Below are 57,671 nucleotides of genomic sequence, written 5' to 3'. Positions count from 1 at the left end.
AAGATAAAAGTGTGAAATTTTGATCTCTCATGCTAAGAGTCTTTACGCAAAGCACGGTAGCGAAGCAAGATGGGGTAAATTTGAAAACCAGATAAACGAGCTACTTAGAAAATATAAACAAGATGAGATAAATTTTTAAAATTTAATCTTTATAGAGCGGTAGGTCTGATCAAACCTAAATGTTAGCAGATTTTGCAGTATCCCAAAAAGTACCATGAAGGTGACAAAGCTGCTTCCGCCGTAGCTAAAAAATGGCAGCGGCACGCCCACAACTGGCGCAAAACCGATCGTCATCGAGACATTTACCCCCACGTAGACAAAGATGAGCGCGGCTATGCCAGTGGCGGTCACCTGCGTGAAATAATCATTCTTAAGTCCGTAGTTTAGGCTAAGAAGATGCGTTATAAGCGTGCCATAAAGCCCCAGCAAAAGTAGCGCTCCATAAAAGCCAAAACGCTCGATGTTGTAGGCGAAGATGAAGTCACTAGTGGCGATTGGCAAAAATTTAAAGTGCGTCTGCGTAGCCTCATCTTTTGGCTTGCCTTTTAGCCCGCCGCTACCTATGGCGATGATGCTTTGCTTTACGTGATAGCTTGGCTCTTCGGCGATGAAGTCGTGGATCCTCTTTTTTTGATAATCATGTAAATTTTCATACAAAACCGGCGCCAAAAAGCCTATGGCAAGGATGATACAGATCCAAATTTTCTTATTTACGCCGATTACAAAAAGGATGGTGTAGCCAACTATCAAAAGTATGAGCGCGGTGCCAAGATCTGGCTCTTTCATGATGAGCGCAAAAGGCAAAAGGATGTAAAAACTAAGCCTTAAAAAGTCTTTTAGCCCGTACCCATCGGCCTCTGGAGGACGCTGCTTGACGAGGTAGGCTAGCATCAGCAAAAAGGCTGGCTTCATGAGCTCTGAGGGCTGAAGCGTGAAGTGAACGAAAGGGATTTCCAGCCACCGCCTAGCTCCAAGCTTGCTAACGCCAAAAAGATCGACGCTTAGAAGTAGCACGATACAAACCCAGTAAAACATCGGAATGATCCAGTCGATACGCCTAATAGGCAGCAAAAATGCTATGAAAAATGAGACAAATCCTATGCCAAAATATACAAGCTGTTTGTTTGCTAAAACATCGTTTGCTTCGGAAACTAGGATGTATGAGATGGCTATGATTGGGATTATTAAAAACGGCTGAATAAAATCAAAATGTGTTAAAATACGCCGATCTAGTTTTATCAAGAAGCAAACCTTGTTTTTTGGCTAGATTATATCACAAACAAGGCTTTGATTTTGGTTAAATTTAATGTTTTAAATAGCTCAAGACTCGACGTTGCAGTGGCACAAGAGCTTCAAATTTCACGTAATCAAGCTTTAAATTTGATAAAAGACTCCCTTGTAAGCGTAAATTTAAAACCAGTCTCAAAACCAAGCTTTATCTTAAACGAAAACGATGAAATTTGCGTAAATTTTGCCCCAAAAAAAGAGATGCAAAATGAGTACGAAGTAAATTTTGATATCCCTATAATCTACGAAGACGACGATCTCATAGTGCTTAATAAACCCCCACAGATCGTCGTTCACCAAGCCCCAAGCGTCAAAGAGGCGACGCTGGTTGAGTGGCTAAACAAAAAGGGCTTTATGCTCTCAAATTTAAACGGCGACGTAAGAGCTGGCATCGTCCACCGCCTAGATAAGGGCACGAGCGGCGCTATCGTCGTTGCTAAAAACAACTTCGCCCACGCCAAACTTAGCGAGCAGCTAAGCGACAAGAGCATGGGACGAATTTATCTAGCACTCACCGACTTGCCCCTAAAAGAGGACGTCATTATCGACAAGCCAATCGGCAGAAACCCAAACAACCGCCTAAAAAAAGCGATCGTCGCGGATGCTAAATTTGCAAAGAGTGCCTTCGTAAATTTACTAAGCGAAGACGGAGTAAATTTGATAGCGGCAAAGCTTTTTACAGGCAGGACTCATCAGATCAGAGTGCATCTTGCTAGTATAAATCGCCACATTTTAGGCGATGATTTATACGGATTTAAGAGCCAAGGCGATAAAATAAGCAGGGTTATGCTTCACGCTTATATGCTCTATTTTATCCATCCACGAACTGGTAAAAGGGTAGAATTTACCGCAAAAACGTATGATGACTTTAACCAAATAATTTACAAAAAAATTCCCAAGGAGATTTTTGATGAAAAAATTTGCCCTACGCATGTTGACACCATTTTTAGTAGCTTTCTTAGCGGGATGCGGCTCTAGCGTACCGACTCAGCAAAGCACATCGCTTCCAACTATTACAAGCTTAAAAACTATTTCAGACATGACAGAAGTTGGCTTTGAGTGGAACCCAGTGAGCGACGAGAGCGTCGTTGGCTACTACCTTTACCGTTCAAATCCAAACGATGCAAACTCAAAAATGCAACTAGTTGCAAACATAAAAGACCGCTTTGCTACGCACTACGTGGATCGTGATCTAGCTCCAGAGACAACTTACTCATATCAGATGAGAACCTACTCAAGTAACGCCATCTCTCAACCTGGCGCGATCGCAACTGCGACAACTAAGCCACTACTTGACTCTGTGCCATTTGCGCAAGCTATCACGGGGCTTCCAGGCCGTGTGAAAGTGATCTGGAGACCACATCCTGATAGCACAGTAGCAAGCTACATCATCCAAAGAAGCGATGCAGGAGCTAATAAATTTAGCCAAGTAGCAGAGGTAAATGGCAGACTAAACGCCGAGTATATCGATACTGAGGTAAAACCTGGCAGGTCTTATGAGTATAGGATCTTAGTTAAAACTTCTTCTGGCGTCATCTCAAAACCAAGCCAAAATATAAGCGCCACAACAAAGGAGTTACCCTAAATCAGTAACAAATGTCCAGGCGACCAAAAATGCGCCAAAAAAGATCATCTTAACGTGGGATTACGCGCCAGCTGAGGATTTCGCTTATTTTAAGGTTTATAGAACGACAAGTAAAATTTTGCCTTACACATACCTAGCAAAAACGACTAGCAACACCTACGAAGACCTCATAAACACAAACGCAGCGACAAGGTACTATAGAGTGACAGCGGTCGATAAAGACGGTCTTGAGAGCTTAAAACAAGAAGAGCCGATCGTTGGTAGCACACTTGGCGCACCAAAAACTCCAAGCATAAGCGCTAGCTACGATGGCAGTGGTGTAAATGTAAGCTGGAACGCAGTTGATAGAGCTAGCTCATATACAGTTTATAGAAGTGGTGCTAGCGAGAAAGTCTTTAGTGGTATAAGTGATACTGGGCTTAGAGATGACAGCGTCCAAAAAGGAGCTAGCTACTCTTATAGCGTCGTAGCAGTTGATGAGTACGGCATCGCCTCTGATAAGTCATCAAAAGCAGAAGTTAGCATAAAATAATGCCAAATTTCATCGCTTCGTCCCTAAAAGAGCTCTCGTTTCCATTTGGTAATGACAAAATTAAATTTCTTTGGCAGGCAAATGGCCGAAACGAGAGGCTCATCTACACAAAAAATGAAGAAGAGAGCTTTTTTCTAGTCGTAAAAGGCGGCAAAAACGGCGTCGTCGTAAAAGGAGAAAAGCTTACAAAGCCAGCTAAAGTTGGCCTTTTGCAAGAGGCACTGGAGCTTTTTAAAGAGCAAAGTTGTAACGGCATCATCAGCCAAGCATTTGCCGTCAAAAAGACAAATTTAACCAAAAAAGTGAGTGAAATTTTAAGCCTTGAAGAGTTTGCGCCAGCATTTTGCGAGCTAAAAGATAAATTTAAAGAGATTTTCATAGAGATAGGCTTTGGCTCTGGCAGGCACTTGCTCTATCAGGCTAAAAACAATCCAAATACCCTAGTTATCGGCATAGAGGTCTATAAACCAAGCATCGAGCAAGTAGCAAAGCTAGCTAGGGCAAGCGCCCTAGAAAACGTGCGTCTCATAAATACCGACGCAAGGCTCTTACTCTCGCTTATCGGATCAAATTTAGTTGATAGAGTATTTTTGCACTTTCCGGTGCCTTGGGATAAAGCTGAGCATAGACGCGTGGTCTCATCGGCGTTTGCACTTGAGTGCGAGAGGATACTAAAAGTGGGTGGTAAATTTGAGTTAAGGAGTGATAGCAAGGAGTATTGCGACTTTAGTTTGAGTAAATTTTTAGAGCCCACAAACTCAAAAATCGAAGCTTTTAAAAATAGAAATTTAGAGGTAACTAGCAAATATGAAGACCGCTGGAGACGCCAAGATAAGGATATCTACGACGTTATTTATACTTGTGAGGTTGAAAGTAATGAAAGCGTTTTGGCTGGGGATTTTAGCTTTAAAGAAAAGACAAGCGTAAAAAATATCATTAAAAATTTTAAAAATTTCATCATAAAAAAAGAGGATCACTTTTTACATTTTGAGGAAATTTACACCATAAATGAGGGTGAAATTTTGCTAAAAGTCGCCTTTGGAGCGTTTAATAAACCAGAGCAGTGTTTCATCAAAATAAGCGATGAGAAAAGCGAATATTTTATAAAAAAACCGATCTTAATTCGTGAAAATTTAGCAGCACACGAGCTTTTGAAGGAGTATTTGGCTGATGCAAGAGATAATTAGTGCAAGAAATTTAAGCCTAGCTTATGAGCGCAACGAGGTTGTGATCAATAGCGTAAATTTAGACATCTACGCAAATGACTTTGTCTTTATCACAGGCAAGAGCGGAAGCGGAAAAAGCACGCTTTTAAAGTCATTTTACGGAGAAATTTCGCCTCTAGCTGGCGAGCTAAATGTCTGCATGACGCAAATGGACGACATCGATGACAAAAGACTTTGCGAGCTTAGACAGCGAGTTGGCATTATATTTCAAAACTACCGTTTGATAAATGAGTGGAATGTCGAAAAAAACGTCATGCTGCCCCTCATCATCAAAGGCATCAATCAAAACGTGAGTAAAAAGCAAGTGGCTAAACTTTTAAAACATGTAAATATGCTTCACAAGGCTGATAAATACCCTCGCGAGCTAAGTGGCGGCGAGCAACAAAGAGTAGCCATGGCAAGAGCTCTTGCACACAATCCAAATTTGCTCTTATGTGATGAGCCAACGGGAAATTTAGACGAATACTCAAGCGACGTCATCTGGTCGCTTCTAAAATCAGCCAGAGAATTTCTAGGCACAAGCGTCGTCGTGGTCACACACCACATCCCATCGACGCTTCGCATCCCATACCGCCACTTCGTCATAGAAAATGGAGGCGTGCATGAGATCGCTTAAAAACCACCTTGGATTTATATTGCCGTTAATCGCGCTTTTATTTTCAGTGCAGTTTAGCCTCACAGCGGACAAAATCGTAAGAGAGTATGAGCGCCTTATGGGAAATGACTACAACATCGTGGTGGTTTCAAACAAAGAGCTAAGCGAGCCTGTGCTAAAGCCAGTGGTTAGCACGCTAGCTAGCGTCGAGCCACTAAGTCCGCAAAAGATCATCGACCGCCTATCAAACGACATCTCAGCTAAAAATTTATCCATCCTGCAAAATGCCTTGCCTAAATTTTACTCGATAAGACTAAGTGAATTTCCATCGCCAGAGTATATGGAGGAGATAAAGCAAAAGCTTTTGAAATTTGATGGTATAAGCAAGGTTGAGACATTTTCAAAGACCCATGATAAGGTCTTTAAGATGCTAAATTTAGCTAAAAGCATATCTTATGCATTTATGGCGATACTTTGTGTTGTTGGGCTTATGCTTATGCTTAAGCAGACTAAAATTTGGCTATTTGAGCACAGAGAACGCATTGAAATAATGACGCTTTTTGGTGCGCCGTTTTGGCTAAAGTCAGCCATGCTATATAAATCAGCCATGGTTGATAGCATAGTTGCGACCATTGTTGTTGGTGCGTTTTTCTTTTTCTTACCAAATTTTGAAATATTTAGAGAAAATGCCGCAAGTATCGATGTAGTCTTGCCTAGTCTTGATCTTTCAAGAGATATATTTATCCTTTTTGGCGTGGCTGTGGTTTTAAGCATTTTTGCTGTTAGTTTAGTGATGAGTAAGGCTAGAAAAAGCACAATATGAAAAAAGGAATTTTTACACTTTTGCTAGCATTTAGCCTAGCTTTTGCATCAAATACTAAAGAGAAGATAAAAGACTCCAAAAACTCGCTAAGATCGAGCCAGGTGATGAGTGAGCAGCTTAGTAAAAAGCTTGATGACTTGGCTGGTGATATCGTAACTGGCGAGAAAAAACTTCGTGGCATAAGTGGCGATATCACAAATTTAAAGGGTCAAATTTCAGTTCTTGAGACAAATGCTTCAAAAGCGCTTCTTGAGCTTGATGATCTAACAAAGCAAAACAAAGAGCTAGAGCGCACGCAAAAAGAGCTAGAGCAAAATATGATAAGGATCATCGCAGAAGATTTATCATTTGATCTTATGATGTCAGCAAGCGATGGCAAGCAAAGCGAAGAGAGCATCATCTCATCGCAAATTTTAACCAAGCTAAACGCCATAGCAAAAGAGGACTTTAAAAGGCTTAGCCAGAACTACGAAGATACGATAGAAAAGATAAAAAATAAATCAAGCAAGATAAATGAGATAAACTCAAGCATAAAAAACTATAGACGTAAGCAAAGTGACCTACAAAGCCTAGAGAGCACGCAGAAAAATACAATAAGCGGACTAAAGCGTGATAAAGAAATTTACAGCAAAAAGCTAGCCAAGCTTCAAGCCCAACAAGACGAGCTAAGAAAGACACTAGAACAGCTTGCTATCATGCAAAAGCAAGAGGATGAAGCCGCCAGAGCAGCTAGAGAAAAGCAAGAAAGAGCATCTAGCAAAGGTGACAAAAAAGGGTCAAAGAGCCAGCCAATGGGTGGGGGCTATCAGACAAGCTCAGTTAAGAGATACTCAGGCGCAAGGACGATCGCTCCACTTGATAGCTACTCTGTAAAGCAAAAATTTGGCAATTACGTAGATCCGATATATAACATCAAAATTTTTAACGAGTCAGTCGTGCTTCGCTCAAGTACCCCAGATGCGAAGGTAAAAAGCGTGCTAAATGGCAAGGTGGTCTTTGCAAAAGCAACTCCGATGCTTGAAAATGTTGTCATCATCGAAAACGAAAACGGCATTCACACGATCTACGCCCACCTAAGCCAGATCGCGCCAACTGTAAAGGTCGGCTCGCTCGTGCAAAAAGGCTACGTCATAGGCCGAGTTAGAAACGATCTAACCTTTGAAGTAACGCAAAGAAACTACCATATCGACCCGCTTGAAATGATCTCAAAATAGTCACTTTGTAAGCGTTATTAGCTAAATTTAAAGCCTTTTTGGCTAAAATGCGTGAATTTCAAGGAGCATGACAATGAGTAAGAGAAAACGCGTATTGGTCAAATTTTCAGGCGAGGCCTTGGCTGGAGAAAATGGTTTTGGTATAGACACAGCTGTGCTTAAATTTATAGCAAGCGAGATAAAAGAACTCATCGACAATGATATCGAAGTTGGCATCGTAATAGGCGGTGGTAACATAGTGCGTGGTGTGAGCGCTGCAAAAGACGGTATCATCAAGAGAACAAGTGGCGATCACATGGGCATGCTAGCAACTGTTATCAACTCGATCGCGATGCGCGAAGCTTTGGAGAGAAGCGGCCTTGAGGTAAGAGTACAAAGCGCGATCAAGATGGAGGCGATCTGCGAGACCTTCATCGTGGGACGTGCGCAGCGCCATCTAGAAAAGGGCAGAGTTGTTATCTTTGCTGCAGGCACGGGCAATCCATTCTTCACAACAGATACAGCAGCCACGCTAAGAGCTATTGAGATTGGCTCAGATATGATCATAAAAGCGACAAAAGTTGATGGCGTTTATGACAAAGATCCTAAAAAATTCAAAGATGCAAAACTTCTAAAATCACTAAACTACGAAAAGGCGATGAGTGATGACATCAAGGTTATGGACGATACTGCCATAGCTTTGGCAAAGGACAACGCACTGCCGATCTTAGTTTGTAATATGTTTAAGGCTGGAAATTTATTAAAAATAATAAATGAAGAAGAAGCAGCCCTATACTCAGTTGTAAAATAAATTTCAAAAAGGATAAAAATGAGAACAGAACAAATCACAGCAAGAGCGCTAAAACAAGTAGGAGATGACAGATATAAGCTTTCACTTATCGTTGCAAAGCGTGCAGAAGCGCTAGCAAATGGTGCAATAGCTTTAGTTGATGCTGATACTTCAAAGATGAAATTTGCTGACATCGCACTACTTGAAGTGGCTGAGGGCAAAATAGGCTTAGAGGCAATAGTTGAAGGAAAATAGTCTTTTTTTAGAGCAGTTAATCGAGCAAATTTTAGCTTGCAGAAACGTTTCAGAAGCGATAAAACTGCTCTTTTCTCTTTGTGAAAAAAGTGAAATTTTAGACAAAGCCGTAGATAGCTGCGTCACATCTCACGCTGGACAATACCGCAAAAGCGGCGAACCATACGCCATCCATCCCATCTTAGTAGCCTCTATCGTAGCAAACATGGGCGGCGATGAGAGCATGGTCATAGCTGCACTTCTTCATGACGTGGTCGAAGATACCAATGTAACGTTAGGTGAGCTTCAAGCTGAATTTGGCGATGAGGTTGCAAAGCTGGTTGAAGGGCTTACAAAGATAGTTGCCATTAGAGAAAATAAGCTCGCAAGCTCAGATAGCAACGAAAAATTAGCAAGCTCGGCGCTAACTTTTAGAAAGATGCTTTTAATCTCCATAGAAGACGTGAGAGTCCTTGTTGTAAAGCTTTGCGATAGACTTCACAACATGCTAACGCTTGAAGCGCTAAGGCCTGAAAAGCAAAAACGTATAGCTGAAGAGACGCTTATGGTTTATGCTCCGATCGCTCATAGACTGGGAATTTCATCGATCAAAAACATGCTTGAAGATCTAAGCTTTAAGTATGCGATGCCAGAAGAATACGCCAAGATCGATAGTTACTTAAATAAAAACAAGCAGCAGCTTAGCCTAAAACTAAATGCTTTTCACGAAAAGGTAAGTCAAATTTTGCTTGAAAATGGCTTTATCGAGGGCAGTTTCGAGATACAAAAACGCATAAAGCACTACTACTCGATCTATCTAAAGATGCAAAGAAAGGGTATTTCTATCGAAGAGGTGCTTGACTTGCTTGCCATTAGGATCATCGTGCAAAAGCCGCTTGATTGCTACCTGGCACTTGGAAATTTACATATAAATTTCAACCCTTTAATTTCTAGATTTAAAGACTATATCGCACTTCCAAAGCAAAATGGCTATCAAACGATACACACAACCATTTTTGATAACAAAAGCATTTTTGAGGCGCAAGTTCGCACTTATGATATGCATAAAACCGCTGAATACGGTGTCGCCGCTCACTGGAAATATAAAAACGGCGAGGGCAGCCTCTTAAATCCAAAGCTTGACTGGCTAAATGACATCAGTATGCAAAATAGCGAGAACGAGGGCAACGTCGAAGAGCTATATGAATACGCAAAGGATAGCTTATATATCGAAGATATCGCAGTTTATTCTCCAAAGGGTGAGGTCTTTACTTTACCACGTGGTGCTACGGCGCTTGATTATGCTTATGAGATTCACTCAGAGATCGGACTTTATGCAAAAGAAGCTTACATAAACCGCGTTAGGATGCCACTTCTAACAGAGCTAAAAAATGGCGACATCGTTAGGATAGTAACTGGCGAAGAGGCTAAATTTCGCTGTTCGTGGATAAATAGCGTGCGAACAGGCAAGGCAAAGGCGACAATAAGATCATTTTGTAAGCAAAAGATCAAAGATATAAACTACAAAATGGCGATAGATATCTTAAAATCAGTATTTAACGTCTCAAAAGATAGAATTTTAGAGTGGATAGAGAGCGAAAATTTAGGCAAAAAGGTCTTTCGCGCGGCAACTGATAGCGAGTATCTGCAAGAAGTGGCAAATATGCTTAAAAAATACATCAGAAAAGAGCGTCCATTTATGATCTCTTTGGGCGACAAATACCAGATCAAAAAGCAAAAATTTGAAAACATAGTGATCTACTCAAATCACAAAATTTCAAGCGTTGAGTTTGATTATTGTTGCAATCCAAAAAGGGGCGATAGCATAGTTGGCTTTAAAAATGGTCACACCGTGACAGTGCATCACAAGCTTTGTGAGCGCGCTGGCAAGCTCATGGATAAAGGCGATGAGATCATCTTTGTCAAATGGACTAGAAATGCCCCACATAGGTATAAAATTTTATTAAATTTAGAAAACAGAAAAGGTGCGTTGGCTGAATTTTTAACATATCTTGCTAGACTTGATATAAATTTAGCTACAATCTCGCTAAACGAAGCAAATGATCTTAGCGGAGATACGTTTGAAATAAGCGTCGAAATAGCAGAAAATATCGATGCAAACGAGATCAAAGAGAAGATCAAAGATAGATATAAGATTATTGATTTTGTTTCGCAAAGCGACCCATATCATAATTAGGAGAGAAAAATGGTTCAAGAGTTAGATGATATTTTACAAGAGATAAACCGCGGCGTTGCCGAAATGATCGATTCTGAAAGGGTTGAAAGCTTAATTAAAAATTATTATGAAAAAGGCGAAAATTTCTATGTAAAAGCAGGCTTTGATCCAACTGCTCCAGACCTTCACCTAGGTCACACAGTCGTTTTAAACAAGATGGCTTTGCTTCAAAAACATGGCGCGATCGTGCAGTTTTTAATAGGCGATTTTACCGCTCAAATAGGTGATCCAACCGGCAAGTCAGCCACTAGAAAAAAGCTAGATCAAGAGACTGTTTTAAAAAACGCTAAAACTTATGAAGAGCAAGTTTATAAAATTTTAGATCCAGAAAAAACGGTGATAATGTTTAACTCAAAATGGTCAAATGAACTAGGAGCCGCTGGGATGATCGAGCTAACTAGCACATTTTCAGTAGCTAGAATGCTAGAGCGAGATGACTTTGAAAAAAGGATAAAAGCTGGTAATCCTATATCAATCTCTGAGTTTATGTATCCGCTTCTTCAAGGATATGATAGCGTTGCTATGAAGTGTGACATCGAAATGGGCGGTACGGATCAGAAATTTAACCTTCTAATGGGCAGAACCTTGCAGCGAACATATAATATCGGCAAAGAGCAAGCTGTCATCATGATGCCACTTCTTGAGGGGCTTGATGGCGTAAATAAGATGAGCAAGAGCCTTGGCAACTACATAGGCGTAACTGAAAATGCAAATGATATGTTTGCAAAAACGCTTAGCATAAGTGATGAGCTTATGTGGCGCTGGTATGAGCTACTAAGCACAAAAAATCTTGGCGAGATAGAAGAGTTGATGAATGACGTAAATAGTGGTAAATATCATCCAAAAAAGGCAAAAGAGGATCTTGCTTGTGAGATAACAGCGAGGTATCACGGCGAGGAGGCGGCAAAGGCTGCTATGGCTGAGTTTAACAGCGTACACTCTCAAAATCAGCTTCCAACAGATATGAAAGAATTTAGCTTAAAAGCGCCGATTTGGATAGTTGAAGCCTTGTCGCAGTGTGGGCTAAGTGAGTCAAACTCTCAAGCAAGACGAGATATAAAGGCAAACGCAGTTAGTGTCAATCAAGAAAAAATTAGTGATGAGCAGTTAAAATTAGGAGCAGGCGAGTATATCTTGCAGGTTGGAAAGCGTAAATTTGCAAAGATAAAGGTTGAATAAATGGAGTTAAAGCCATTAAAAATAGGTAAATACGAGATAAAATACCCGATATTTCAAGGCGGTATGGGGCTTGGCATCAGCTGGGATAAACTAGCTGGCAATGTGAGCTTAGAAGGCGGTCTTGGCATAATTAGCTCAGTTGGCACAGGCTACTATGAAAACCGCAAATTTATAGATAAAGAGCTAAATGCAAAGCCTTTTGGAAGTGAAAATTTCTACTCTACAAGAGGCCTTCGAGCTGTCATAGAAAACGCACGTAAAATTTGTGGCGACTTGCCACTTGGCGTAAATATAATGTATGCTGCAAACGACTACGCAAGAGTGGTTAAGGATGCTTGCGAGGCTGGTATAAATATCATCGTCTCAGGTGCAGGTTTGCCTACAAATTTACCCGAATTTACACAAAATTTTAAAGAGATAGCGCTAGTTCCTATCGTCTCGAGCGCAAAAGCACTAAAGATCATCTGTAAGCGCTGGCTACAAAGATATGAGCGCTTGCCAGATGCTGTCGTACTTGAAGGACCGCTAAGCGGCGGACATCAAGGCTTTACATATGAGCAGTGCCTTGATCCTGAGTTTTCACTATTTAACCTCATCCCACAAGTAAAAGCCGAGATCAAAGAGTGGGGCGACTTTCCGCTCATCGCAGCTGGTGGAATTTGGGATAAAAACGACATCGAAAAGGCGATATCGCTAGGCGCAGACGGCGTTCAGATGGGCACACGCTTCATCGGTACTCACGAGTGTGACGCAGACATCGGCTTTAAAGAGGTTTTGCTAGCGGCTGAAGAGAAAGACATCGAGCTTATAAAGAGCCCAGTTGGCTATCCAGCTCGCGGGATAAGAACAAATTTGATAAATTTAGTCGATAAAAGAATGGGTCCAAAGATCCAGTGCATAAGCAACTGCGTGAGCCCTTGCCAAAGAGGCAAAGAGGCAAAGCAAGTTGGGTATTGCATCGCAGATAGGCTATTTGACGCATATAGCGGCAAAAAAGAGAGCGGGCTATTTTTCACAGGGGCAAATGGCTATAAACTAAAAGAGCTAATAAGCGTAAAAGAGCTAATGCATAAGCTGGTACATGGTGAATGAAACGGGTTTTAATATCTCTTTTTCTAGCATTTAGTTTTCTTTTTGCGACGACAAATTCGCAGACTTTTGCCAAATTTGATAGAAATTTTATGGCTCTAAACAGAAGCGCGAAGATCAAACTTCACAATGATATAAAAAATATCTATGTCGATGCGATCATTAAAAACGATAAAAACACGAAAAAACAAGCGCTATCAAGGCTAATAACCAGCTCAAAGGCGCTTGGCTTTGACTCAAGCGCATACATAAGAGACCTAAATTCACTAAATGGCGTAAAAGGTGCTAGCATGCCAGCAGATGCGGCCCTAACGTTACTAAGTGCGACAAAGGTAAATGACACCTTGGTGCTTAAATTTAACACAAAGCTAGATACCGCAAAGCTAAAAACATCATTTGCCAAACAGCAAAACGCCTACAAAAACATCATGGACATCGATGGCAGGCTAAATGGTAACCCACTAACTTATAAAAATTTCATCTCAGACTACATCCACATCTCTCAGTATGATAAAAATACCGTCAGGATCATCTTTTCTGACAAGGTGCAAAAGACGATAAAAGCAAATGCAACTGGTGATTTGCTAATAATTAGCGCTCAAAATTTCATCTCAAATGAAAATGTTAGAGCGCCACTTAATAAAAACAAAAAAGAAGAGGACAAGCCAAAAGAGCCAGAGCGAAATTTAAAGTCTGAGCCAGCACAAAGTGAGCCAGTAGAAGCGCCTTTGCCACCAGTTGTGGCTGGTAAATTTTCACGCAACAAAACCATCGTCATCGACCCAGGGCATGGTGGCACAGATCCTGGTGCGATAAATGGCAGTTTAAAAGAAAAAACAGCCGTTTTAGGCGTGGCTAAAAAGCTTGGCGAGATACTAAAATCTCGTGGTTACAAGGTCTATTTTACTAGATCAACTGACGTTTTTATAAATTTAAGATCAAGAACGAAATTTGCAAACGACAAGATGGCTGACCTTTTCGTCTCTATCCACGCAAATGCTGCTCCAAACGCCGCTAAAGCAAAGAGTATGCACGGCATTGAGACATTTTTCTTATCGCCTGCAAGGAGCGAACGCAGCAAAAACGCAGCCGCACTTGAAAATAAATCAGACATTGAAGAGATGAACTACTTCTCACAGCAGACGTTTTTAAACGTGCTAAATCGCGAGAAGATCATCGCTTCAAATAAGCTTGGTATCGACATACAAAAAGACATTTTAGCAAGTGCTAGAAAGGTCTATGCAGCAAGCGACGGAGGTGTTAGAGAAGCGCCATTTTGGGTGCTTGTGGGTGCTCTTATGCCAGCGGTTCTTGTCGAGATCGGTTACATCACGCATCCAGTAGAAGGCGAAAAACTATTTAACGATGCTTACCAAAACGCCCTTGCAAACGGCATCGCAAACGGCATAGATGGATATTTTGCAAAAAATAGATGAAAAATGCAAATTTAAGCTTTAAAGGACAAATTCCATTTAATGAAGAGTTTGGTGATATCTACTTTAACACCGACAAACCCTGGCTTGAGAGCGAATTTGTCTTTGCGAGCGCACTTGATGAAATTTGGCAGAACAAAGATAGCTTTATAGTCGCTGAGACTGGCTTTGGTGCTGGGCTAAATTTCTTCACGCTTTGTAAGAAATTTAAAAATAGCTCCAAAAAGCTTCACTTTGTTAGCATCGAAAAAAGTCCTATTAAAAAAGAAGATCTTTTAAAAATTTATGAAAATTTAGGTATTTTTAAAGCTTATGCCAAAAAGCTAGTTTCGCTCTATCCACCGCTAATCTCAGGCATACACCGTATAAATTTCGCCCCAAATATCATCCTTGATCTTTGCTACGGCGAGGCAGATCAAATTTTGCCTGAGCTTGAATTTAGCGCTGATATCTGGTTTTTAGACGGCTTTGCCCCAAGCAAAAATGGCTCGATCTGGAGCGAGGACGTCTTTAAGCAGATCGCAAGACTAAGCAGGGTCGGCACCATAGTTAGAACCTACTCGTGCGCAAAAATGGTAAAAGACGGGTTAAAAAATGCTGCCTTTTTGCTGAGCCTAAAAGAGGGCTATGCCAGAAAACGCCAGATGAGTAGCGCCGTGCTAGAGAAAAAGGATGAAAATTTAAAGGACGCTTGGTTTGCGAGGTGCGAGCCAGTTGCCAGCGTAAAAGGCAAAACAGCGCTTGTCATAGGAGCAGGAGTGGCTGGTCTTGCAACAGCCAGCGAGCTAGCCAAAAATGGCTTTAAGGTTGTGATCGCCGAGGCAAAGTGCGAGGTCGCGTCAAATGGCTCGGGCAACCACTGCGGCGCCTTGATGCCGCTAGTTACGAAGCCTGGGGTAAATTTAGGCCGCATGCATATAAATGCGTTTTTGCAAGCAGTGAGATTTTACAAGGCAAATTTGCCAAAGAGCCTCATCAAATTTAATGGCTGCATCGACTACTCGTTTGATGATGAGTTGATTAAGAGATATGGCTCGTGGCAGGGGCAAGGTGCGGATGAAATTTTTAAATTTGATGAGAGCTTAAAGCCATATCCTGGGATATTTATAAAAGAGGCGGCATACGCTAGACCAAGAGAAATTTGCAAATTTCTATCAGGCGGTTTTGAAATTTTATTTAACCACGAGTATGAGAGCAGAGAGCACCTGAAAAATGGCAAGATAAGCGTTAAATTTAAAAACGCCAAGAGCTTAGAGACTGATATCTTGATCTTTTGCACAGGCAGCAAGAGCAGTGAAATTTTTAAAGGCTACGACATGCAAATAAGTAGCGTCAGAGGCCAAGTCACGCACCTAAAGCCAGCTTTAAAAAATACAATGCCGCTAAGTGCAAAAGGCTATATCTGCCCAGCCGTCAAAGGGGTGCAAGTCATCGGCGCAACCTACGCTAGAAATAAAATTTGCGACACGCCTAAAGCTGAGGATAACGCTAAAAATTTAAGCGACGTGAGCGAGTTTTTTGACATCAAAAAAGCCACCATCATCGGCTCACGCGTGGGTTATAGAAGTTATAGCGGAGATAGGTTTCCTATTATTGGCGCCTTGCACGATGAGGCGTTTTACAAGCAAAACTACAAAGGGCTATTTTGGAGCAAAAATAAAGACAATAACCCAAAAGCAAGCTACGAAAAAAATCTCTTTGTAAATTTTGCTCACGGCTCACGTGGTCTTGGCACGGCGATACTTGGAGCAAATTTGATAATGGATCTTGTGCTTGCTCGCCCACTTTGCATAGAAAGATCGCTATTTTTTGAGCTTCATCCTGCTAGATTTTTGATAAGAAAGCTAAAAAAAGGACTAAAATAGTCAAATTCCTTAACATATGTTAAGAACTGTTATCAAAACTTGCATTATAATCCTTCGCAAAAAAGGATACAACTTGAACAAAATTTATAATCTTGACAAAGACACAAAGATAGTTGAAAAAAGCGTCGTTAGCAAAAGGCTCTTTCAAAATAAAAACGCAAGCGTTGATATATACGCATTTGACGAGGGTGAAGAGCTTGATCACGAGATGCTTTTTATAGATAGCCTTGCCTTTGTTATTGATGGCGAAGCGCAGCTTGAGTATGGCGAAAAGCAGATGAAGCTTGGGCGCGACGAAGCCTGCCTTATCGAGGCAAAAACTTGGCGAAAGCTCAAATTTACAAAGAAAACAAAATATTTACTAATAGATTTTAAGGAGAATGTTATGATAGATCATTTAGACAAGGCGAGTGTTTTTAGCCTCGCAGATGCCGTTAGCTACGAGAGTGGCAAGATAGTTAGCAAGACACTTGTCAAAAACGAAAATGGCTCGATGTCGCTACTTAGTTTTGACAAAGACCAAGAGCTATCAACCCACGCTGCCCCTGGCGATGCGCTACTTATCGCGCTTGATGGCGAGCTTGATTTAAAGATAGCTGATGAGAGCTTTCATCTAGTAAAGGGCGATAGTATCGTGCTTCCAGGTAAGATCCCACATGGCCTAAAAGTGAAAGACAAATTCAAAATGCTTCTAATCGTCACAAAAGACAAAATGTAAAATAAGCCCTATTTTAGGGCTTTTCTCTTTTATAAATCACATTAAATTTACCCTTAATAACCCAAAAAGCAAAGTCATAATATAATCCCTTTAAAATTTAAAGAAGAGCTATGAAAAAAGAAAATTCCAAACTATTTTTACTGCTATTTTTGGGCGCGCTTTCAGCATTTGGTCCATTTGTCACAGACCTTTACCTGCCAGCACTTCCAGCCATAACTGAGTGGTTTGGCACAAGCGTTTCAGCAACCCAGCTAACTCTTACGACCTCGATGGCAGGACTTGCGATAGGCCAGCTAATAGTTGGCCCAATCAGCGATAAATTTGGGCGAAAAACACCACTTACCATCTCGCTCATCATCTACACGATTAGCACGATTTTTATATTTTTTGCGCAAAATATCCAGTTTTTTATCTTTATGCGCATCATCCAAGGGCTTGCAAGTGCGGGCAGTCTGGTTATCTCAAGAGCCGTCGTGAGCGACCTTTATAAGGGTCACGAGATGACTAAATTTTTTAGTCTTATGATGGTTGTAAATGGTCTTGCTCCGATATTTTCGCCCATAGGCGGCAGCTTGCTACTTAAATTTACCGACTGGCGCGGCATCTTTATGGCGCTAACGATTATCGGTATTTTGCTATTTATCGCAAATTTTTACTTCAAAGAGAGCCTAAGCCCTGCTAACCGCCTAAAAGTGCCTTTGCTTCAGACCTACAGCGTCTTTGGCAAAATTTTAAGAAAAAAGAAATTTATGCTATTTATTGCGATCCAGACATTTACGATGGCTGCGATGTTTGCCTATATCGCGGCATCTTCTTTTATCTTGCAAGAGTTTTACCTGCTAAGCCCGGTAAGTTACAGTTTTTGCTTTGCGGCAAATGGCCTAGCCATCGTCATAGGTGCTAGGCTTGCAAGCTTGCTAAATGAGCGAAAAGCACTAAAAACTGGGCTTTTTGGCACCTTGTTCGCTAGCATTTTTATAGCGTTTATGCTTTGCTTTAAATTTGAAGTGATCGGCGTTATCATCGCATTTTTCTTGCTTTTGCTCTTTACTGGCTTTATCTTGCCAACAGCCTCATCACTCGCGATGAATGAGGGCAGGGAGTACGCTGGCTCGGCCTCGGCGGTGCTTGGTTTTTGCCCATTTTTCTTAGGCGGCATCATCTCGCCACTAGTTGGGCTTGGTGACATTTTTTACTCGACTTCAATAGCTATTTTAGCTTGCAGCGTGCTTGCCTTTATCTCATTTTTAGGGCTAAAAAGAGTTGCGTAAAATTTATCTTGTTTCAAACACAAAGACGGCTGATGAGAGCGTTGTAAATTTAAGTGTTAGTAGGATTGAGTTTTTGAAATTTGAGATAAATTTAAGCGAATTTGACGCGCTTGTGGCAACCTCCAAAAATGCCTTTAAGGCTTTAAAATTTAATAGTATTTCGTCTATAAATTTACCAGTCTTTGCTATCGCAAATAGTTGCGCAGCGGTGGCAAGAGAGTTTGGTTTTAGTGAAATTTACACTGGGCAAAATGCTCATGGAGATGACTTTGCAAGAGAAATTTTGCCACTTTTAAAGGGTAAAAAGGTGCTTTATCTAAAGGGCAAAGATAGCGCTTCAAATTTCTTAGAAATTTTACAAAAGGGTGGCGTAAATATAAAGGCGGTCATCGCTTATGAAAATGTCTTAAATCCTTGCAAAATGGAGCTAAAACCACCAAAAAATAGTATTTTGATCTTCGCATCTCCGATAAATGTGAGAAATTTTCTTGCTAATTTTGGCTGGGACGAGAGCTATCAGACGATAAGCATCGGAAAGGTCACTGCAAAAGAGCTAAATTTTACAAAGCCACTTGTTAGTCAAAGTCAAGATATAAACGCTTGTATCGCACTTGCCAAAACGTTACTTTAAGCAAAGAATTTATATAATTTTATTGCCTGAGTGAAGCGAGTCAGCATTTTACGGGGTCCAACACTTTTTTGTTAGCGAAAAGGTATGGGTGCCTTGTGATGTGGCTTCGTTTGAGCCTTAAACAGCGAGAAGTTGCAACCTTTTGGTATCCATCTATTTGCAAGATTGGCTTTGTTTATGGGCCACTCTTCTATGCGACGCCCACTTGGGTTTTTAAATTTACGGAGATAATATGAACATTCTCATAATAGGAAGTGGCGGCCGCGAATACGCCATTGCTCTAAAACTAAAAAGCGAAAAAAATATAAATTTATACTTTGCGCCCGGAAATGGTGCGACCTCACGCCTTGGTGAGAATTTAAACATAAAAGACTTTCATGAACTAGCTGAATTTGCTAAAAAAAATAGTATCGAGCTAACTATCGTGGGACCTGAAGCGCCACTTAGCGAGGGTGTGGTGGATATCTTTAAAGAAGAGGGCTTGCTCATCTTTGGACCAAGCAAAGCAGCTGCTAGACTTGAAGCTAGCAAGGCCTATATGAAGGACTTTTTGGCTAGAAATAACATAAAAACTGCAAAATATTTAAACACAGACGACAAAGAAAAAGCATTTAAATTTATTGATACCCTAAGCGTGCCAATGGTTGTAAAAGCTGACGGGCTTTGCGCTGGAAAAGGCGTGATCATCGCAAATTCTAAAAAAGAAGCAAAAGAGGCAGTTATCGACATGCTAAGTGGGGCTAGCTTTGGCGATGCTGGTAAATTTGTGGTGGTTGAAGAGTTCTTGGACGGCTTTGAGCTAAGCTTTTTTGCTATTTGTGATGGCGAAAATTTTGTAAGCTTGCCAGTGGCGCAAGACCACAAACGCCTACTTGATAACGACGAGGGTCCAAATACTGGTGGCATGGGCGCTTACGCTCCAAGTCCGCTTGCTTCAAAAGAGCTGATAAAAAGGGTCGAAGAAGAGGTTGTAAAACCTACGTTAAAAGGGATGAAAAATGAGGGCAGTCCGTTTTGTGGAGTGCTTTTTGTGGGGCTGATGATCGTGAAAAATGAGCCTTATGTGCTTGAGTTTAATGTGAGATTTGGCGATCCTGAGTGTGAGGTCTTGATGCCATTAATAGATGGAAATTTGAGTGAAATTTTACTAAATGCTGCAAAGGGTGAGCTAAAGCCTATCAGTTTAAAAGATGAATTTGCTGTTGGCGTCGTGATGTCTAGCAAAAATTATCCTTATAAAAGCAGCCCAAAGGCTAAAATTTCAGTATTAAATGATGTAAAAGATGCCCATATAGCTTACGCAGGCGTGAGCAAAGAGTGTGATGAAATTTACGCAGATGGCGGCAGAGTGCTAGTCTGCGTGGCGACTGCAAAGAGCATAAAAGAGGCACGTGATAAGGTCTATGAGCTTTGCGAAAATGTCAAATTTGACGGAGCACACTATAGAAAAGATATCGCGTGGCAGGCTCTAAAATGAGTATGCAGATAGAAGAGAAGCTTCAAAACGAAGAAATTTCACTTGCCCCTTTTGCTAAAAGGATCATGGCGTTTTCTATCGATGAGATCATAGTTTCGTTTCTTTTTATGATCATCTATTGGGAGCCTCTTTCTACTAGCACTAACTATGATGACGCTAGAAATTTAGTATTAAATTTCTTTTGGCAGATTACTCTACTAAAAGTCATCTATCACACATTTTTTGTTTGGTATTATGGTGCAAGCCCTGGGCAGATGATAACAAAGACGATGTGTATAAATGTAGAAATTTTAGATAAACCAAATTTAACTCAAAGTCTTGTTAGGGCGATCTTTAGGATAGTTGGTGAAGCTTGTTTTTATCTTGGCTTTGCTTGGGCACTCTCAAACCCCGCAAGGCAGACGTGGCAAGACAAAATAGCAAAAACAGTGGTGATAAATGCGTAAAATTTTATTTTTAATTCCGGTTTGTGTTTTTAGTTTAAGTGCAGCAGTGCAAGATGTGCAGCTATTAGCTGATGATGTGAAGCAAGATAAGGGCATCGTAACGGCAAACAAAAACGTCGTTGTATATTCGCAAGAGTATCTTGTGACGGCTGATTGTGCTGTCTATGATCAAAACAACTCAGTCATTGAGCTCTTTGGCAATGTCAATATGATGAAGGGTAAAGACGAGGTCTCTCGCTCAAACTACGCCAAGCTAAATTTGAAAAATAACAACGCTGCCTTTGAGTCGCTCTTTATGATGAACAAAGATATGGAAGTGTGGATGAGAAGCGACGAGAGCAGCTCTGATAGCGAGTATTACAGAGTAAGAAAGGCTATGGTTTCAAGCTGTAATGTCCAAGATCCTGACTGGAGCATCACTTCAAGCTCAGCCATGCTAAACAAACAGAGTAAATTTTTGCACCTTTTTAACCCAGTCTTTCGCATAGCAAATGTACCAGTCTTTTACTTGCCATACTTTGGCTTCTCAACTGATACTACAAGAAGGACAGGACTTTTGCCACCAGAGCTTGGATACGGCAAGTCAGAGGGATTTTACTATAAGCAACCAGTCTATTTTGCACCTTATAATGAGTGGGATCTAGAGTTTGACCCACAGATAAGAACAAACAGAGGTGATGGAATTTACGGTGCTTTTAGATTTACTGAGTCGCCTGATTCTAGAGGTGAGATCAGTTTTGGTTCATTTACTGATAAAAACAGCTACCGAGCCAAGCAAAAAGGTGAGACTTCAAACAGAGCTGAGCTAAAAAACAAAACTCACAAAGGTGTTGGTCTAAAATACGAAAGAGATAAACTCATAAAATATCTTAGCGAGGCTGATTTGCAAGAGGGTATGTGGATAGATGCAACCAAGCTAAATGACATAGACTATCTAAATTTAAAGGGCAGAGACGATGACTATGACTCGCTTGTAACCTCTAAATTTAACTACTTCATAGCAAACGACGATCACTACTTTGGCGCCTATGCGAAATACTACATAGATACCGAAAAGATCGGCTCAAAGAACGAAAACAAAGATACGCTTCAAGAGCTTCCATCGCTTCAGTATCATAAATTTACAGATGACATAGTCTTGCCAAATATCTTGTACTCGCTCGATCTTCAGTCACATAGATATGATAGAAAGATCGGCGTAAAGGCGACGCAGTATGAATTTACACTGCCAGCTTCGGTGCATGTGCCGCTATTTGATGATAGCCTAACGTTTTCATTTTACGAGTATCTCTACGCCTCAAGGATAAACTACGACAACAAGATCATCGCACTTGATGACACAAGAGAAGATAAGCACACAAATTTTATAAACAACTATCATAAATTTACCCTTCACACAGACCTTGCAAAGGCCTATGAGAGCTTTTATCACACTCTAAATTTTGGCGCAGAGTACTTGCTGCCAGGATATAGAAAGGGAAATTTAGACGATGAGTTTATCTACGACAAATACCTAAACGAGTATGAAAATTTCCTAGCTCAAGAGCAGAGCAAAGAGGAAGTTTCTGGCTATTTGACGCAATATTTCTTTAACAGCAGTGGCAGAAAGGTCGTCAAACACAGCATCTCGCAAGGATATTACACAAAAGAGGATGAGTATTCAAATTTAAAAAATGCGATCTATCTATATCCTTTTGAAAATTTAAGCCTTTACAACAAGCTCGAGTATTCGCACAGGTATAAGGAATTTAAAAAGCTTCAAAGCGGTTTTTCATATACGCATGATAGATTTTGGATAAATATGCTCCATACGATGAAAAAGAGCGATAGCCTTGCTAAAAACAGCTCAACAAAAGATAGCTACTTTACAAGCAGTGCAGGCGTGAAGCTCCCTCATCAATATAGCCTAATTGGCGGCTGGCAATACGACGTTGAGAGAAGCTACACAAAGAGCTGGAGAGTTGGCGTGCTTCATCAAAGAAAGTGCTGGAACTACGGGCTGATCTATCAACACGATGTCGAGCCAACAACAACGACAAATGGTTCAGCTTCAACCAAGAAAAGTGGCATCTACTTTACTATAAATTTCTATCCGATGGGCGGCTTGCACTATGACTTTTCACAAAACAGCACCACTTCATCAAGTAGCAAATAAGATGGCTAGATAATGGAAAGCGTTAAATTTAAAGATCAACTAGATGCAGCCAACAAGCTCATCGAGATCTTGCCAAAAAAAGAGCTAAATGACGCTAAGACGATAGTTGTTTGCATGTCGCTTGAGTCAGTTATCTTGACTGACGTAGTTTGCAGGGGGTTAAATTTAAGTTATGAGATGCTCTTTAGTGAGCCAATCCCTGCGCCAAACAACAGCGAATGTGACGTAGCGATAGTTAGCGAAACTGAGGATATCGTGCTAAACGACCCTCTCATAAAAGCTTTTAATATAAGCTATGACTACATCTACGGTGAGGCACATAGAAAATATGAAGAGAAAATTTTAAAAAATGTCTATAAATATAGAAAAGGAAATTTGATAGGAGAGCTAAAGGGTAAGAATATTTTACTAATCGATGAGGGGTGTGAGACTGGCATGACGGCACTCATCTGCATAAAGACGCTGCTTGATGTGAAGGTAAAATCTATCTCATACGCAACGCCGATGATAGCTACCGATGTCTTTGCAAATTTAAATGATATGGTCGATGAAATTTATACGATAAACAAGATCGTTGATTTTATCGATGTGGATTCGTATTACGAGAAAAAGATCGAGGCTACGAGCGAGCGCATCATGTCGATATTAGAAGAGAGCCCTCACTATTTACCATTACAAAAACAACAAGGAGATAAAAATAATGCAATATAGTATAGAAGTCAATAATCAGGTCGAAATTTTTGACCTTAATAAAGTAGCTAAACAAGCTAGTGGGGCAGTGCTTTTAAGAGTGAAAAACACCGTAGTTTTAGCAACTGTGGCAAGAGAAGATGTGCAAGTTGAAGAGGACTTTTTGCCTCTAACGGTGCAATACATCGAAAAAGCTTACGCTGCTGGTAAAATACCAGGCGGTTACGTCAAGCGCGAGACCAAGCCAGGCGACTTTGAGACGCTAACAGCTCGCATCATTGATAGATCACTTCGCCCACTTTTCCCAAAAGGCTACGCATACCCAACGCAGATCGTTGTTATGGTGCTTTCAGCTGATCCTGAGGTTGATTTGCAAGTTGTGAGCCTAAATGCGGCTTCAGTTGCACTGTATCTTAGTGACATCCCTGTAAATCGCCCAGTTTGTGGCGTAAGAGTTGGCTATATAGATGATAAATTTGTCATAAACCCAAGCAACTCTGAGCTAAAACAAAGTGCGATCGATCTATATGTAGCTGGCACAAAAGATGAGCTTTTGATGATCGAGATGAGAAGCTTGCCTCAGCAAACTACACAGCTCATACCGATGGTAGCGATAGAGCCGATGATAGATCCAAGCCTAAGTGATAGCATGGCGCAAAAGCAAGTGATGAATGAATTTAGCGAAGATAAGATGGTTGAGGCGATCGACTTTGCTGGCAAGGCCATACTAAGAGCTAGTAGCGCTTATGAAGAGGCGTTTAAAGAGCATAAAAAAGAGGATGCAGCACTTGAGCTAAAACCTGAGATAGAAAATGAAAATATCGCTATTTACATAGATAAATTTTATAAAGCAGAGGTTAAAAGCGCGATCAATCAAATGGCAAAGAGTGAGCGTGCAAGCGAGCTTGGTAAGATCGCTAAACAAATTTCAAGCGATGAGGTAGCTCAAAAAGAGGGCTGGGACGAGGCTGTCATCACAAATGTCCTTGGAAAATACAAAAAGAAAATAGTAAGAGAGCAGATCATAAACGAGGGCATTAGAGCCGATGGACGTGGGCTTGAAGAGGTTAGACCTATTAGCATCGAGACAAACGTGCTACCAAACGCTCATGGCTCTTGTTTATTTACCAGAGGCCAAACTCAAGCGCTAGTTGTCGCTACTCTTGGCACTGATGGCGACGCTCAGATGTATGATATCCTCACTGAAAAGACAGCTTTGGTTGAGAAATTTATGTTTAACTACAACTTCCCAGGCTTTAGCGTAGGCGAAGCAAGTCCGCTAAAAGCTCCAGGCAGACGTGAGCTTGGACATGGAAATTTAGCCAAACGTGCCCTTGCACCAAGCATCGATCTAGCTTCTCCATATACGATAAGGGTCGTTTCAGAAATTTTAGAGAGCAACGGTTCAAGCTCGATGGCTAGTGTTTGCGGTGGTTCGCTCGCACTTAGAGCTGCTGGGGTCAATACCCAAAAACTAGTTGCAGGTGTTGCGATGGGTCTTATATTTGAAGGCGACAAACACGCAGTTTTAACTGATATCATGGGACTTGAAGACCACGACGGCGATATGGACTTTAAAGTTGCTGGCACAAGTGATGGCATCACAGCGCTTCAGATGGATATCAAGCTTGGAGGCATCAGCTTAGAAGTGCTAAAAGAGGCACTTTATCAAGCAAAACGCGGCAGAGAGCATATCCTTACTCTAATGACACAGGCTGATAAAAATATAGAGATAAACGAAGATGTGCTTCCAAAGCTTGAGCTATTTAGCGTTGATCCAAGCAAGATCGTAGATATCATCGGTCAAGCTGGCAAGACCATAAAAGAGATCATCGAGAAATTTGAAGTTTCAATCGACCTTGATAGAGAAAAAGGCGAGGTTAAAATCGCAGGTGGCGCTAAGAAAAACGTCGATGCGGCAAAAGACTACATCATTTCGATCACTTCAAAAGAGAACTCTCGCTCATTTGGCAAAAAGCCATTTAAACACGACAAAGACCGCGTAAAACCGACATTTAATATCGGAGATGAGTTTGTTGGAAGCGTAAAAAGCGTGGTTGATTTTGGAGTATTTATCGAGCTAAAAGATGGAGTTGATGGTCTGCTTCATATCTCGAAGATAAAGAGCCCATTAAACGTAGGCGATCAGGTAAAAGTGTGTGTGAGCGAGCAAAAAGGAAACAAAATTTCGCTCTCTTTGGTTGAATAAATTTTTAAAGGATAGATGATGAAATACAAAAAGTTGCTTTTTCCAATAGGAGCAGGGGACGATATCGAGCCAAGAATTTACGGTGCCTTAAAGGTTGCACAATGGTTTAAAGCTCACATGGAGATACTAACTTGCCAACTAGATCCAAGCGTGGTTTATAATATGAAAATGACGCTTCGTGGTGGAGTGCTTTTTGAGGAATTCTTAAAATCAGCCAAGTCAGAGCTTGCGGTTGAGCACGAAGAGAACGAAAAGCTTTTTAATAAAATTTGCGCAGAGCTAGGCATAAAGGTGAGCGACGAGGTTATCGAAGATGTCTGCACTGCAAATTTCACGATCCATAATGGAAAAAGAAGCGCCATAGTTGAGCAAGAGAGTAAATTTTGCGATCTAGTCGTAGCTGCAGTGCCACTTGATGGTAAGATCACTGGTACATTTGAGTCAGCTGTTTTAAAAAGCGGCAAAAATGCGATCGTTATCCCTAGAAAGATGCGTGATTTTAAAGCTGATAACATCCTTGTAAGCTGGACTGGCACTACTCAAAGCTCAAGAGCCCTAACTGGTGCGATCGATCTTTTAAAGAGCGCCAAAAAGGTTCAGTGCATCACTTCAAAAGCAAGCCTTGGCGATAATGCAGAGCTAAATCTTAAAAAACTTGAAGAGTACTTTAAGGTTCATAATATCAGTGCTAGTTTTGAAGTTATAGCAACTACAACGATACCTGGCGAAGCACTTTTAAAAGCTGCAAATGATAGAAATGCGGACCTCATCGTAGCTAGTAGATACGGCGAAAACGGACTTATGGAGATGGTCCTTGGTGGAACATCAAGATTTTTCTTAGAACATACAAATATCCCAGTTTATCTATAATGGATTGCGGCTTAGTCCGCGATCTAATATTGACTTTTAATTTCTACCTTATCTCATACTTTTTTGAAACTACGTGGTAGTAAAAAGCTCCAATGAAAAAGAGGCTTCCCATGAAGGTTGCGATCATCTCTACGCTTAGCCCAAGCTCGTATAAAAAGCCGATCGCAAATGAGATAAGTGCGCTAAATCCAAGAAAAACCATATCATTATACGCGATCACTCGGCCGTAAAATTCCTTCTGGCAGTTTTGCTGAAGCAGCGTGTAGGTGTAGCTCCAAAGGCTTGATGTGCAAAATCCAGCAAAAATGATGCCAATGAGTGAGAGATAAAAATTTTGCAAAGATAGCGCCCAGATGATTATGCCAACTCCTTGACCGATGTAGATGTAGATGAGCGTTTTTTTATTCATAAATTTACTAAGCAAGGCTGGCGCAAACATAAGCGAGATCGACCTTGAGGCGTTTAGTAGGCCGATAACTAGCGAGGTTGAGAGTAAATTTGCGTATCTATAATCAGCTAAAAGCGCGATCAGTGCATCATAAGCTGTGATGCCAACAAAGGCGTGCAAAAATATAAGATGGACTATGAGTCTATTTTCTTTTAGATATTTAAGCCCATTTTTTAGCATTTTTAGAGGTTTTTCTATAAATTCTGGCTTTAGCCCGTCTAGCTTTAGAAGATATAAAAAGCCAAAACTGCAAAGATAAAGAACTCCATCGAGCAAAAAGGCGCTTTTGATGCCAAAAAAATGTATATAAACCCCAGCAAGCCCCATACCAGCGGTGTATGAGACCGCCCAGATGATGGAGTGGATCTCATTTGCAAGCTTTAGGCTCTCTTTGCTCAAAATTTTTGGCAGCACGCTCATCTCTACTTGAAAATACATCCCACCAACGCCATTTCTAACAAAAATGATAAGCAAAAGCAGCCATAAAAAATCAAGTGAGTTTATAAAAAGTAGCATAAAAACGCTTATGGTCTCAACCGCCATCATGATAACAAGCATAGGTTTTGGGCTAAATTTATCCACCAAAATGCCACTAAATGGAGCGATGGCAACGCCCGGGATAAATGCCATCGCTGCACTTAATGTAAGCGCCCACACAGGAGCGTCAAGCGAGATAAGTAGCGTGAAAATGCCCGTGTGCGAGAACCACACACCAAAGTAGCACATGAGCTGAACGGTGCTTAAAAGGCGGAAATTTCTCTCATCCTTTAAAAGCTTAAGATATTCTTTCAAACTACTGGTTCCACATCAGAGTTATCTGCTCTATTTGCGCCTCGTCTGGGATCTGGCTTAAATTTGTTATCTCTTGTGCGAGTGGATTTTTAAGCTTTATAAGCATATCGTGGCTATCTATTTTTAGATAGATATTGTTTGCGTCGCTTTGAAATTTAGAGATGACAAGGGCGTTTTTTATATCTTTGAAATTTGATTTTAGACTGATATTTTCAGGAGTTTTAAACTCATTTGAGTAAATTTCAATGCTTGTAATGATGCCATTTAGCAAGGTGTATTCAAAAATTCTCTCGTTTTTACTTGTGACGATGTAGCTATTTTCTTTTTTGGTATTGTCTCTTTTTATGTTTTTTGCGCCATAAAATTTCATCACATCAGCATTTACTGACTCATTTGTAAGTTTTGCAAAAAAGCCCTTGCCAAAGAGGCTAGATCTGCCTTTTTCTCTTTTGTAGTGTCCGCTTATGTGAGTGTTTTTGCAAATTTTATCGTTTGCGATTACGAAGATGTCATTAGCGGTTTTATGCACGCTTAAAGCCACGCCTTTTTCATCCAAAAGGTAAAAAATGCCCTTATCGTAAAGCAGCTCTGAGTTAAATTTACAAAGTGGCGAGCCATCTTTTAGCGATGAGTAAAAGCTTATCTTTGCGCCGTTTTTGCTAGGCACAAGCACAAGCTCTAAAAAGCCATTTTTGTCTTTAAATTTAGAAAATCTAGCAAAAAAACTATCTTTATAAGCCTTATTTACTGGCTCGTAGTTATAAATTTGAGCTAGCACGCCAACTCGCTTATTTTTCTTATCATCAAGCTGAAGAAGTGAGTTTTTGTTTGGCACAAAGTAGCTTAGTGCGCCACTTTCATCTTTTAGCACGATAGTGCTCTCATCGATATCGAAAGTGCCGCCTTTTTCTACCAAGGTAGCAGCCTTATCCATCGTAAGCATAGTTTTTGTGTAGGTTTTGTCTTTATTTAGAGTTAAGATAGTCTTCACGCCCTCGCAGTTTGAGCATGGCAAGGTGGTGTAGTAGCTCGTGTAGATAGAGTTTGAAAGTATTAGTTTTTCTGGTTTTTTTGGTTTTTCGTCTCTAAGAAGTGGTTTTTCTTCTTTTGATTTTTGTGTTTGCTCTTGGTTTTGTGGCTTTAAATTTTCATTTTTCGCGCAGCCAATGATAAAAAATGAGATAAGTATGGCAAAAAGATATTTCATTTGCAACTCCTTAAAAATTGCAAAATTATATCATTTTGCCTTTAAAATTTATTTTACGCGTTTGAAGATGTATTTGTCTTTTAGCTCGCCAGTGACCTCTTTTTGATCCATGTCAAGCATCTTTAGGCTCTCTCCCTCGATCTTATAAAAGCTCTTCTCTTTATACTCATCAACGGTTGTGATAACGCCGTTTTTGACTGAGTATTTGCCCTTGCTAACGGCTTTGTAGTTGTCTTTTGACTTGTAGTTCATCACACTTTCAAATGTGCCGTCTTTTTTAAGCGTAAGAGTTGAGTCTATGCCCATGCAACTAGCGCAAGGTAAAAATGCCTTGTAAGTGCCCTCTATGCTGCTTACTGGAGCCATGCAGCTACCTTTTACTTCACATTTGCCTTGTGGGACGCTTGCGCTTTGGTTTGACGTAGCGCAACCTGCTAAAAGTAGAGCCGCACTTAGTGCAAAGATAAAATTTTTCATGCTGATCCTTTTTGAAAATAAAATTTAAAATGTATTATAATACTTAAGAAAATAACAAATTATAAATTAAAGGAGAGAAGATGCAAGTTGAGACATTTGGCGTTTTAGTCGTTGTTTTGGTTATTTTTGCATTTTTGTTTTTAAAAGCTGGTATCAAGATCGTTTCGCAAGCAGATAACTTGCTGATCGAGCGTCTTGGTAAATTTCACAAGGTGCTTGACGGGGGATTCCATATCATCATCCCATTTGTCGATCAGATAAGGGCGATCATAACTATAAAAGAGCAACTCGTTGATATCACAAAACAGCAAGTCATCACAAAAGATAATGTTAATATTAGCGTCGATGGCATCGTCTTTTTAAAGGTATTTGATGCAAAAATGGCGGTTTATAATGTTGATAACTACAAGCGCGCTATTGCAAATTTAGCCATGACAACGCTTCGTGGTGAGATAGGAGCGATGAACCTTGATGATACACTAAGCTCACGTGACCGTCTAAATGCTGCACTTCAAGTAGCTCTTGGTGATGCTGCTGGCAACTGGGGCGTAAAGATCATGCGTGTGGAAATTTCTGAAATTTCTGTCCCGCTTGGCATCGAAGAGGCGATGAATATGCAGATGAAGGCTGAGCGTGAAAAGCGCGCGATCGAGCTAAAAGCCTTGGCTGAAAAAGAGGCGCTAATACGCAACGCAGAGGCGCTAAAGCAAGAAAAAGTGCTTCAAGCAGAGGCGATAGAGCGTATGGCTGATGCGAAAAAATACGAGCAAATCGCCATCGCAACAGCTCAAAAAGAGGCTATGGATATGATAAATGACAGCATGAGTAAAAACGCAAATGCGGCTGAATTTTTGCTTGCTCGTGACAGGGTCGGGGCATTTAGCGAGCTAGCTAAAAACAGCTCAAAAGATAAAATTTTAGTCCCTTACGAGGCGGCTGAGCTAATTGGCTCGCTTAGTGTTTTAAAGAATTTCTTAGCTAAGGATAAGGCGTGATAAGTCCTTTTATAATGATAGCCATAGGCGCGCTCTTATGCGCGGCTGAGCTTATGCTATTTTCATTTTATCTGCTATTTTTTGGCCTAGCTTTTATCATCGTCGGAGCGGTAAATTTTGGCTTTAGTTTTGAGTGGAGCTTTCAAATTTTAGCCGTATTAGTGCTTGCCTTTATCTTGCTTGCGCTCTTAAAGGCGCCATTAAAGAGTAAATTTATGGCTAAAAAAGAGAGCTTTAACGAAGAGTTTTTAGATGAGCCAGGCGTTGGCGAGATCAGAGAAAATATGGTCTATTTTAAAGGCACTCTTTGGAAGTATGATGGAGCGCTAAAAAATGGCGAGAAAGTGCATGTTTTAGGCACTAAAGGCGACAAGGTTATATTAAAATAAAGTGCCATTTGGCACTTTATCTATTTTGCGTGGGCTGGGCAGCCTGCTGGCATTTGCTCATGCATCGCACCTTGCATGCCGTGATGTGGGCAGCTTGGCATATTTTCTTGCATCATTTTTTGATGATGAGCACATCCACAACTTGCATCTTGAGGCTTGACTGGCTTTGGCTCATTTTTAGCACAACCAACTAAAAATAGCCCGCAGATAACGGCAAATATCACCTTTTTCATAACTCGCTCCTTTAAAGAATTTCTCACATTTTAGCCTTTAAAAATTAATTTTTCATAATGCCCGATTTATCATATTTAAAAGCATTTTTGGCTAAACTCTCGCCCAAAAATAAGCAAAATAAAAGGTTAAATTTGAAAAGACTTAGTGTAAATGAAGCCATCGATCTTATAGAAAATGCACCGCTTCACGAGCTTGGCAAGATGGCGCTAGCTAGAAAAAAAGAGCTTCATCCAGAGGGCATCACAACCTTCATAGTAGATCGCAACATCAACTATACAAACGTCTGCTGGGTGGATTGCAAATTTTGCGCATTTTACCGCCATGTAAAAGAAGAGGACGCTTATGTGCTAAGTTTTGAGGAGATCGGCAAGAAGATAGAGGAGCTAATCGCCATTGGCGGCACGCAAATTTTATTTCAAGGTGGCGTTCATCCAAAGCTAAAGATCGAGTGGTACGAGGAGCTTGTGGGCTACATCAGCAAGCACTATCCAAGCATCACGATACATGGTTTTTCAGCCGTTGAGATCGACTACATCGCAAGAGTTTCAAAAATTTCTACAAAAGAGGTCTTAAGACGCCTAAACGAAAAGGGCCTATACTCGATGCCAGGGGCTGGAGCGGAGATTTTAAGCGATAGAGTGCGTGACATCATCGCTCCAAAAAAATGCGACACCGCAGACTGGCTTCGCATACACAAAGAGGCGCATGAGCTTGGCATGAAGACGACTGCGACGATGATGTTTGGCACGGTTGAGAGCACTCGTGAGATCGTGGAGCACTGGGAGCATATCAGAAATTTACAAGATGAAACGGCTGGATTTAGAGCCTTTATACTTTGGAGCTTTCAAGGGCTAAATACAAAGCTCATGCAAGAGTTTCCAGAGATAAAAAAGCAAAGCTCAAACGTATATCTAAGGCTACTTGCGGTTTCAAGGCTTTTTTTGGATAACTTTAAAAACATCCAAAGCAGCTGGGTCACTCAGGGCAGCTACGTTGGTCAGCTAGCGCTTCTTTTTGGCGCAAACGACCTTGGTAGCACGATGATGGAAGAAAACGTCGTAAAGGCCGCGGGAGCGAGCTTTAGGATGAATCAAGACCAGATGATCGAGCTTATAAAAGATGTCGGAGAAATCCCAGCTAAGCGCAACACAAACTATGATATTTTGGAGAAATTTTAGATGAAAATTTTAGATATCAATGTAAAAAATGTAAAAATTCCAGTCGTTTTTGAAAGCTCAAAAGCGATGCCAGTAGTGAGCCTAAAACTAGTTTTCAAAGCAGCTGGCAGCTCACAAAACGGCAAGCTTGCAGGCCTTGCAAGGCTAAGTGCAAATTTACTAAACGAGGGCGATATGAAGTTAGGCTCGGCTAAATTTGCCAAAGAGCTTGAGGTAAGAGCGATTAGCCTAAATGCAAGCTGCGGCTTTGAGACATTTTGCATAGACCTAAACTGCCTAAAAGAGCACTTTGCCTTTGCGTGTGGCAAGCTAAAAGAGCTACTACTCGCTCCAAATTTGACAGATGAGATCCTAAATAGGTGCAAGACCGTCACACTTGGCGAGATCGCAGCAAATGAAAACGACTTTGACTACGTGGCAAGGCAGGGACTTTTTGAGATTTTATACCCAAAAAGCGTGCTTGCACAGCCAAGTATCGGCACGAAAAAGAGCATAAAAGCGATCACGCTTGAAGATGTGAGGAAATTTTTAAATGAGCATTTAGACCTTTCAAATTTGCTTTGCGTGCTTGGTGGCGACATCGACGAGAAGCAGACAAAAGAGCTAGCTAGCGTTTTAGAAATTTTAAAACCTGGCAAGGTGCGAAAGCTAGAGCGCTTTAGTCCAAGTAACAAGTGCGAAAGCAGCGAGATCATCAGGCAAAGCGAGCAGGCATACATCTACTTGGGTGCACCATTTAACGTAAAACCTGAAGAAAAATACAAGGCCGCAGTGGCGACATTTATCTTGGGCGAAGGTGGCTTTGGCTCGAGGCTCATGGAGGAGATACGCGTGAAAAGAGGGCTTGCATACAGCGCCTACGCTAGAAATTTGCTAAATCTCTCTTACAGCCAACTTTACGGCTACATGCAGACAAAAAATGAGAAAAAAGATGAGGCGATCGCTGTTATAAAAGAGGAAATTTTAAAATTTAGCAAAAAAGGCGTTAGCAAGACTGAGATTGAGCAGGCGAAGAAATTTTTACTTGGCTCGTTGCCGCTTAGGCTTGAGACGCTATTTAAGCGCCTTGATATCGCGCAGGGCGAGTTTTATGAGCATGGCGAGCTTGGGGCATTTTTAAAGGACCTTGATAAAATTTCAGCCCTTTCGCTAAGTGAGCTAAATAGCTTCATAAAAGCCCACGCAGAGATCAATCAGCTAAGTTTTTGCGTCCTAAAAAATGAAATTTGAAGCAAGCGACAGAGCAAAACTTCTAAAAATAGGCGTGCTTAGCCTGCTTGACCTTGCTCTCGTGCTACCAAAGGGCTTTGAGGATACGACGATCGCTAAGAGCCCAAGAGAGGGGCAGGTCTGCATAAATGTAAAGATCACCTCACTCGCCTCGCGCCCTGGCATGCTAACAGCGCTTGCCTTTTGCGAGCAGTGGCAAAGTAGCGTAAAGATCGTCATTTTTAACGCAAAGTCTTGGCACTACGGCGCTTTTAAGACGGGCAAAGAGATGGCTATATATGGGCTTTGCTCATACGCCTTTGGCTCGTGGCAGATAGTAAATCCAAAAATCACCACAAAAATAGGTCAGATCGTGCCTAAATTTAAGACCGAGCTAAAAGACGAAGAGCTAAAAAAACTCATCTTAAAATATCTAAATTTACAAAATTTACTAGATGAGGGTTTAAACGAAAAAGAGGCTAAATTTCTAGCCGATCTGCAAAGGCTAGATGAGCAAAGCGTGCAAATTTTATATCGCCTAAAAAATGATGGTGAGGGCTTAGAAATCTTAAAATTTGTAGAAATTTTTAACTACATAAAAAAGCTAAGTGCAAAAAAGACCTACTTTAAAAGCCCAAAAATCAAGCTTTTTGACATAAACTCTTGGCTTAAGAGCTTGCCATTTACGCCGACAAACGATCAGCTAAACGCGATAAATGATATCAGAGATGACCTTAGCGCCGTGCAGGCAAAAAGGCGCGTCATAATGGGTGATGTGGGAAGCGGCAAGACACTTGTGATCCTAGCAGCTGCTCTTAGCGTCTATCCGCAAAGTGCCATTTTGATGGCGCCAACAAGCATCTTAAGCGAGCAAATTTATAATGAAGCAAAGAGGCTGCTGCCCGCTTTTATGAACGTGATGCTGGTGCGAAGCGGGGAGAAAAAGATAGACTTTAGCGGGGCAAATTTAATCGTTGGCACGCATGCGCTACTCTTTCACGAGCTGCCAAACTCGCCGCTTGTCATGGTCGATGAGCAGCACCGCTTTGGCTCAAACCAGCGTAAAAAGATAGAGGAGCTTGCCTCAAACGAGGACGAGCGAGCAAATTTCGTGCAGTTTTCAGCTACGCCTATACCAAGAACGCTAAGTTTAATCCAGTCTGAGATCGTAAATTTTAGCTTTTTAAAGCAGATGCCGTTTAAGAAAAATATAATGAGCCAAATTTTAGGCGCTAGCGAGTTTGGCTTTTTGCTAACTCACATCAAAAAGCAGCTTGCAGGCGGCTTTCAAGTGGCTATCATCTATCCGCTAGTTGAGAGCAGCGAGAGCTCAAACTACCAAAGTCTAAGCGAGGCGCAGGGCTTTTGGCTAAAGAATTTCAAAAATGTCTTTGTCACGCACGGCAAGGACAAAGAGAAAGAGGAAATTTTAAGGCGATTTAGAGAAGAGGGCGAAATTTTGCTCTCGACGACGGTTGTTGAGGTGGGTATCTCGCTGCCAAGGCTAAATACGATAGTGATCGTGGGCGCTGAGCGGCTAGGACTTGCCACGCTTCATCAGCTGCGAGGCAGAGTGGGGCGAAATGGCGGCGATGGATACTGCTTTTTATTTACCAAGCTAAAAGAGGCGCCAGCTAGGCTAAAGGAATTTTGCGCGACAAATGACGGCTTTAAGGTGGCCGAGCTTGATCTGAAAAACCGCCAAAGCGGCGATATACTAAATGGCTTTTTTCAGCACGGAGCGACCTTTAACTTCTACGACTACGAGGATGATATCACGCAGGCTGCAAAGGCTAGAGTGGCGGAATTTAAAAATAACGTTTAGTGGCTATTTTAGTCTAAAATTTTGATTTTCTTCTGCTAACTCTTTTAACTCATTTAAATTTTTCTCACTTTGCTTTAAAAGTTCATCAAATTTAAAACCAAGCATGATCAGACGATAAAGCTCTGGCTTATTTTTTCTCCAATTATAAAGAGTTTTTGTATCAATTTTTAAAATTCCTGCAATATCTCTTTTTGATAGATTATTTCCCATTTTTTGCCTTTTTATGGTAATTCTTTTTAAAATGTACTTACTTATCAACTAAGTAATTATTACTTATATTAACTATTATTTAAGAAATAATTGCCTAAATTTAAATTTTATTAAGGTTTATTTATATAGTATTTTGAATTATCTTTAAAGGAGTAAAAATGGCTTACAAATTTGATTTAGATTTGGAGTTTTTAAGACAGCTTGATAGCAACGAACTAAATGATCTCGTTGATATTATAAAAGGCAAGGAGGGTGATGAAAGGATTACGCAAGATCTTACAAGCAATGACTTGTATAAAAGATTTTATCCAAATCATAAAGAGTACATAGAACTTATTATGGGTGAGCTTCAATGCTTTGGTGGCAACAGCTTTGCAAATGTATTTAGAGGCGGTGGCGTACGGCGTACAATACAAAGAAATTTTATGTGATGTTTGTGATAAGCTTAAAGTTAATTACTCTAAGGCTCAAAACACACAAACGATAGAGCAAAATATGTTTATGAAAATTCTATCTGATAGCTTGGAAAAAATGAGTGAAGAGGAATTAAAACAAGTAGCAAATGAATTTGGTTTAAATACTACCGATTTTAAACCGCAGGCGATAACGGCTGCTATGCAAGCAAGTATTTTGGTAAGTGGTTTTGCTATGTATAAAATTGCCCTTATTGTTGCAAATACTATTATCAAAATTTTATTTGGTAGAGGACTTGGTCTTGCAGCAAATGCTGCTCTAACTAGAACCATTGGTATATTTGCAGGCCCAATAGGCTGGGTTGTAACAGGTCTTTGGACGTTAGCTGACGTAGCAGGTCCTGCTTATAGGGTTACTATACCAGCGGTAATTCAAGTGGCTTTCTTGAGGCAATACTTGATAAATAAACAAAATAATTCAGAAAATAACTAATCCAAAAGCTCTCAAAAGAATTTCTCTTTTGAGAGCTTAAATTTATAGTGGATAAGTGAGGCAGCAGTTTCTTTTTACTTCGTCGATGTAGCTTACGTTTAAATTTAGTCCGTAAAGCTGGCTTAAATTCTCACTTCTGATGATCTCATCAACCGTACCAAATCCAACCTCGCCATCACCCTTTACAAGAGCGACATATCCGCCAAGAAGCACGGCAAAGTCAGGGTTGTGAGTGGTTAGCACGACCGAGTAGCCAAGCTCTTTTAGCCACTTAACTGTGCGTAGGAATTTATACTGGTTGCCAAAATCAAGCGCGCTCGTTGGTTCGTCAAATATGATCATCTTTGGCTGCGCAGCCATCGCACGAGCGATCATACACATCTGCTTTTGACCGCCACTCATCTGCGTGATAAAGCGATCCTCTAAGTACTCGATCTCAAGCTTTTTGGTGTAAATTCTAGCGATCTCCTCATCCTCTTGGCTAGGTCTTGCAAAGATGCCAAGGTGCGCCGCACGTCCCATCGTGATGAACTCAAGCCCTGTGTAGTCGTATTCGGTAACTTCGCTTTGAGCGACGTACGCCATGATCTTAGCACGCTCTTTGTTGCTTAGGCTATCTACGTTTTTGCCATCAAGAAAGATCTCTCCTGAAACTGGCTTTAGCGAGCCGCTTATTAAGCCTAGAGTTGTTGATTTGCCAGCTCCGTTTCGACCAAGTATGGTTAAAATTTCCCCAGCACCTATCTTTAAATTTACATTTTCTAGTTTGCCAGCCCCATTTGGGTAGCTAAAGTTTAAATTTCTAACTTCAAGCATCACGCAACCTTTTTATTTCGCCATAAAACCCAGACGAAAAATACCGTGCCGATAAAGCCAGTAAGTACGCCAAGAGGCACTTCGCTCACACTTATGCTGCGCGCTAGAGTATCTACAAAAAGCAAAAATATAGCACCCATAAATATACTTGCAGGCATGCTTTTTATGTTATTTGCGCCAACTAGCATGCGCGCTAAGTGAGGCATGAGAAGTCCCACCCAAGCGACTATACCGCTTATGCAGACGCTGCACGCTGTAAGAAGCGTAGCGCAGATGATGATGACAGCGCGCTCAAAAGCCACATTTACACCTAGTCTTGCCGCACTCTCGTCGCCAAGAGAGAGCAAATTTATACGCCAGCTCATGGCTATTAGCAAAATGGCGCAGATGATCATCACTGGGGCGATGTATATTAAGTTATCGCTATCAAGCTTAGCAAGGCTACCAAGCTGCCAATAAACAATGTCAGGTAGCTTTGTCTCAGGGTCTGCGACATATTTTAAAAAGCCGATTATTGAACCCATGAGGCCACTTACGATGATACCAGAAAGAACTAGCATAAGCGTGCTCGTGCGTCCCATCATCTTAGGTATGGCTAGAGTGATAGCAACGGCTGCTAGCCCAAAGCCAAATGCAAAAGCCTGTATCCAAAATAGCGATAGATCAAAGATGATCGCAGTGGCAGCTCCCACGCAAGCGCCAGCCGAGACGCCTAGAAGATCAGGGCTTACTAGCTGGTTTTTAAAGACGCCTTGATAGGCTGCACCACTCACGCTAAGAGCAGCTCCAACAAGGATGGCTGCGATGATACGCGGTATGCGTAAATTTTCTATCACGTTTGTGATGTTGCTAGCTGCGCCATCTCCAAAACCAAAGCTGTGAGCTAGCACGCTAAAGACGTCGTTAAAAGGTATGTAAAATCTGCCAACGCCAAGTGCGACAAAGGCGCAAACAAGCGTTAGTAGGGCTAAAAATATAGCAACTAATGAAAAATTTGCGTTTTTCATATCTTACTTGCTGCTCCCGTCAGGGTTTAGGCCTTTTAAGATATAGCCATACTCTTTGTCACTAAGATCGTGATTTAAAAACTCTTTATAAAACTCTTTTGTTTTTACTTTCATATCAACATCTTTAAATAGATCTGGTTGGATAGTTTTTGCTGCCCATAAAATTTGAAGTACGTTTTCAGCGCCATATCTATCCCAACTAAATACACCTTTTGGGTTGCCGTAAATTTTGCCGTTTTTAACAGCGTTTGAGCCAGAGAATGCAGGGTGCTCTTTTATCTTTTTGATCTGTGCGTCTGTGTCATTGCCACCAACGATGATGATATCAGGGTTTGCATTGATGATCTCTTCTGCGCTAACTTCGATCATTGAACCCTCAGTATTGATAGCATTTACACCGCCACCTAGCTTGATCCAAGTGTTTTGGATGGTGTTTGTACCATCAACTTTTAACAAATTTGCACCACCAAGAAGGTGAAGTACTTTTGGACGTTTAGCATCAGGGATACTTTTTGTTCTTGCTGTTACAAACTCAGAGTTATCGTGGATTTTATTAGCAAGTTTTTCAGCTTTTTTTCTAGCGTCATCAGTGCCTATAACTTCAGCTGTTGCGTAGATGCTTTTCTCCATATCTGGATAGTCTCTAAAGATCAAATTTACCGCGCTAAAGCCGTTTTTGATAAGTTCATCTTGGTAGTTTTTGTTAAAAACTATGACAACATCAGGAGCAATCTTAACTAGCTCTTCGATCTGAAGGTCTTTGCCGTTTAGTGCAGCTGGTAAATTTTTAAGTTTTGGATAGACGTGCTCAAACCACTTGTTGTTTTTGATCAGATCAGTTGTGGCTACAACCTTATCCATACCGCCAAGTGCTAGGATGATCTCGTTGTTTGCATTCCACAGTGCTGCGATCTTCTCAACCTTCTCAGGCACGCTTACTTTGACGCCTTTCATATCTGTGATGCTTCTAGCAGACTCAGCTGCGCTTAGGCTAAGAGCTGTAAAAAGTGAAGCAACAAGGCCTATTTTAGCCACTTTGTACATGAAATTCATTTGCATATTTTTTCCTTTTTCGGTGTGAAATAATTTACCGAGTATATTACTAGTTGTTACTTTAATATTATGTAAATTTTGCATATACATTGTGAAAAAATTGCATATTATTGTAAATTTCTATAAAACTAATAGGATGAATATTCTCCTTTTATTGATATATGTCATTAGTCACTATTTTGAAATAAGATAAACTTTCTCCTAAATTTTAAAAAAGGAGAATCAATGCGTGAATACAAAAGATACTGGCTCGCACTTGTTGCTGTGCTGGTAGTTTGCTTTAGTATTTTAGGCTACTACGGCGTTGAGGTTTATAGAAGCTCGCCTCCAGTTGTAAATTTTACAGATGAAAATGGCAATGTCGTGATCGACAAAGAGAGCATCTATAAAGGTCAAGAGGCTTGGCAAAGCATAGGTGGCATGCAAGTTGGCTCTGTTTGGGGTCATGGCGCATATCAAGCGCCTGATTGGAGTGCGGACTGGCTTCACAAAGAGCTAGTTGCATTTTTGCAGATAAAGGCAGATGAAATTTATCACTCAAAATACGCTGATCTAAACGATGAACAAAAGGCAAATTTAAAAGTTTTGCTTAAAAAAGAGTACCGAGAAAATGGCGTAAAAAATGATAGTTTTGTGCTAAGTGCTGACAGACTAAAAGCGATCAAACAAGTAGCTAGCGAATATGCTTCACTTTTTGGCAATGACCCTAAATTTAAGCCTTTAAGAGAAGCTTATGCGATGAAAGAAAATACTCTTCCAAATGCTTCTGATAGAGATGATCTTAATAACTTTTTCTTTTGGTCGGCTTGGGCAACTGCTACAAACAGACCTGGCAGCGATGCTACATATACAAACAACTGGCCACACGAGCCGTTAATCGATAACGTGCCAACAAATGAGAATATATTTTGGTCAATTGCAAGCGTCGTGATACTTCTTGCTGGTATTGGATTTCTTGTTTGGTTTAGCTCTTTTTATGGCAAAAAAGATGATGAAAAGTTGGAGGCTGTTAGTGAAGATCCACTTAGCAAGCTTAGTCTAACTCCATCTCAAAAAGCTCTTAAAAAGTATCTTTTTGTGACTCTGGCTCTTTTTGCATTTCAAATTTTAATAGGTGGTTTTACAGCACATTATACGGTCGAAGGACAGGAATTTTATGGCATAAATTTGTCAGCTTACATTCCATATTCGCTTGCTAGAACGTGGCATATTCAGGCTAGTATTTTCTGGATTGCGACAGGATTTTTGGCTGCTGGACTTTTTCTAGCTCCTATTATAAATGGCGGTAAAGATCCAAAATTTCAAAAGCTTGGTGTAGATTTGTTATTTTATGCACTACTAATCCTTGTGGTTGGCAGTTTTGCTGGTGAGTATTTGGCGATCGCAAATATCATGCCTATAAATTTAAGCTTTTGGCTAGGGCATCAAGGATATGAGTATATCGAGCTTGGACGTGTTTGGCAGATTATTTTATTTGTCGGTCTTGTCATTTGGATGCTACTTTTACTTCGTGGATTTGTTGGTGGATTTAAAAACAAAGGTGACAAAAATTTACTTGCTATCTTTGCAGCTTCAGCTGTTGCAGTTGGATTATTTTACGGAGCAGGATTATTTTACGGTCAAAGAAGTCCGCTTCCAGTGATGGAGTACTGGCGCTGGTGGGTTGTACACCTTTGGGTTGAGGGCTTTTTTGAAGTCTTTGCTACTGCTTCACTTGCCTTTGTGTTTGTTAGTCTTGGGCTTGTTTCAAAGAGATTTGCTACATTTTCAACGCTTGCTAGCGCGTCACTCTTTATGGTAGGCGGCATCCCAGGAACATTTCACCACTTATATTTTGCAGGTACTACAACACCTATAATGGCAGTTGGTGCTAGTTTTTCGGCACTTGAGGTAGTTCCTCTTGTTTTGCTTGGCGCTGAAGCTTATGAGCATTACAGACTTCAGTTTGCTCAAACTTGGGCTAAGACATTAAAATGGCCACTTTACTGCTTTATCGCAGTTGCTTTTTGGAATATGTTAGGCGCTGGTGTATTTGGATTTTTGATAAATCCTCCGATTTCATTATTTTATATCCAAGGTCTAAATACGACTCCAGTTCACGGACATGCTGCATTATTTGGTGTTTATGGATTTTTGGCTCTTGGATTTGTTTGGTTAGTGGCTACTTATCTATTTAAAGGGCAAGAATTTGATGAAAATCTGATGAAAGTTGGCTTTTGGGGACTAAATGCAGGACTTATGCTAATGATCGTGCTTTCACTACTTCCAATAGGAATTTATCAAGCATTTGCAAGCTTGGAGCAGGGCATGTGGTATGCAAGAAGTGCTGAGCTTTTACAACAGTCACACTTACAAAATTTAAGATGGCTAAGGATGCTTGGCGATACGGTTTTGATAATCGGCGGCATCTGCTTCTTTGCGCAACTTCTAAAATTTATGCTTAATAAAAAGGCTTAAATTTATGGGGGCGCTTTGCCCCTTTATTTAAGCTATCTTTTCATAAAATAACGCAAATTTAAAGGATAGAAATGATGACATTTTTAAAGAGAATTTGCGTTACATTTGTCGTGCTTTTGCACCTGTTTTTAGCCCTTGTGGTTGATTTTTCATTTCCGCACTACGCAAGCGTGCAGATAACTGGCGGTGACGTAAAACGCATGGACAAAGATGGCATAATAGACGCCAAAAACCCAGCCGACGGCCCTGTAAGAGATGTCTATTTTATCTACACAAAAGATGCGAAAAACGCTGAAAAAGTTATGGCTTATAGAAACGAAGATACGGCGTGGGGCTTTCCATTTTATTTTAAATTTAACTCAGCCGACATCCAAGCCAAGGCTCAAGGCTTTGCAAATAGCGATAAAAACGTCACTATCAAATACTACGGATATAGAATTTCTATGCTAAATGAGTTTAGAAACGCCATCTCGATAAAAGATAGCGGCACAAACACCAGCTGGCCTATCGCTAGCTACGTGCTTTACTTTATCTTATTTATCTCGCTCATCATTTGGATAAGAAAGATAAACAAGGCTTTTACGCCAAAAGTTGAAAATTTAGAGACAAAAAAAGAGGCTCTTTAATATAGGGGCTTTATCAGCCCTTTTTGTTTATTAGATCAATGAGCCTAACGTCCTCGCTTCTTACGATTAGGCTCTTTGGCAAGTTAAATTTAGCTATCACCTCGCACTCTTTCTCTCTCATCTGCCCGTCATCTTTTTCGTGGTCAAAGCCCAAGATATGCAGCAAGCCATGTGTGAAAAGTAGCGCAGTTTCAGCATCTTCGCTGTGATTTAGCTCGGCTGCTTTTTCTTTTACCATATCTTTGTTTATGACTACCGAGCCAAGTGGGGCATGGACGATGAGCTCAAGGGGGAAGCTTAAGACATCAGTGGTTTTATCTATGCCACGCTCAGTTCTGTTTAGCTCTCTCATCTCATCTTTGTTGATAAAAACTAACTCAACTTCACCGGGCGTTAGATATGAGCAAATTTGATCTAAAATTTCTGGATAACTCTCTTCGCAAAGTATCATTTTTGGCTTGTCCTTAGTAAATTTTTGTATAATTTTAGCAAATTTAAAGGGCAAAATATGAAAAAAGCAGTTTGTATAATGAGCGGCGGTATGGATAGCACGCTTTGCGCTGTGATGGCAAAAAGGGCTGGATATGATGTAGTCGCACTTCATTTTGACTACGGACAAAGGACGATGAGGCGAGAGAAGCGCGCGTTTGACGAGATATGTGAGCGACTGGGTGTGGTTAAAAAGATAAACCTTGACGTTAGCTTCATCGCTCAAATAGGCGGAAATTCGCTAACGGATAAGAGTCTGCAGATAAGAAAAGATGGCGTTGGTAAGGAGGTGCCAAACACCTATGTGCCGTTTAGAAATGGCGTATTTATCTCAATCGCTGCTGCGCTTGCCGAAAAAGAGGGGGCGCAGGCGATCTATATAGGCGTGGTCGAGGAGGATAGCTCGGGGTACCCTGACTGCAAAGAGAGCTTTATAAAAAGCATAAATAAGGCGATAAATTTAGGCACTTCGGCTGATTTTTCTTGCGAGATTTTTACGCCGCTTGTAAATTTAAGCAAGGCTGATATAGTGGCAAAGTCGCTTGAGCTTGGCTCGCCAGTAGAGCTAACATGGAGCTGCTACGAGAGCGAGGACGAGGCGTGCGGGCTTTGTGATAGCTGCAGGCTAAGGCTAAATGGCTTTAAAAAAGCAAACGCCGTTGATAAAATCCCTTATAAAAAGTGAAATTTGCCTTGAAATTTAAAAGCTAGCCACTATAAATTTAGTAGCTAGCCTAAATTTCTACTCTAAATTTAGCTCACTTATCTGTTTTGCAAGCTTCTCTTTATACTCAGCCAAAGAGCTTTTGATGATATTTGCATAATCATTTTGATTTATTAAGAGATACTCCTCTTTGCGTTTTACGACCGTGCTTAGCTCTTTGTTATTTACGCTTAAAATGGTGCTTATATCAGCGTTTAGACCAACTTTTACCGCACCAAGCGTCATATAAGTCCAAAGTTTTTCTATCCTTGCATTGACGCTTATCGTATCCTTATCTATATCATTTTCATTTTTTATGACCTGGTAGCCGTTGCTTCTAAAGGCGTCTTCTATGCGCGCCCTTACTAAGCTAGTTGTCCTTTGCTTATTTTCTAAAATGACGTTCCAAAGCCCTTTGCCGTAGCTATTTCTAGTTCTGCCGATGTATTTTTGCTTCTCTTTTGCGCTAACTTCATTTACATTGTGTTTGTATAAAGATGGGGTGCTTGCTTGTTTTGGGTCGTTTTCAAAGGCTCTCACATCCTTGACGCTCTCTACGTAAATTTTGGTCTTTTTACTAACATTTGAAGGTGCTTGCTCATCTGGTAAGCTCACAAATATCCCCTTTGGAGCGCAGCCACAAAGCATAAAGGCAGCAAATACCACTAGTAATAAATTTTTCATTTTCATCCTTTTAAATAAATTTCAAATGTAAATCGTTTTTTTGTAAATTTTATTAACTCTTTGTGCTAAATTTCAAATTTATATTTTGATATCCATAATCATAAAACCTTAAATTTAATAACTAAAATTTAAATTTAACTTTTCTTGACTGCTATCAACCAAAATGGCTAGCCACCTAGGATAAAATCCGCTTAAATTTTTAAATTTACAAGGAGAGACGATGAAAGATATGAAGATGTTTTGCCATCAGTGCGAGATGAGCGCTGAGGATGGATGCGGTGCAAAGGGCCAGCCTATGGGCACCTGTGGCAAGAGTGACACGCTAGCACTTTTGCAAGATACGATGGTTTTTGGCTTAAAAGGCCTTAGCGCATACCGCCACCACGCACACGAGCTTGGCGCTGATACTAGCAACGTTGATCGCGTTATGGCTGATACGCTTTATTTCACGCTTACAAACTCAAATTTCAACTTCGATGAGCACATCAAACAGCTTCTTGAAGTAGGCGGTGCTGGCGTTGAGGTGATGAACCTACTAAGCGAGGCTCACACGGCTAAATTTGGCGTCCCAACACCAGTAAAAGTGAGCCAAAACAAGGTCGAGGGCAAGGCGATCTTAGTAAGCGGCCACAACCTGCACGCGCTAAAAGCGCTACTTGAGGCGACAAAAGATAAGGGCATCAACATCTACACTCACTCAGAGATGCTCCCAGCTCACGGATACCCAGAACTACGCAAGTACAGCCACCTAAAAGGCAACGTCGGCAAGGCGTGGTTTGACCAAACTAAGCTATTTAACGAATTTAAAGGCGCGATTTTGATGACCACAAACTGCATCGTGCCACTACGTTCAAACTGCACATACGCTGACAGGCTATTTGGTTACTCGATCGCAGGCACAAACGGCGTAAAACACATCGAAAACGACGACTTCACACTACTTATCGAGTGCGCACTAGCCTGTGGCGACGTTAGCGGCTTTGATAGCGACGAGAGCCTAGTAACTGGCGGCCACTACAAGACTATCCTAACTTTAGCCCCACAAATTTTAGAGGCGATCAACTCAGGCAAGATACGCAGATTTTTCGTGATCGCTGGCTGTGACGCACCTGGCAAGGGACGTGAGTACTATAGAGAGCTAGCTGCTAGCCTTCCAAAAGACTGCGTCATACTTACTTCAAGTTGTGGCAAATTTAGATTTAACGATATCGACTTTGGCAATGTCCCAGGCACCGAGCTACCACGCTACATCGACCTTGGCCAGTGCAACGACAGCAATGGCGCAGTTAAGATCGCTCTTGCACTAAGCGAGGCAACAGGCATCGCAGTAAATGACCTACCAGTTTCTATCGTGCTAATGTGGATGGAGCAAAAAGCGGTCATCATCTTGCTAGCGCTATTTAGCCTTGGTATCAAAAACATCAACGTAGGACCAAGCTTGCCTAAATTTTTCAATGAAGAGATCATAAATTTCTTAGTGGATAAATTTAACGTTAGACCAATTAGCGGCGACGCGCAAGCTGATCTAAAATACTTCTTAGGTGAGTAAAAAACTGCCAGGGCTTAGGCTCTGGCTCTAAATTTAAAAGAGTCCGCTTTGCTCTTTGCTTTGACTTAAGCTATCAAGCAGATCCTCTTTTTTGCAAAGCACAAGGGCATAGACGAAATTTTGTAGCTCTTTTACCTCGTCTAAATTTTCATAAAAAATGGCGTTTTCAACCTTTAGTGTGCTATCTTTTGGCAGGCAAAATTTAAGCTCGCTTTCGCTGAAATTTCGCCTTAGAAATATACTTTCAGTCAAAAACAGCTCTTCGTCATTTTCAGCTATCACCGCTCTAAAACTACTACCAAAACCAACTGGCTTAAAGTCTTTGTCGATAAAGACTGGGTCAAAGTGCGATGAAATTCTGCTCTCTGTCACTTTAAAGCCGATATTATTTTTCTTAAGATAGCCAAGAAGTCCGCAAAACATCCCAGCAAAAACCCTTGGAATACTTAAATTTTGATAGTATTTGTCATCGTAAATGAGCGTTGTAAAAAAGATCGAGCTTGGATTTAGCACGCTTATATTTGTATCAGTCCATGCTGTCTCGTAAAGTAGCGAGAGCCTTTGAAGTATCCTTGTATCGTCGCTAAAAAATGTGTCAAACAAATTTGCATGGAAAATTTTATAAAAGAGCTCGGTTAAATTTTCAGGTATGACGTGGGCGTTTTTTTCAAGGTGCGACTTCTCTAAAAGCGCTTTTATGAAGGGATTGACCGCGCAAAATTTGATATTTTTGTGGATCGCTTCAAAGCGCATGAGCTTGATGATAGCCGTTTGCAGGCTCGCTACCTTTATAAAGGCTATCTCATCGTCGCTTGGCGTGATATCTTCTTCGCTAATGATAGCGTAGGCACCTTGCTTTATCGCAGGTGCGATCTGATCGCTTTGCGTGGCGATGAGAGCGTAGCCTCGTTTTATATTTTTGGCCTCAAACGCGAAGCTAGTCACGCTTGAGATGCTTGGGTTGTTTAAAATTTGCCCATTTATTATGTGGGTTAAATTTTCTATCGTCATTTAGCCAACGATCGCGCCATTTTTGACCTTGCCCTGCGTGCCAAGAAGCGTTAGTGAGCCGTCTGATGCGCTTAGGATCATTCCTTGCGAGACATATTTTTTCATCATCGTTCGCTCTTTTAAATTTGCTAAAACGCAAACTTGCTTGCCCACAAGCGAGCTAGGCTCGTAGTATTTGGCGATGCCAGATAAAATTTGACGCGGCTGCTCCTCGCCAAGATCTATCTTAAATTTAAGCAGTTTCTCGCTACCCTCAACCCTTTCGCACTCGAGCACTTCGCCTACTTTTATCACAATTTTGGCAAAGTCATCAATGCTAATGATCTCATCTTCTTTTTTCTCCTCTTTTGGCTCAGCTTTTACCTCTACTTTTGGCTCTTCTTTTAGGTCTATTGCCTCGCCCATTAGCTCTTTTTCTATCCTTGGGAAGAGTGGCTCAGTAGCTTTTGCCATAAAATTTGAAATTTCATTTTTCAATACAAGGCTCTCATAAGAAGCCGTATCTATGCTAAAGCCAAGTGTATCAGCTATCTTAGCGCAAGTTTTTGGCATAGCTGGGCTAAGCAAAATGGTAACTTTAGCAAGTAAATTTGCGCAAAGCGCCACAAGTGCGTTTGCCTCGTCACTTTTGCCAGCTTTTACAAGCGACCATGGCTCATACTTCGCAACGGCTGCGTTTGCGAGAGTTACAACCTTCCAAAGATCCTCTAAATAGCGGTTTGTCGCTAAATTTTCTAAATTTTTAATAGCCTCATCAAGATAGCCCTTCGTCTCATCAAGCTCGGCTTTGTGAAATTTGACCACGTCTTTTGAGCCAATTTTGTAGTCGCTATACTTTGCGCTCATGCCTACGATGCGGCTTAGTAAGTTGCCAAGTCCGTTGCCAAGCTCTGAGTTTATGCGCTCGATCAAGGCTTTTTGGCTGTAGTCGCCATCTTGTCCAAAAGGTACCTCTCTAAGCAAAAAGTATCTGAAATTTTCAAGTCCATAAGCGTTTGCGACCTCTCTTGGGTTTATGACGTTGCCCTTGCTTTTGCTCATCTTTTCGCCATCTATCGTCCACCAGCCGTGCGCTGCGACGTGTTTTGGCAGTGGTAAGCCAAGGCTCATCAAAAATGCCGGCCAATAAACTGCGTGAAAACGCAAAATGTCCTTACCGACAATGTGTGTGGTGTGTGGCCAAAAGTCCATTCTAGCGTTATCTCTTGAGTATCCTAGTGTTGTTAGGTAGTTTATGAGCGCGTCAAGCCAGACATACATAACGTGTTTGTCGTCGTTTGCGCTCTTTGGTAGCTTTATGCCCCAGTCAAAGCTCGTTCTTGTGACAGAAAGATCTTTTAGTCCGCCCTTTACAAAGCTTACGACCTCGTTTTTCTTGCCCTTTGGAATGACGCAAAGCTCGTCGTTTTCGTACCATTTTAAAAGCGCGTCTTCATATTTTGAAAGCTTAAAAAAGTAGCTCTCTTCTTTAACTAAAGATGTCACGCGGCCGCAGTCTGGACAGCGATTGTCCTCAAGTAGGTCTCTTTGATTAAAAAATGTCTCGCAGCTAACGCAGTAAAAGCCCTCGTACTCGCCTTTGTATATATCGCCGTTTGCTTGCATCTTTTCAAAGACATTTTGCACGGTTTGCTTATGCTCTTCGTCGGTCGTCCTTATAAAATGGTCGTAGCTTATCTCAAATTCATCCCAAAGCGATCTAAATTTCGCACTGATCTCGTCAGCATACTCTTTTGGAGTTTTGCCTCTAGCGCGAGCTGCCTGCTCGATCTTTTGACCATGCTCATCTGTGCCAGTCATAAAGTAGGTCTCTTTGCCTTGCAAGCGGTTAAATCTAGCAAGTGTGTCAGCGATGATAGTCGTGTAGGCGTGGCCGATGTGTGGCACGTCATTTACGTAATAAATCGGAGTAGTTATATAAGCTTTTTCTTTCATATTTTTCCTTTAAATTTAAAAATCAAATCCGCCGTCACTGCCGGTGTTGCCTTTTGACATCGAGTTGTAGCAGCTATTTACATACTCAATCCTCGTCTCGCAGTCAAAAAAAGCCTCGCAGTTAAAACAGCTTTTGCGACCTTTTTGTTCTTGGCACTCTTGCATGATTTTAGCCTTTTGTTTTAGGGCTAGCTCAAATGCGTCAAGTGGCTCGTTTGCTTGTGCTTCTTGCATTATTTTTGCTCGTAAAATTTATGCAAAAGTGAAATTTCATCACGCGAGCCAAAAAAGCATGGCGTAGTTTGGTGAATTTTTTCTATTTTTATATCAAAAAGTGTTTGGTTTTTGCCGTTTGAGGTTGCGCCCTTTGCGTTTTCATATATAAAGGCAAATGGCAACACTTCAAAGACAACCCTTAGCTTGCCATTTGGGTGATCGCTCGTTGCTGGGTAGCTAAAAAGACCGCCGCCTTTTAGTAAAATTTGATGCAAGTCGCTCACCATCGCACCTGAGTATCTTAGCCTGTAGCCCTCGTTAAATAGCTCGTTTATGAAATTTCTATGCGTTTGGCTCCAGCCTTTTTGCGTAGCTCCCGTGGCGTTTAGCTTGCCTTTTTCTTTTAGCTCAAGCTCTTTTACAAATTTAAACTCGCCATCTTTGCCAAGCCTATAAAATTTAGGCAAAGCGCCCTTTTTCTCGGCAATTACTAGCTCAAGCCTTGGACCATAGATGCTGTAAGCTGCAGCTATTAAATTTTCTGGTTTTACCTCGTCTTCGTAGATGCCAAAGATCGAGCCAACGGCGAAATTTACATCAACTAAGCTCGAGCCATCGAGTGGATCGTAGGCGATGATAAATTTAGCATTTTTATTTATCTCAAGCTCGTCCTCTTTCTCTTCGCTAATTAGTGCTTTTACGCAAGAAAGCTGCTTAAATTTAGCTGTGATGATCTCATCACTTTTGACGTCAAGCTTTAGCTGGGTGTCGCCAGTTGCATTTTCGTGAGTTGTGTAGCCAAGATCGGCGTATTTTATGACCTCGCTTATCTCTTTTGCGATATCTTTAATGGTGTTAAAAATTTGGTTTAGTTCTTGCATTATACAGCCTTTGCATTTTTTATTATCCACGCACAAATGGCGTCTATATCGTCTAAATTTAGATTTGTGATCTCGTAAGGGATCTGCTCTTTATAAGTGGCGATCGCGTCTGAAAAGCTAAGATAAGCTTCATCGATCTCGCCTCTAAAGACGCTTAGTCTTGGCAGTGGCAGTGTCTTTAGCCCCTCGACTAAGAGCATGTCAAACTCGCCGATCATCCTTATGACCTCGTCTATGCCTTGCGAGCTTTGCGAAAAGTAAGTCGTTCTAGTCGGACTCATCACGACTACGTCAGCTCCTGCCTGAGAAAATTTAAAGCTATCCTTGCCTTCAACGTCAAATTTGGCCTTGTCGCCTGGGTCGTGCTTGACCACAACGACCTTTAGCCCATCATCTATAAATTTTTTTGCGACTTTTAAGATAAGCGTCGTTTTTCCGCTATTTGAAGGGCCAGAAAAAGCAATGGCAAGTCTTTTCATAAGAGCCTTTTTCGTTAAAATTTCTTGCGATTATAGCTCATATTGGCTTTAAAATTTATGAGTGAAATTTAAAAAATAAAATGCTAAAATGCGAGAAAATTTAATATTTTAAGAGTTTTTTATGAGAAAATTTACACTATTTTTTATATTTATTTTGATGATATTTGGTTGCGCTGATCAAAAAGTGATCGTGCATGAGCCACTAAAAAATGAGCTTTTGGCCTACACAAGTAAGAGCGAGATCATCGATGGCACTGATAGAACGCTCATAATTGCAACCTATCTAAATCCTATATATAACTCAAATTTAGACGAGAGCAAAGAGCACTTTTTAGTAGCCATAAACCCAAAAGAGCATGCGCAAAATTTGAGCAACATAAAGGTAAATGGCGACTCAAATGCCACAAGCGCAAGGCTGCTTGATGAAAACGACGAGATGCTTAAATTTGCTGGATTTTCTATGCCTTGGGCGGTCTATTACGAAGTGACCGCACCAAGTAAGCAAAGCGACGATCTTGCACTTAGTTTCGAAATTTATCAGTCAAAGCCGGTTTTGTTAAATTTTCGAAAAGTTGCGAAATCTTTATACTGGAACCATTAAGCGCCATATAGATCACGTAGTTTGCAAGCACCTTCTTGCCGTAGTTTCTAGTCTCAGCCACTGGGACTAGCTCGATCGATAAAAACGGCTCAAATTTACCTTCTTTAAACATATCATCTCTTGTGATGACTTTTTTGGTAAAGCCTATACCGCCGTTATACGCGTAGGCCGTAAAGAGCGGATGGTAAAGAAATTTATCAAGGTAGTTTAGGTGGTGATTTGCAAATTTAAATGCAACATCAGTTTTAAAAAGATCGTCTTGGTCAAAATTTGGGATTTTTAGCTCTTTTTTGCCGATCGCATTTGCAAGAAATGGCATAAACTGCATCATACCAAGGGCGTAAGAGGTAGAAACGACGCTTGGGATAAAGAGACTCTCTTGCCTTGCAAGTGCGTAGATCATCGACTTTCGCTCAGTGCTGATGCCTTCAAGCTCTGGTGAGTTTGGCATCAAAAAGTACTGCTTCTCCCAGCCGTGCGCCTTTTGCATGAAGTATGCGTATGCACCGATGCTCTCGTTTGTGTAAAATTTCATCGCAAATTCGCTTGCTTGTGTGGCGTTCATATCTTTTGCAAGAGCTGCGGTTTTGTTCCATAAAAATGGATCGCTCACATCAAAATTTTCGATATTTTGCTTGCTAGGTCTTGGCACGATCACCTCAAGTGGCTCGCCACCGACCAAATCTCTTGCGTAAAGTGAGTAGATATTTGCATCTTTGCTAGCACTTAGCTCTTTTAAAAAGTTCTCATCGCCGCTTAGTTCATACTGCCAAAATGTGGCATTGTCTCTTTGCCAAGCCCTATCAAAGGTATTTTTAGCTCTTGTGAAAAAACTAAATGCAAAGTCATTTTGACCAAGCAAGATGGCATTTAGCCCAAGTGTAAATGCGTCGCTTTTTTCAGTTACAGCTGGATCTATGCTAAGTAAATTTCTTCTAAAGCTTTCATATTTTTTATTAAAGACTATATCGTTTAGTAAATTTGTAAAGCCCTTTTGCATGTAGAGCTTGTTCATAAAATTTGCTTCAAAATTTACGCTAAAAAGAGCACTTTTGCTTTGCGGACTTGAAGCGTTAAAAAGCTCTAAAAAACTCTTTGCATCATTTGCATTTGCAAAGCTAAGAGCTGGGTTTGACTCATTTAAAGTGCGTAAAATTCTAGCTTTTTCTGGATTTGTGCTTGCAAGATTTGCCGCTAAAATTTCACGAGTTTTGCTATCAAGTTTTAGAGAAAAGCTCATCGTTGTTAGTAAATTTTGGCAAGCCAAGCTAGCACTTGTTATGTTGCTTGCGTTTATGCCAGGGCACTTGCTAGGGGCTGCTTTAGGAGGTAAAATTTTATTGATTGATTTTTGAACTAAGCCACTTTTTCTAAAAACGTCGCGTGAAAGCTCAGCTATCTGCTCCTTTGTGTAGCTGCCCTCATTTATAAGGCGGTTTATGTAGTAGTCTTTTGCAAGGCTTTTTGGCTCGTTTTTTAGCTCCTCGTAGGTGTAAATTTTAGCTAAAAGAGCAACGCAGGCTAAAGAGAGGATACTAAAGTGACGCAGCAAAAACAAATAAAAGCCTTATTAAAAATTGATCTATGAGTTGAAGTGCCAAAAGCACGATGAGTGGGGCAAAGTCGATGCCGTTAAATTCTGTTTTTATATAGCGTCTAATGAAGCTATAAACAGGATCAGTCAGCCTATAAAGTAGCTGCACGACTGGCGAGCTAGGATCAGGCTTGACCCAGCTAATGAGAGCTGCTGCGATAACGATCCACGTATAGACCGTGATGATAAGGTGCAAAATGTTCGCGATCGCTGAAAATAGGGTGGAAAGTATCATTTTTGCTCCTAGATTAAAATTTTGCCTAGATCATCTTTGATGAGCGGGTAGAGCTCGCTTAACTCAGGGCCATGAAGGTCGTTTGTAAGCAGCGCACGTAGCGGCATGAAAAAGTTTTTACCTTTTAAATTTGTAGCGCTCATAAGCTCTTTTTTAAACTCATCAAACGTTTCGCACGCTTTTAAATTACGAGCTGCTTTTTTTATGATCTCAAATTCATTTTTATACTCATCTGGAGCTATTTTCGGTGAGTAAATAGCCTCTACTTTTGCCTTTATCTCAGGCACTAGAGAGCTTTCTTGAGTGTAAAATTTAACTAGCTCAACCTTGCTCTCATCCACGCCAAAGATCTCTTTTATGCGCTCTTTTGAAGCAAGTTTGATGTGTTCTCTATTTATCTGCTCAAGTTTTTTCACATCAAATCTAGCGGGTGAGCGTGAAATTTTAGTTATATCAAACCACTTTACTGCCTCTTCGATCGTAAAAATTTCAGTTGGAGTTTTGTTGCCAAGAAGTATCAGATAGTTTGCGATCGCCTCAGGTAAAAATCCCTGCTCAAAGAGCCATTTTACGCTTGATTCATTCTCGCGTTTGCTCATTTTTTTGCCCTCTATATTTAAAAGGATAGGCAAATGCGCGTAGTTCATCTTGCCAGTGTAGCCAAGCCCCTCGCGTATGAGGTCTTGCTTTGGCGTGTTGCTCACGTGATCCTCGCCGCGTATGACAAAGGTCACGCCCTCAAGCATATCATCAACCGCGCAGGCGAAGTTATAAGTTGGAGTCTTGTCTGCTCTCATGATGACAAAGCTATCAACGGCGTCTGGCTCGAAGCTTAGCTCGCCTTTGATCGCATCTGTAAAGCTCATCGTGCGTGTTGGTTTTTTCATGCGGATGACAAATGGCTTCTCGCAGTTTAAAACTTCAGCGTCGCTTAGTCTCTCGCAGGTGCCGTCATATCTATATGCCACGCCTTGCTCTTTTGCTTTTTGTTTTTTTGCCTCAAGCTCTTCTTCAGTGCAAAAGCAAGCAAAGGCTTTTTTATCGATGAGAAGCTTTGATGCAAGCTGTCTGTGGAATTTTAAATTTTCACTTTGGATGTAAATTTGCTCTGGTTTTATGCCAAATTTGCTCAAAATTTCTAAGATATCTTTCTCTTTTCCCTCTATATTTCGCTCTTTGTCGGTATCTTCTATGCGTAAAATAAAGCCACTTTTATCTTGCAAAGAACAAATATAGTTGAAAATAGCAGCACGTAAATTTCCTATGTGCATATCTCCTGTCGGAGAGGGTGCAAAACGATACATAAGCTCATTCCTTACGTTGAATTTGAAGTTTGGATTATAACACTCGCTTGATAAATTTAAAGTTATGTAATTTTAAATTTTTAGGCTAAGCAAAGCATATTTTTTATAAAATCCGCACGAAAATTTAACTATTTATAGGAGAAAGAATGAGTTTTATCAGCGAATTTAAAGAATTTGCGATGCGCGGAAATGTCATAGATATGGCAGTTGGTGTTGTTATCGGTGGGGCATTTGGAAAGATCGTTTCATCGCTAGTTGGTGATATTATTATGCCAGTGGTTGGTGTTATAACAGGCGGTGTAAATTTCACTGATCTTAAGCTAACACTAAAAGAAGCAGCAGAAGGTGCGCCAGCTGTTACGATAAACTATGGCTCATTTATACAAACAATGGTTGATTTTTTAATCATTGCATTTTGTATTTTTTGCGTCATCAAAGCTTTAAATACACTTAAAAATAAACTACCAAAAGAAGAAGAGGCAGCTCCTGCAGAGCCTGAAACTCCAGCTGATATAGCACTTCTAACTGAGATCAGAGATCTTCTTAAAAAATAAATTCTTAAATCAAAGGGAGAAAGCTCCCTTTGAAATCCGTTAAATTTTGTCCTATTTTTTATGCTAAAATGCTTTTTCATCTTAAAAGCGAGTAAAACATGATAGAACAAATCCATTTTTTTCAAGGCCTTAACGCCGAGGACCTAGCCAAACTTGAAGCAATAAGCGTTGTTAAAAAATACAAAAAAGGCGAGTTTTTATTTATAGAAGGCGAGGAGCCAAAGTGGCTTACGTTTTTGATAACTGGCTCAGTTAAGCTTTATAAAACTACGGCAAATGGCAAGGAAATTTTTATCCATCAGCTTGCACCTATGAATTTTGTAGCTGAAGTCGTAAATTTTGAAAATATCCCTTATCCAGCAAGTGCCATTTTTACTATCTCTGGTGAAGTTTTAAAGATAAATTATGAAAAATTTGAAGCACAATTTTTAACAAAGCCAGAAATTTGCATGAAATTTCTAAAATCAATGGCTCAAAAGATAAGAATAACAACAAATTTACTCCACCAAGAACTAATACTAAGCTCTGAAGAGAAGGTGGCTAGGTTTATTTTAAATCACGAAGATCTATTTAATGAACTAAAGCATACAAAAATTTCATCAATACTCAATATGACTCCAGAAACTTTTTCGAGAATTTTAAATAAATTTAAAACAAATGGTTTGGTCAAACTTGATGAAAAGAACCAAATTCTAGAAAAAAATGTAGGTGGGCTACAAGAAATTTATTCTTATTGAAAGTTAATATCAAATAAATATTTTCATTTACTTAAAGAAAAAATTTATATATTTTTGGATAGTATTCGTCTAAAATTTTCGTAAAAATTTACGATATATTGATAAATTCAGGAGGAAATTTTGGCTGAAGTTAAGAAGAAATTTTTTGTTTGGTCATCTGTGATAATAGGCATCGTAATCGGCCTTATCGCTTCTATGGGCATAGCTGATGCACTTCATGCGACTGGTAGCGGATTTGTCTGCACCATGTGTCACACGATGGATCCTATGAATGCTGCATATCATGAAGATGTACACGGCGGCAATAACAAGCTTGGCATAAAAGCTGAATGTTCAGCCTGTCACCTAAATCATACAAGTGCCTATACCTATGTGCTTACAAAACTTAAAGTATCGATAAATGATGGCTATAAGACATTTTTTACAGATACAGACAAGATCGACTGGCGTAAAAAACGCGAGCATGCATCTCACTTTGTCTATGATAGTGGATGTTTGACTTGTCACTCAAATTTAAAAAATGTTATTCAAGCTGGTAAATCATTCTTGCCACATAGAGATTATTTCGTTCTTGGAAATCCTAATAAAAAATCATGTGTTGACTGCCACGAGCATGTTGGCCACAAGAATTTAGGACTACAAATCGATAAATTTGAAGCAATTAAAAAACAAGAAAACAATAAAACCAAGTAAGGAGGAGAGATGTTTAAAAAGTCGCTAATGTTATTAGCCTGTCTAATGTCTTTTGGCTTTGCCGCAAACATGGATGCAAATAAATCTGACGCTTTAAACCTTAATGTTGTAAAAAACATTAAAGTTGCTCACAAAATGTCAGACTTATCAAAAAGCTGTGTTGAGTGCCACGCTAAAGAGACACCCGGCATAGTTGCCGATTGGAAAAATAGTCGCCACGCTCACGTTGGCGTAAGTTGTATGGATTGCCACTCTGTAAATGCAGATAATCCTATGGCTTCAGTTAAGGTGCATCCAAAAGATTCTAACAACCATGTATCAATGCTAGTTAGCCCAAAAACTTGTGCTAAGTGTCACGAAAATGAGGTCGATGAATCTATCAAGAGTGGTCACGCAAGAGGTGCTATGCAAATGTATGCTAACCCTGCGATGGTAAAACTAATGTATCACTATGAAGGTATGGATCATCCAGAATACAAAATGGCTCCAGACGCTACTGGTTGTACTCAGTGCCACGGAACCGTCATCAAACTAGACGCTGATCACAAACCTACAAAAGAGACTTGGCCAAACTACGGTATAGGTAATGTTTATCCTGATGGTGGCGTAGGAAATTGTAAATCTTGCCATAGCGTTCATAAATTTGATATAGCTGAAGCTAGAAAACCAGCTGCTTGTGCATCTTGCCACCTTGGACCTGATCACCCAGATATTGAGATCTTTAACAACTCAATGCACGGACATATCTATAACAGTGAAGCTCACAAATGGAACTTTGATGCTGCTCCTGATACATGGGATGTACCAGACTTTAGAGCTCCAACTTGTGCAGCTTGCCATATGAGCGGTGTTGGTGAAACAACAACAACTCACAACGTTTCAAGAAGACTAAAATGGAACCTATGGGGCATTAGCAGTAAGCTAAGAACAGCTGGTGATGAACAAGCTGCTGTTGTTTACGAAAAAACTGGCAAACTAACCATAGGAACGCCACTTGCAGGTCACCCAAGTGGCGATCCTGAAAAAGCACGTGCTGAGATGAAACTAGTTTGTAAAGCTTGCCACTCTACAACTCACACAGATAACTTCTTCATTATGGGTGATAAACAAGTAGAGCTTTATAACGTTTATAGCGCTGAAGCAACTAAGATGCTTGAAGAGTTGAAAGCTAAAAACCTACTACTAGAAGATGCTTGGTCAGATGAATTCCAAGATGTCTATTATCATATGTGGCACCACGAAGGTCGTCGTATGAGACAAGGCGCTCTAATGGGTGGCCCTGACTACTCACACTGGCATGGTGTATTCGAAGTTAAAAATGATATAAGAAAACTTCGCAAGATCTACAAAAAAAGAATGGAATCTGGTAAAGTAGAGTAATGCTTTTTAAGGTGGGAGATTTTCCCACCTTTTTATTTTTAAATTCCAAATTTTATCTTTTAGTTATTATCCTAAAGCAAATACCTTTTAATAATTATTTTTGTAAATTTAAATTATAAAATCATATGGCTTAGCACTACAAATTGTTCTAAATAATTAATAAAATTTATAATGTAAATTTAAAAATATAAAATATAATCTTTGTTTTTAAGGAGATATTTTGGGACTTTTTCGGATCATTATCGGGGCATTTATCTTTAGTG

At 40.6% G+C, this 57,671-nt stretch carries 57 protein-coding genes and 1 pseudogene (1 of these 58 running past the window's edge); 39 read left to right on the top strand and 19 right to left on the bottom strand.

Translation table 11 applies throughout. The features are described from left to right. On the top strand, window positions 1–23 hold the final stretch of the coding sequence (locus tag G6W42_RS05300) for a DUF4304 domain-containing protein (protein ID WP_242042699.1). 469 nt of this gene lie to the left of the window's left edge; 23 of the gene's 492 nt are visible here — the last part of the coding sequence; the start codon falls outside the window, past its left edge; it ends in the stop codon at window positions 21–23. A gap of 112 nt (window positions 24–135) precedes the next feature. Here the strand turns inward: G6W42_RS05300 and G6W42_RS05295 are convergent, their stop codons facing one another. After that, window positions 136–1,242: an FtsW/RodA/SpoVE family cell cycle protein gene (locus G6W42_RS05295; protein ID WP_194173220.1), complete on the bottom strand. Its 1,107-nt coding sequence runs from the start codon at window positions 1,240–1,242 to the stop codon at window positions 136–138. Between the two features lie 51 nt (window positions 1,243–1,293). On the opposite strand from G6W42_RS05295, the gene G6W42_RS05290 reads away from it, so the two are divergent. The 23 genes from G6W42_RS05290 to G6W42_RS05180 all read left to right on the top strand — a co-directional run bounded on the left by G6W42_RS05290 (window position 1,294) and on the right by G6W42_RS05180 (window position 26,534). Next, window positions 1,294–2,265 (top strand): RluA family pseudouridine synthase, encoded by a 972-nt coding sequence (locus G6W42_RS05290; protein ID WP_194173219.1) that lies wholly within the window; start codon window positions 1,294–1,296, stop codon window positions 2,263–2,265. Continuing rightward, a complete protein-coding gene (locus tag G6W42_RS05285) occupies window positions 2,198–2,872 on the top strand; it encodes a fibronectin type III domain-containing protein (protein WP_194173218.1) in 675 nt (224 codons plus the stop codon). The genes G6W42_RS05290 and G6W42_RS05285 overlap by 68 nt, the downstream gene beginning before the upstream one ends. Window positions 2,873–2,990: 118 nt before the next feature. Continuing rightward, complete coding sequence (locus G6W42_RS05280; RefSeq protein ID WP_087581575.1) at window positions 2,991–3,404, top strand: hypothetical protein; 414 nt, start codon at window positions 2,991–2,993, stop codon at window positions 3,402–3,404. After that, window positions 3,404–4,591, top strand: coding sequence for a tRNA (guanosine(46)-N7)-methyltransferase TrmB (gene trmB, locus G6W42_RS05275; RefSeq protein ID WP_194173217.1), 1,188 nt, complete (start codon window positions 3,404–3,406; stop codon window positions 4,589–4,591). Before G6W42_RS05280 ends, trmB begins: the two co-directional genes overlap by 1 nt. Continuing rightward, a complete protein-coding gene (locus tag G6W42_RS05270) occupies window positions 4,575–5,246 on the top strand; it encodes a cell division ATP-binding protein FtsE (RefSeq protein ID WP_107796959.1) in 672 nt (223 codons plus the stop codon). The genes trmB and G6W42_RS05270 overlap by 17 nt, the downstream gene beginning before the upstream one ends. After that, entirely contained in the window at window positions 5,233–6,048 is an 816-nt protein-coding gene (locus G6W42_RS05265; RefSeq protein ID WP_194173216.1) for a cell division protein FtsX, read from the top strand. Before G6W42_RS05270 ends, G6W42_RS05265 begins: the two co-directional genes overlap by 14 nt. Beyond that, complete coding sequence (locus G6W42_RS05260; RefSeq protein ID WP_194173215.1) at window positions 6,045–7,262, top strand: murein hydrolase activator EnvC family protein; 1,218 nt, start codon at window positions 6,045–6,047, stop codon at window positions 7,260–7,262. The genes G6W42_RS05265 and G6W42_RS05260 overlap by 4 nt, the downstream gene beginning before the upstream one ends. 73 nt (window positions 7,263–7,335) lie before the next feature. Further along, window positions 7,336–8,052: a UMP kinase gene (gene pyrH, locus G6W42_RS05255; protein ID WP_103630473.1), complete on the top strand. Its 717-nt coding sequence runs from the start codon at window positions 7,336–7,338 to the stop codon at window positions 8,050–8,052. Window positions 8,053–8,070: 18 nt separating this feature from the next. Continuing rightward, complete coding sequence (locus tag G6W42_RS05250) at window positions 8,071–8,286, top strand: DNA-directed RNA polymerase subunit omega (protein WP_004317259.1); 216 nt, start codon at window positions 8,071–8,073, stop codon at window positions 8,284–8,286. Further along, entirely contained in the window at window positions 8,273–10,462 is a 2,190-nt protein-coding gene (locus G6W42_RS05245; protein WP_194173214.1) for a RelA/SpoT family protein, read from the top strand. The genes G6W42_RS05250 and G6W42_RS05245 overlap by 14 nt, the downstream gene beginning before the upstream one ends. Before the next feature lie 9 nt (window positions 10,463–10,471). Continuing rightward, complete coding sequence (tyrS, locus tag G6W42_RS05240) at window positions 10,472–11,680, top strand: tyrosine--tRNA ligase (protein WP_194173213.1); 1,209 nt, start codon at window positions 10,472–10,474, stop codon at window positions 11,678–11,680. After that, a complete protein-coding gene (locus G6W42_RS05235; protein ID WP_021092139.1) occupies window positions 11,681–12,772 on the top strand; it encodes a nitronate monooxygenase in 1,092 nt (363 codons plus the stop codon). Further along, on the top strand, window positions 12,769–14,205 hold the full coding sequence (locus G6W42_RS05230; protein WP_194173212.1) for an N-acetylmuramoyl-L-alanine amidase family protein: 1,437 nt from the start codon (window positions 12,769–12,771) through the stop codon (window positions 14,203–14,205). Before G6W42_RS05235 ends, G6W42_RS05230 begins: the two co-directional genes overlap by 4 nt. Continuing rightward, window positions 14,202–16,067, top strand: coding sequence for a bifunctional tRNA (5-methylaminomethyl-2-thiouridine)(34)-methyltransferase MnmD/FAD-dependent 5-carboxymethylaminomethyl-2-thiouridine(34) oxidoreductase MnmC (gene mnmC / locus G6W42_RS05225; protein ID WP_194173211.1), 1,866 nt, complete (start codon window positions 14,202–14,204; stop codon window positions 16,065–16,067). The genes G6W42_RS05230 and mnmC overlap by 4 nt, the downstream gene beginning before the upstream one ends. Window positions 16,068–16,140: 73 nt before the next feature. Continuing rightward, window positions 16,141–16,785, top strand: coding sequence for a cupin domain-containing protein (locus G6W42_RS05220; protein WP_103581887.1), 645 nt, complete (start codon window positions 16,141–16,143; stop codon window positions 16,783–16,785). Between the two features lie 110 nt (window positions 16,786–16,895). Continuing rightward, window positions 16,896–18,056, top strand: coding sequence for a multidrug effflux MFS transporter (locus G6W42_RS05215; protein WP_107964828.1), 1,161 nt, complete (start codon window positions 16,896–16,898; stop codon window positions 18,054–18,056). Continuing rightward, window positions 18,049–18,687 (top strand): uroporphyrinogen-III synthase, encoded by a 639-nt coding sequence (locus tag G6W42_RS05210; protein WP_194173210.1) that lies wholly within the window; start codon window positions 18,049–18,051, stop codon window positions 18,685–18,687. Before G6W42_RS05215 ends, G6W42_RS05210 begins: the two co-directional genes overlap by 8 nt. Before the next feature lie 232 nt (window positions 18,688–18,919). Then, window positions 18,920–20,164: a phosphoribosylamine--glycine ligase gene (purD, locus tag G6W42_RS05205; RefSeq protein WP_194173209.1), complete on the top strand. Its 1,245-nt coding sequence runs from the start codon at window positions 18,920–18,922 to the stop codon at window positions 20,162–20,164. Further along, window positions 20,161–20,610 (top strand): RDD family protein, encoded by a 450-nt coding sequence (locus G6W42_RS05200; RefSeq protein ID WP_194173253.1) that lies wholly within the window; start codon window positions 20,161–20,163, stop codon window positions 20,608–20,610. Before purD ends, G6W42_RS05200 begins: the two co-directional genes overlap by 4 nt. Further along, window positions 20,603–22,765 (top strand): LPS-assembly protein LptD, encoded by a 2,163-nt coding sequence (locus G6W42_RS05195; protein WP_194173208.1) that lies wholly within the window; start codon window positions 20,603–20,605, stop codon window positions 22,763–22,765. Before G6W42_RS05200 ends, G6W42_RS05195 begins: the two co-directional genes overlap by 8 nt. A gap of 12 nt (window positions 22,766–22,777) precedes the next feature. Beyond that, window positions 22,778–23,476 (top strand): sodium:proton antiporter, encoded by a 699-nt coding sequence (locus G6W42_RS05190; RefSeq protein ID WP_194173207.1) that lies wholly within the window; start codon window positions 22,778–22,780, stop codon window positions 23,474–23,476. After that, entirely contained in the window at window positions 23,466–25,664 is a 2,199-nt protein-coding gene (locus G6W42_RS05185) for a polyribonucleotide nucleotidyltransferase (RefSeq protein ID WP_194173206.1), read from the top strand. The genes G6W42_RS05190 and G6W42_RS05185 overlap by 11 nt, the downstream gene beginning before the upstream one ends. 18 nt (window positions 25,665–25,682) lie before the next feature. Beyond that, complete coding sequence (locus G6W42_RS05180; RefSeq protein WP_087582804.1) at window positions 25,683–26,534, top strand: universal stress protein; 852 nt, start codon at window positions 25,683–25,685, stop codon at window positions 26,532–26,534. A 43-nt stretch (window positions 26,535–26,577) separates the two neighbouring features. Here G6W42_RS05180 and G6W42_RS05175 read toward each other — a convergent pair whose 3' ends face one another. The 3 genes from G6W42_RS05175 to G6W42_RS05165 are packed head-to-tail and all read right to left on the bottom strand — an operon-like array spanning window position 26,578 to window position 29,458. Further along, the gene (locus tag G6W42_RS05175; protein WP_194173205.1) at window positions 26,578–27,774 is read right to left on the bottom strand and encodes an MFS transporter; all 1,197 of its coding nucleotides are present in this window, start codon (window positions 27,772–27,774) and stop codon (window positions 26,578–26,580) included. A 1-nt stretch (window position 27,775) separates the two neighbouring features. After that, on the bottom strand, window positions 27,776–28,981 hold the full coding sequence (locus tag G6W42_RS05170; protein ID WP_194173204.1) for a copper resistance protein NlpE: 1,206 nt from the start codon (window positions 28,979–28,981) through the stop codon (window positions 27,776–27,778). A 48-nt stretch (window positions 28,982–29,029) separates the two neighbouring features. After that, a complete protein-coding gene (locus tag G6W42_RS05165; RefSeq protein ID WP_087582655.1) occupies window positions 29,030–29,458 on the bottom strand; it encodes a copper resistance protein NlpE in 429 nt (142 codons plus the stop codon). Window positions 29,459–29,538: 80 nt separating this feature from the next. On the opposite strand from G6W42_RS05165, the gene G6W42_RS05160 reads away from it, so the two are divergent. Next, window positions 29,539–30,453: an SPFH domain-containing protein gene (locus tag G6W42_RS05160; RefSeq protein WP_021089647.1), complete on the top strand. Its 915-nt coding sequence runs from the start codon at window positions 29,539–29,541 to the stop codon at window positions 30,451–30,453. After that, a complete protein-coding gene (locus tag G6W42_RS05155; RefSeq protein ID WP_194173203.1) occupies window positions 30,450–30,842 on the top strand; it encodes a nodulation protein NfeD in 393 nt (130 codons plus the stop codon). The genes G6W42_RS05160 and G6W42_RS05155 overlap by 4 nt, the downstream gene beginning before the upstream one ends. A 20-nt stretch (window positions 30,843–30,862) precedes the next feature. Here the strand turns inward: G6W42_RS05155 and G6W42_RS05150 are convergent, their stop codons facing one another. Beyond that, on the bottom strand, window positions 30,863–31,075 hold the full coding sequence (locus tag G6W42_RS05150) for a hypothetical protein (protein WP_194173202.1): 213 nt from the start codon (window positions 31,073–31,075) through the stop codon (window positions 30,863–30,865). A 132-nt stretch (window positions 31,076–31,207) separates the two neighbouring features. Here G6W42_RS05150 and G6W42_RS05145 point away from each other — a divergent pair, with 132 nt between their 5' ends. The 3 genes from G6W42_RS05145 to recG are packed head-to-tail and all read left to right on the top strand — an operon-like array spanning window position 31,208 to window position 35,288. Next, window positions 31,208–32,254: a dehypoxanthine futalosine cyclase gene (locus G6W42_RS05145; protein ID WP_194173201.1), complete on the top strand. Its 1,047-nt coding sequence runs from the start codon at window positions 31,208–31,210 to the stop codon at window positions 32,252–32,254. Continuing rightward, window positions 32,255–33,484 carry a M16 family metallopeptidase gene (locus G6W42_RS05140; RefSeq protein ID WP_194173200.1) on the top strand — a complete coding sequence of 410 codons (1,230 nt, stop codon included), beginning with the start codon at window positions 32,255–32,257 and terminating at the stop codon, window positions 33,482–33,484. Continuing rightward, entirely contained in the window at window positions 33,474–35,288 is a 1,815-nt protein-coding gene (gene recG / locus G6W42_RS05135; RefSeq protein ID WP_194173199.1) for an ATP-dependent DNA helicase RecG, read from the top strand. Before G6W42_RS05140 ends, recG begins: the two co-directional genes overlap by 11 nt. Window positions 35,289–35,291: 3 nt before the next feature. Here recG and G6W42_RS05130 read toward each other — a convergent pair whose 3' ends face one another. Further along, window positions 35,292–35,498: a transcriptional regulator gene (locus G6W42_RS05130; RefSeq protein WP_103558592.1), complete on the bottom strand. Its 207-nt coding sequence runs from the start codon at window positions 35,496–35,498 to the stop codon at window positions 35,292–35,294. A 158-nt stretch (window positions 35,499–35,656) separates the two neighbouring features. Here G6W42_RS05130 and G6W42_RS05125 point away from each other — a divergent pair. After that, window positions 35,657–36,404: pseudogene (locus tag G6W42_RS05125) on the top strand (DUF3944 domain-containing protein). Between the two features lie 42 nt (window positions 36,405–36,446). Here G6W42_RS05125 and G6W42_RS05120 read toward each other — a convergent pair. The 3 genes from G6W42_RS05120 to G6W42_RS05110 are packed head-to-tail and all read right to left on the bottom strand — an operon-like array spanning window position 36,447 to window position 39,286. After that, entirely contained in the window at window positions 36,447–37,220 is a 774-nt protein-coding gene (locus G6W42_RS05120) for an ABC transporter ATP-binding protein (RefSeq protein ID WP_002940094.1), read from the bottom strand. Next, the gene (locus G6W42_RS05115) at window positions 37,220–38,227 is read right to left on the bottom strand and encodes a FecCD family ABC transporter permease (protein WP_194173198.1); all 1,008 of its coding nucleotides are present in this window, start codon (window positions 38,225–38,227) and stop codon (window positions 37,220–37,222) included. Before G6W42_RS05115 ends, G6W42_RS05120 begins: the two co-directional genes overlap by 1 nt. A 3-nt stretch (window positions 38,228–38,230) precedes the next feature. Continuing rightward, a complete protein-coding gene (locus G6W42_RS05110; RefSeq protein WP_194173197.1) occupies window positions 38,231–39,286 on the bottom strand; it encodes an ABC transporter substrate-binding protein in 1,056 nt (351 codons plus the stop codon). Window positions 39,287–39,505: 219 nt separating this feature from the next. Here G6W42_RS05110 and G6W42_RS05105 point away from each other — a divergent pair, with 219 nt between their 5' ends. Together G6W42_RS05105 and G6W42_RS05100 are read left to right on the top strand one after the other, a co-directional pair. After that, the gene (locus G6W42_RS05105) at window positions 39,506–41,737 is read left to right on the top strand and encodes a nitric-oxide reductase large subunit (RefSeq protein WP_194173196.1); all 2,232 of its coding nucleotides are present in this window, start codon (window positions 39,506–39,508) and stop codon (window positions 41,735–41,737) included. Window positions 41,738–41,808: 71 nt separating this feature from the next. After that, on the top strand, window positions 41,809–42,363 hold the full coding sequence (locus G6W42_RS05100) for a DUF1523 family protein (protein WP_194173195.1): 555 nt from the start codon (window positions 41,809–41,811) through the stop codon (window positions 42,361–42,363). A gap of 13 nt (window positions 42,364–42,376) precedes the next feature. Here G6W42_RS05100 and ybeY read toward each other — a convergent pair whose 3' ends face one another. Then, window positions 42,377–42,814, bottom strand: coding sequence for an rRNA maturation RNase YbeY (ybeY, locus tag G6W42_RS05095; protein WP_194173194.1), 438 nt, complete (start codon window positions 42,812–42,814; stop codon window positions 42,377–42,379). 24 nt (window positions 42,815–42,838) lie between these two features. Between ybeY and queC the strand changes: the two genes are divergently transcribed. Beyond that, window positions 42,839–43,537 carry a 7-cyano-7-deazaguanine synthase QueC gene (gene queC / locus G6W42_RS05090; RefSeq protein WP_275944652.1) on the top strand — a complete coding sequence of 233 codons (699 nt, stop codon included), beginning with the start codon at window positions 42,839–42,841 and terminating at the stop codon, window positions 43,535–43,537. 57 nt (window positions 43,538–43,594) lie between these two features. Here queC and G6W42_RS05085 read toward each other — a convergent pair whose 3' ends face one another. Beyond that, complete coding sequence (locus tag G6W42_RS05085) at window positions 43,595–44,239, bottom strand: hypothetical protein (RefSeq protein WP_194173192.1); 645 nt, start codon at window positions 44,237–44,239, stop codon at window positions 43,595–43,597. Between the two features lie 220 nt (window positions 44,240–44,459). On the opposite strand from G6W42_RS05085, the gene hcp reads away from it, so the two are divergent. Next, a complete protein-coding gene (hcp, locus tag G6W42_RS05080) occupies window positions 44,460–45,788 on the top strand; it encodes a hydroxylamine reductase (protein WP_194173191.1) in 1,329 nt (442 codons plus the stop codon). Window positions 45,789–45,821: 33 nt separating this feature from the next. Here hcp and G6W42_RS05075 read toward each other — a convergent pair whose 3' ends face one another. From G6W42_RS05075 to mobB, 5 genes are read right to left on the bottom strand one after another with little or no spacing between them, the layout of a single operon-like run. Continuing rightward, window positions 45,822–46,799 (bottom strand): ferrochelatase, encoded by a 978-nt coding sequence (locus tag G6W42_RS05075; RefSeq protein ID WP_194173190.1) that lies wholly within the window; start codon window positions 46,797–46,799, stop codon window positions 45,822–45,824. Beyond that, window positions 46,800–48,734: a methionine--tRNA ligase gene (gene metG / locus G6W42_RS05070; protein ID WP_194173189.1), complete on the bottom strand. Its 1,935-nt coding sequence runs from the start codon at window positions 48,732–48,734 to the stop codon at window positions 46,800–46,802. It lies immediately after the preceding gene. A 15-nt stretch (window positions 48,735–48,749) separates the two neighbouring features. Next, entirely contained in the window at window positions 48,750–48,968 is a 219-nt protein-coding gene (locus G6W42_RS05065; RefSeq protein WP_002940116.1) for a hypothetical protein, read from the bottom strand. Next, window positions 48,968–49,831, bottom strand: a complete 864-nt coding sequence (locus G6W42_RS05060) for a class 1 fructose-bisphosphatase (RefSeq protein WP_002940090.1) — start codon at window positions 49,829–49,831, stop codon at window positions 48,968–48,970. Before G6W42_RS05060 ends, G6W42_RS05065 begins: the two co-directional genes overlap by 1 nt. Then, entirely contained in the window at window positions 49,831–50,310 is a 480-nt protein-coding gene (mobB, locus tag G6W42_RS05055) for a molybdopterin-guanine dinucleotide biosynthesis protein B (RefSeq protein ID WP_012001396.1), read from the bottom strand. The genes G6W42_RS05060 and mobB overlap by 1 nt, the downstream gene beginning before the upstream one ends. Window positions 50,311–50,431: 121 nt before the next feature. Here mobB and G6W42_RS05050 point away from each other — a divergent pair, with 121 nt between their 5' ends. Beyond that, on the top strand, window positions 50,432–50,911 hold the full coding sequence (locus G6W42_RS05050; RefSeq protein WP_035142983.1) for a hypothetical protein: 480 nt from the start codon (window positions 50,432–50,434) through the stop codon (window positions 50,909–50,911). On the opposite strand, the gene G6W42_RS05045 is transcribed toward G6W42_RS05050, so the two are convergent. Genes G6W42_RS05045 through gltX form a run of 3 tightly spaced genes read right to left on the bottom strand, consistent with a single transcriptional unit; the run spans window position 50,832 to window position 54,044 of the window. After that, window positions 50,832–52,469 (bottom strand): lytic transglycosylase domain-containing protein, encoded by a 1,638-nt coding sequence (locus G6W42_RS05045; protein ID WP_194173188.1) that lies wholly within the window; start codon window positions 52,467–52,469, stop codon window positions 50,832–50,834. The two genes, G6W42_RS05050 and G6W42_RS05045, sit on opposite strands and share 80 nt — an antisense overlap. Beyond that, entirely contained in the window at window positions 52,447–52,740 is a 294-nt protein-coding gene (locus G6W42_RS05040) for a YggT family protein (protein ID WP_021089641.1), read from the bottom strand. Before G6W42_RS05040 ends, G6W42_RS05045 begins: the two co-directional genes overlap by 23 nt. 8 nt (window positions 52,741–52,748) lie before the next feature. Continuing rightward, window positions 52,749–54,044: a glutamate--tRNA ligase gene (gltX, locus tag G6W42_RS05035; RefSeq protein WP_021086392.1), complete on the bottom strand. Its 1,296-nt coding sequence runs from the start codon at window positions 54,042–54,044 to the stop codon at window positions 52,749–52,751. A 146-nt stretch (window positions 54,045–54,190) separates the two neighbouring features. On the opposite strand from gltX, the gene mscL reads away from it, so the two are divergent. The 4 genes from mscL (at window position 54,191) to G6W42_RS05015 (ending at window position 57,408) form a co-directional block, all read left to right on the top strand. Next, window positions 54,191–54,598 carry a large-conductance mechanosensitive channel protein MscL gene (gene mscL, locus G6W42_RS05030; RefSeq protein WP_009294582.1) on the top strand — a complete coding sequence of 136 codons (408 nt, stop codon included), beginning with the start codon at window positions 54,191–54,193 and terminating at the stop codon, window positions 54,596–54,598. 98 nt (window positions 54,599–54,696) lie between these two features. Further along, entirely contained in the window at window positions 54,697–55,335 is a 639-nt protein-coding gene (locus G6W42_RS05025; RefSeq protein WP_194173187.1) for a Crp/Fnr family transcriptional regulator, read from the top strand. 120 nt (window positions 55,336–55,455) lie between these two features. After that, window positions 55,456–56,028, top strand: a complete 573-nt coding sequence (locus tag G6W42_RS05020) for a cytochrome c3 family protein (RefSeq protein WP_021089703.1) — start codon at window positions 55,456–55,458, stop codon at window positions 56,026–56,028. A gap of 9 nt (window positions 56,029–56,037) precedes the next feature. After that, window positions 56,038–57,408, top strand: a complete 1,371-nt coding sequence (locus G6W42_RS05015; protein ID WP_194173186.1) for a multiheme c-type cytochrome — start codon at window positions 56,038–56,040, stop codon at window positions 57,406–57,408. Window positions 57,409–57,671 lie beyond the last annotated feature (263 nt).

This window comes from Campylobacter concisus (genome assembly GCF_015230015.1).
GTDB lineage: Bacteria > Campylobacterota > Campylobacteria > Campylobacterales > Campylobacteraceae > Campylobacter_A > Campylobacter_A concisus_AF.
This window is presented reverse-complemented; position numbering and strand designations above follow the sequence as displayed.

Bases quoted from the DNA above. Each gene is read 5' to 3' on its own strand.
- G6W42_RS05285 (WP_194173218.1), top strand. From the start codon at position 2,198: ATGAAAAAATTTGCCCTACGCATGTTGACACCATTTTTAGTAGCTTTC.
- trmB (WP_194173217.1), top strand. From the start codon at position 3,404: ATGCCAAATTTCATCGCTTCGTCCCTAAAAGAGCTCTCGTTTCCATTT.
- G6W42_RS05270 (WP_107796959.1), top strand. From the start codon at position 4,575: ATGCAAGAGATAATTAGTGCAAGAAATTTAAGCCTAGCTTATGAGCGC.
- G6W42_RS05265 (WP_194173216.1), top strand. From the start codon at position 5,233: ATGAGATCGCTTAAAAACCACCTTGGATTTATATTGCCGTTAATCGCG.
- G6W42_RS05260 (WP_194173215.1), top strand. From the start codon at position 6,045: ATGAAAAAAGGAATTTTTACACTTTTGCTAGCATTTAGCCTAGCTTTT.
- pyrH (WP_103630473.1), top strand. From the start codon at position 7,336: ATGAGTAAGAGAAAACGCGTATTGGTCAAATTTTCAGGCGAGGCCTTG.
- G6W42_RS05250 (WP_004317259.1), top strand. From the start codon at position 8,071: ATGAGAACAGAACAAATCACAGCAAGAGCGCTAAAACAAGTAGGAGAT.
- tyrS (WP_194173213.1), top strand. From the start codon at position 10,472: ATGGTTCAAGAGTTAGATGATATTTTACAAGAGATAAACCGCGGCGTT.
- G6W42_RS05235 (WP_021092139.1), top strand. From the start codon at position 11,681: ATGGAGTTAAAGCCATTAAAAATAGGTAAATACGAGATAAAATACCCG.
- G6W42_RS05230 (WP_194173212.1), top strand. From the start codon at position 12,769: ATGAAACGGGTTTTAATATCTCTTTTTCTAGCATTTAGTTTTCTTTTT.
- mnmC (WP_194173211.1), top strand. From the start codon at position 14,202: ATGAAAAATGCAAATTTAAGCTTTAAAGGACAAATTCCATTTAATGAA.
- G6W42_RS05215 (WP_107964828.1), top strand. From the start codon at position 16,896: ATGAAAAAAGAAAATTCCAAACTATTTTTACTGCTATTTTTGGGCGCG.
- purD (WP_194173209.1), top strand. From the start codon at position 18,920: ATGAACATTCTCATAATAGGAAGTGGCGGCCGCGAATACGCCATTGCT.
- G6W42_RS05200 (WP_194173253.1), top strand. From the start codon at position 20,161: ATGAGTATGCAGATAGAAGAGAAGCTTCAAAACGAAGAAATTTCACTT.
- G6W42_RS05195 (WP_194173208.1), top strand. From the start codon at position 20,603: ATGCGTAAAATTTTATTTTTAATTCCGGTTTGTGTTTTTAGTTTAAGT.
- G6W42_RS05190 (WP_194173207.1), top strand. From the start codon at position 22,778: ATGGAAAGCGTTAAATTTAAAGATCAACTAGATGCAGCCAACAAGCTC.
- G6W42_RS05185 (WP_194173206.1), top strand. From the start codon at position 23,466: ATGCAATATAGTATAGAAGTCAATAATCAGGTCGAAATTTTTGACCTT.
- G6W42_RS05180 (WP_087582804.1), top strand. From the start codon at position 25,683: ATGAAATACAAAAAGTTGCTTTTTCCAATAGGAGCAGGGGACGATATC.
- G6W42_RS05170 (WP_194173204.1), bottom strand. From the start codon at position 28,981: ATGAAATATCTTTTTGCCATACTTATCTCATTTTTTATCATTGGCTGC.
- G6W42_RS05165 (WP_087582655.1), bottom strand. From the start codon at position 29,458: ATGAAAAATTTTATCTTTGCACTAAGTGCGGCTCTACTTTTAGCAGGT.
- G6W42_RS05160 (WP_021089647.1), top strand. From the start codon at position 29,539: ATGCAAGTTGAGACATTTGGCGTTTTAGTCGTTGTTTTGGTTATTTTT.
- G6W42_RS05150 (WP_194173202.1), bottom strand. From the start codon at position 31,075: ATGAAAAAGGTGATATTTGCCGTTATCTGCGGGCTATTTTTAGTTGGT.
- G6W42_RS05140 (WP_194173200.1), top strand. From the start codon at position 32,255: ATGAAAATTTTAGATATCAATGTAAAAAATGTAAAAATTCCAGTCGTT.
- recG (WP_194173199.1), top strand. From the start codon at position 33,474: ATGAAATTTGAAGCAAGCGACAGAGCAAAACTTCTAAAAATAGGCGTG.
- G6W42_RS05130 (WP_103558592.1), bottom strand. From the start codon at position 35,498: ATGGGAAATAATCTATCAAAAAGAGATATTGCAGGAATTTTAAAAATT.
- G6W42_RS05120 (WP_002940094.1), bottom strand. From the start codon at position 37,220: ATGCTTGAAGTTAGAAATTTAAACTTTAGCTACCCAAATGGGGCTGGC.
- G6W42_RS05115 (WP_194173198.1), bottom strand. From the start codon at position 38,227: ATGAAAAACGCAAATTTTTCATTAGTTGCTATATTTTTAGCCCTACTA.
- G6W42_RS05110 (WP_194173197.1), bottom strand. From the start codon at position 39,286: ATGCAAATGAATTTCATGTACAAAGTGGCTAAAATAGGCCTTGTTGCT.
- G6W42_RS05105 (WP_194173196.1), top strand. From the start codon at position 39,506: ATGCGTGAATACAAAAGATACTGGCTCGCACTTGTTGCTGTGCTGGTA.
- G6W42_RS05100 (WP_194173195.1), top strand. From the start codon at position 41,809: ATGATGACATTTTTAAAGAGAATTTGCGTTACATTTGTCGTGCTTTTG.
- ybeY (WP_194173194.1), bottom strand. From the start codon at position 42,814: ATGATACTTTGCGAAGAGAGTTATCCAGAAATTTTAGATCAAATTTGC.
- G6W42_RS05085 (WP_194173192.1), bottom strand. From the start codon at position 44,239: ATGAAAAATTTATTACTAGTGGTATTTGCTGCCTTTATGCTTTGTGGC.
- hcp (WP_194173191.1), top strand. From the start codon at position 44,460: ATGAAAGATATGAAGATGTTTTGCCATCAGTGCGAGATGAGCGCTGAG.
- G6W42_RS05075 (WP_194173190.1), bottom strand. From the start codon at position 46,799: ATGACGATAGAAAATTTAACCCACATAATAAATGGGCAAATTTTAAAC.
- metG (WP_194173189.1), bottom strand. From the start codon at position 48,734: ATGAAAGAAAAAGCTTATATAACTACTCCGATTTATTACGTAAATGAC.
- G6W42_RS05065 (WP_002940116.1), bottom strand. From the start codon at position 48,968: ATGCAAGAAGCACAAGCAAACGAGCCACTTGACGCATTTGAGCTAGCC.
- G6W42_RS05060 (WP_002940090.1), bottom strand. From the start codon at position 49,831: ATGCAAGAACTAAACCAAATTTTTAACACCATTAAAGATATCGCAAAA.
- mobB (WP_012001396.1), bottom strand. From the start codon at position 50,310: ATGAAAAGACTTGCCATTGCTTTTTCTGGCCCTTCAAATAGCGGAAAA.
- G6W42_RS05050 (WP_035142983.1), top strand. From the start codon at position 50,432: ATGAGAAAATTTACACTATTTTTTATATTTATTTTGATGATATTTGGT.
- G6W42_RS05040 (WP_021089641.1), bottom strand. From the start codon at position 52,740: ATGATACTTTCCACCCTATTTTCAGCGATCGCGAACATTTTGCACCTT.
- gltX (WP_021086392.1), bottom strand. From the start codon at position 54,044: ATGTATCGTTTTGCACCCTCTCCGACAGGAGATATGCACATAGGAAAT.
- mscL (WP_009294582.1), top strand. From the start codon at position 54,191: ATGAGTTTTATCAGCGAATTTAAAGAATTTGCGATGCGCGGAAATGTC.
- G6W42_RS05025 (WP_194173187.1), top strand. From the start codon at position 54,697: ATGATAGAACAAATCCATTTTTTTCAAGGCCTTAACGCCGAGGACCTA.
- G6W42_RS05015 (WP_194173186.1), top strand. From the start codon at position 56,038: ATGTTTAAAAAGTCGCTAATGTTATTAGCCTGTCTAATGTCTTTTGGC.